This is a genomic window from Colwellia sp. MB3u-41 (assembly GCF_014076845.1).
In the GTDB taxonomy this organism is placed as follows: Bacteria; Pseudomonadota; Gammaproteobacteria; order Enterobacterales; family Alteromonadaceae; genus Colwellia_A.
On record NZ_JACGUT010000072.1, the window covers coordinates 57672 to 115342 of the forward strand.

58 protein-coding genes and 1 pseudogene (1 of these 59 only partly in view) are annotated in these 57671 nt (G+C 37.4%); 24 read left to right on the forward strand and 35 right to left on the reverse strand.

Annotation, left to right across the window (positions count from 1 at the left end; genetic code table 11):
- The 4 genes from H4J73_RS07030 to upp form a co-directional block, all read left to right on the forward strand.
- A protein-coding gene (locus tag H4J73_RS07030; protein WP_182179402.1) for a NupC/NupG family nucleoside CNT transporter crosses the window boundary here: on the forward strand, positions 1-229 show its 3' end. The gene continues 1016 nt to the left of window position 1, outside the view; the window shows 229 of its 1245 coding nt (coding positions 1017-1245); its start codon lies beyond the left edge, outside the window; the stop codon is at positions 227-229.
- 24 nt (positions 230-253) lie between these two features.
- On the forward strand, positions 254-1027 hold the full coding sequence (gene deoC, locus H4J73_RS07035) for a deoxyribose-phosphate aldolase (protein ID WP_182179403.1): 774 nt from the start codon (positions 254-256) through the stop codon (positions 1025-1027).
- 24 nt (positions 1028-1051) lie between these two features.
- Positions 1052-1627, forward strand: a complete 576-nt coding sequence (locus H4J73_RS07040) for a thymidine kinase (RefSeq protein WP_182179404.1) — start codon at positions 1052-1054, stop codon at positions 1625-1627.
- Positions 1628-1704: 77 nt separating this feature from the next.
- Entirely contained in the window at positions 1705-2331 is a 627-nt protein-coding gene (upp, locus tag H4J73_RS07045; RefSeq protein WP_182179406.1) for a uracil phosphoribosyltransferase, read from the forward strand.
- 82 nt (positions 2332-2413) lie between these two features.
- On the opposite strand, the gene deoA is transcribed toward upp, so the two are convergent.
- The 3 genes from deoA to H4J73_RS07060 all read right to left on the reverse strand — a co-directional run bounded on the left by deoA (position 2414) and on the right by H4J73_RS07060 (position 7465).
- Positions 2414-3715 carry a thymidine phosphorylase gene (deoA, locus tag H4J73_RS07050; protein ID WP_182179408.1) on the reverse strand — a complete coding sequence of 434 codons (1302 nt, stop codon included), beginning with the start codon at positions 3713-3715 and terminating at the stop codon, positions 2414-2416.
- Between the two features lie 11 nt (positions 3716-3726).
- The gene (locus H4J73_RS07055) at positions 3727-4149 is read right to left on the reverse strand and encodes a cytidine deaminase (RefSeq protein ID WP_182179410.1); all 423 of its coding nucleotides are present in this window, start codon (positions 4147-4149) and stop codon (positions 3727-3729) included.
- Positions 4150-4306: 157 nt separating this feature from the next.
- Positions 4307-7465 carry a TonB-dependent receptor gene (locus tag H4J73_RS07060; RefSeq protein WP_182179412.1) on the reverse strand — a complete coding sequence of 1053 codons (3159 nt, stop codon included), beginning with the start codon at positions 7463-7465 and terminating at the stop codon, positions 4307-4309.
- A gap of 695 nt (positions 7466-8160) precedes the next feature.
- Here H4J73_RS07060 and H4J73_RS07065 point away from each other — a divergent pair.
- The 5 genes from H4J73_RS07065 (at position 8161) to pepE (ending at position 13178) form a co-directional block, all read left to right on the forward strand.
- Complete coding sequence (locus tag H4J73_RS07065) at positions 8161-8793, forward strand: TetR/AcrR family transcriptional regulator (RefSeq protein WP_182179414.1); 633 nt, start codon at positions 8161-8163, stop codon at positions 8791-8793.
- Positions 8794-8798: 5 nt separating this feature from the next.
- Complete coding sequence (locus H4J73_RS07070) at positions 8799-9998, forward strand: endonuclease/exonuclease/phosphatase family protein (RefSeq protein ID WP_182179416.1); 1200 nt, start codon at positions 8799-8801, stop codon at positions 9996-9998.
- A gap of 75 nt (positions 9999-10073) precedes the next feature.
- Entirely contained in the window at positions 10074-11477 is a 1404-nt protein-coding gene (locus tag H4J73_RS07075) for an alkaline phosphatase (RefSeq protein WP_182223880.1), read from the forward strand.
- Positions 11478-11999: 522 nt separating this feature from the next.
- The gene (locus H4J73_RS07080) at positions 12000-12398 is read left to right on the forward strand and encodes a type II toxin-antitoxin system HicB family antitoxin (RefSeq protein ID WP_182179420.1); all 399 of its coding nucleotides are present in this window, start codon (positions 12000-12002) and stop codon (positions 12396-12398) included.
- A gap of 51 nt (positions 12399-12449) precedes the next feature.
- Complete coding sequence (pepE, locus tag H4J73_RS07085; RefSeq protein WP_182179422.1) at positions 12450-13178, forward strand: dipeptidase PepE; 729 nt, start codon at positions 12450-12452, stop codon at positions 13176-13178.
- A gap of 73 nt (positions 13179-13251) precedes the next feature.
- Here the strand turns inward: pepE and bioD are convergent, their stop codons facing one another.
- The 4 genes from bioD to bioB are packed head-to-tail and all read right to left on the reverse strand — an operon-like array spanning position 13252 to position 16937.
- The gene (gene bioD / locus H4J73_RS07090) at positions 13252-13941 is read right to left on the reverse strand and encodes a dethiobiotin synthase (protein ID WP_182179424.1); all 690 of its coding nucleotides are present in this window, start codon (positions 13939-13941) and stop codon (positions 13252-13254) included.
- Positions 13934-14719 carry a malonyl-ACP O-methyltransferase BioC gene (bioC, locus tag H4J73_RS07095; RefSeq protein WP_182223881.1) on the reverse strand — a complete coding sequence of 262 codons (786 nt, stop codon included), beginning with the start codon at positions 14717-14719 and terminating at the stop codon, positions 13934-13936. Before bioC ends, bioD begins: the two co-directional genes overlap by 8 nt.
- The gene (locus H4J73_RS07100; protein WP_182223882.1) at positions 14719-15858 is read right to left on the reverse strand and encodes an 8-amino-7-oxononanoate synthase; all 1140 of its coding nucleotides are present in this window, start codon (positions 15856-15858) and stop codon (positions 14719-14721) included. Before H4J73_RS07100 ends, bioC begins: the two co-directional genes overlap by 1 nt.
- Before the next feature lie 32 nt (positions 15859-15890).
- The gene (gene bioB, locus H4J73_RS07105) at positions 15891-16937 is read right to left on the reverse strand and encodes a biotin synthase BioB (RefSeq protein ID WP_182179430.1); all 1047 of its coding nucleotides are present in this window, start codon (positions 16935-16937) and stop codon (positions 15891-15893) included.
- Positions 16938-17050: 113 nt separating this feature from the next.
- On the opposite strand from bioB, the gene bioA reads away from it, so the two are divergent.
- Positions 17051-18349 carry an adenosylmethionine--8-amino-7-oxononanoate transaminase gene (gene bioA / locus H4J73_RS07110; RefSeq protein WP_182179432.1) on the forward strand — a complete coding sequence of 433 codons (1299 nt, stop codon included), beginning with the start codon at positions 17051-17053 and terminating at the stop codon, positions 18347-18349.
- A 52-nt stretch (positions 18350-18401) separates the two neighbouring features.
- On the opposite strand, the gene H4J73_RS07115 is transcribed toward bioA, so the two are convergent.
- Positions 18402-18770, reverse strand: a complete 369-nt coding sequence (locus tag H4J73_RS07115) for a hypothetical protein (protein ID WP_182179434.1) — start codon at positions 18768-18770, stop codon at positions 18402-18404.
- A gap of 196 nt (positions 18771-18966) precedes the next feature.
- On the opposite strand from H4J73_RS07115, the gene asnS reads away from it, so the two are divergent.
- Complete coding sequence (gene asnS / locus H4J73_RS07120; RefSeq protein WP_182179436.1) at positions 18967-20367, forward strand: asparagine--tRNA ligase; 1401 nt, start codon at positions 18967-18969, stop codon at positions 20365-20367.
- 159 nt (positions 20368-20526) lie between these two features.
- Here asnS and H4J73_RS07125 read toward each other — a convergent pair whose 3' ends face one another.
- Positions 20527-20946 (reverse strand): N-acetyltransferase, encoded by a 420-nt coding sequence (locus tag H4J73_RS07125; RefSeq protein ID WP_182179438.1) that lies wholly within the window; start codon positions 20944-20946, stop codon positions 20527-20529.
- 16 nt (positions 20947-20962) lie between these two features.
- Positions 20963-21634 carry an NAD(P)H nitroreductase gene (locus tag H4J73_RS07130; protein WP_259366656.1) on the reverse strand — a complete coding sequence of 224 codons (672 nt, stop codon included), beginning with the start codon at positions 21632-21634 and terminating at the stop codon, positions 20963-20965.
- A 93-nt stretch (positions 21635-21727) separates the two neighbouring features.
- On the opposite strand from H4J73_RS07130, the gene sppA reads away from it, so the two are divergent.
- Positions 21728-23614 carry a signal peptide peptidase SppA gene (gene sppA, locus H4J73_RS07135; RefSeq protein ID WP_182223883.1) on the forward strand — a complete coding sequence of 629 codons (1887 nt, stop codon included), beginning with the start codon at positions 21728-21730 and terminating at the stop codon, positions 23612-23614.
- Positions 23615-23789: 175 nt separating this feature from the next.
- Positions 23790-24800: an asparaginase gene (gene ansA, locus H4J73_RS07140; protein WP_182179442.1), complete on the forward strand. Its 1011-nt coding sequence runs from the start codon at positions 23790-23792 to the stop codon at positions 24798-24800.
- A gap of 365 nt (positions 24801-25165) precedes the next feature.
- Here the strand turns inward: ansA and H4J73_RS07145 are convergent, their stop codons facing one another.
- The 12 genes from H4J73_RS07145 to lrp form a co-directional block, all read right to left on the reverse strand.
- A complete protein-coding gene (locus tag H4J73_RS07145; RefSeq protein WP_182179444.1) occupies positions 25166-27991 on the reverse strand; it encodes a DUF349 domain-containing protein in 2826 nt (941 codons plus the stop codon).
- Positions 27988-28278: a YeaC family protein gene (locus tag H4J73_RS07150; protein ID WP_182179446.1), complete on the reverse strand. Its 291-nt coding sequence runs from the start codon at positions 28276-28278 to the stop codon at positions 27988-27990. Before H4J73_RS07150 ends, H4J73_RS07145 begins: the two co-directional genes overlap by 4 nt.
- A 49-nt stretch (positions 28279-28327) precedes the next feature.
- Positions 28328-28654 (reverse strand): hypothetical protein, encoded by a 327-nt coding sequence (locus tag H4J73_RS07155; protein ID WP_182179448.1) that lies wholly within the window; start codon positions 28652-28654, stop codon positions 28328-28330.
- Between the two features lie 139 nt (positions 28655-28793).
- Complete coding sequence (locus tag H4J73_RS07160) at positions 28794-30284, reverse strand: sodium:alanine symporter family protein (protein ID WP_182179450.1); 1491 nt, start codon at positions 30282-30284, stop codon at positions 28794-28796.
- Between the two features lie 220 nt (positions 30285-30504).
- Positions 30505-31632 carry a carboxypeptidase family protein gene (locus H4J73_RS07165; RefSeq protein WP_182179452.1) on the reverse strand — a complete coding sequence of 376 codons (1128 nt, stop codon included), beginning with the start codon at positions 31630-31632 and terminating at the stop codon, positions 30505-30507.
- Between the two features lie 73 nt (positions 31633-31705).
- Positions 31706-32191 (reverse strand): TlpA disulfide reductase family protein, encoded by a 486-nt coding sequence (locus H4J73_RS07170; RefSeq protein WP_310649642.1) that lies wholly within the window; start codon positions 32189-32191, stop codon positions 31706-31708.
- A gap of 146 nt (positions 32192-32337) precedes the next feature.
- Entirely contained in the window at positions 32338-33618 is a 1281-nt protein-coding gene (gene serS, locus H4J73_RS07175) for a serine--tRNA ligase (RefSeq protein WP_182179454.1), read from the reverse strand.
- Between the two features lie 46 nt (positions 33619-33664).
- Positions 33665-34066, reverse strand: coding sequence for a fluoride efflux transporter CrcB (crcB, locus tag H4J73_RS07180; RefSeq protein WP_182179456.1), 402 nt, complete (start codon positions 34064-34066; stop codon positions 33665-33667).
- On the reverse strand, positions 34056-35441 hold the full coding sequence (locus H4J73_RS07185; RefSeq protein ID WP_182179458.1) for a replication-associated recombination protein A: 1386 nt from the start codon (positions 35439-35441) through the stop codon (positions 34056-34058). The genes crcB and H4J73_RS07185 overlap by 11 nt, the downstream gene beginning before the upstream one ends.
- Positions 35441-36127 carry an outer membrane lipoprotein chaperone LolA gene (lolA, locus tag H4J73_RS07190; RefSeq protein ID WP_182179460.1) on the reverse strand — a complete coding sequence of 229 codons (687 nt, stop codon included), beginning with the start codon at positions 36125-36127 and terminating at the stop codon, positions 35441-35443. The genes H4J73_RS07185 and lolA overlap by 1 nt, the downstream gene beginning before the upstream one ends.
- A 46-nt stretch (positions 36128-36173) precedes the next feature.
- Positions 36174-38699 (reverse strand): DNA translocase FtsK, encoded by a 2526-nt coding sequence (locus H4J73_RS07195; RefSeq protein ID WP_259366655.1) that lies wholly within the window; start codon positions 38697-38699, stop codon positions 36174-36176.
- Between the two features lie 141 nt (positions 38700-38840).
- On the reverse strand, positions 38841-39323 hold the full coding sequence (gene lrp, locus H4J73_RS07200) for a leucine-responsive transcriptional regulator Lrp (RefSeq protein ID WP_182179462.1): 483 nt from the start codon (positions 39321-39323) through the stop codon (positions 38841-38843).
- Between the two features lie 135 nt (positions 39324-39458).
- On the opposite strand from lrp, the gene ald reads away from it, so the two are divergent.
- From ald to infA, 6 genes are all read left to right on the forward strand, one after another.
- The gene (ald, locus tag H4J73_RS07205) at positions 39459-40580 is read left to right on the forward strand and encodes an alanine dehydrogenase (protein ID WP_182179464.1); all 1122 of its coding nucleotides are present in this window, start codon (positions 39459-39461) and stop codon (positions 40578-40580) included.
- A 159-nt stretch (positions 40581-40739) separates the two neighbouring features.
- On the forward strand, positions 40740-41579 hold the full coding sequence (locus H4J73_RS07210; RefSeq protein WP_182179466.1) for an isopenicillin N synthase family oxygenase: 840 nt from the start codon (positions 40740-40742) through the stop codon (positions 41577-41579).
- 161 nt (positions 41580-41740) lie between these two features.
- The gene (gene trxB, locus H4J73_RS07215) at positions 41741-42697 is read left to right on the forward strand and encodes a thioredoxin-disulfide reductase (protein ID WP_182179468.1); all 957 of its coding nucleotides are present in this window, start codon (positions 41741-41743) and stop codon (positions 42695-42697) included.
- A 3-nt stretch (positions 42698-42700) separates the two neighbouring features.
- Positions 42701-43417, forward strand: a complete 717-nt coding sequence (gene aat / locus H4J73_RS07220; RefSeq protein WP_182179470.1) for a leucyl/phenylalanyl-tRNA--protein transferase — start codon at positions 42701-42703, stop codon at positions 43415-43417.
- Positions 43418-43444: 27 nt separating this feature from the next.
- Complete coding sequence (locus tag H4J73_RS07225) at positions 43445-44146, forward strand: arginyltransferase (protein ID WP_182223884.1); 702 nt, start codon at positions 43445-43447, stop codon at positions 44144-44146.
- An 84-nt stretch (positions 44147-44230) separates the two neighbouring features.
- Positions 44231-44449 carry a translation initiation factor IF-1 gene (gene infA, locus H4J73_RS07230; protein ID WP_011043571.1) on the forward strand — a complete coding sequence of 73 codons (219 nt, stop codon included), beginning with the start codon at positions 44231-44233 and terminating at the stop codon, positions 44447-44449.
- Positions 44450-44549: 100 nt separating this feature from the next.
- On the opposite strand, the gene H4J73_RS07235 is transcribed toward infA, so the two are convergent.
- From H4J73_RS07235 to H4J73_RS07255, 5 genes are all read right to left on the reverse strand, one after another.
- Positions 44550-45023: a low molecular weight protein-tyrosine-phosphatase gene (locus H4J73_RS07235; protein ID WP_259366654.1), complete on the reverse strand. Its 474-nt coding sequence runs from the start codon at positions 45021-45023 to the stop codon at positions 44550-44552.
- Positions 45024-45618: 595 nt separating this feature from the next.
- Entirely contained in the window at positions 45619-45858 is a 240-nt protein-coding gene (locus tag H4J73_RS07240; protein WP_182179474.1) for a DUF2798 domain-containing protein, read from the reverse strand.
- 114 nt (positions 45859-45972) lie between these two features.
- Positions 45973-46407 (reverse strand): GNAT family N-acetyltransferase, encoded by a 435-nt coding sequence (locus H4J73_RS07245; protein ID WP_182179476.1) that lies wholly within the window; start codon positions 46405-46407, stop codon positions 45973-45975.
- Positions 46408-46485: 78 nt separating this feature from the next.
- Positions 46486-46944, reverse strand: a complete 459-nt coding sequence (locus tag H4J73_RS07250) for a hypothetical protein (protein WP_182179478.1) — start codon at positions 46942-46944, stop codon at positions 46486-46488.
- 126 nt (positions 46945-47070) lie between these two features.
- A complete protein-coding gene (locus tag H4J73_RS07255) occupies positions 47071-47403 on the reverse strand; it encodes a hypothetical protein (RefSeq protein ID WP_182179480.1) in 333 nt (110 codons plus the stop codon).
- Between the two features lie 791 nt (positions 47404-48194).
- On the opposite strand from H4J73_RS07255, the gene H4J73_RS07260 reads away from it, so the two are divergent.
- Positions 48195-48647 (forward strand): hypothetical protein, encoded by a 453-nt coding sequence (locus H4J73_RS07260; RefSeq protein ID WP_182223885.1) that lies wholly within the window; start codon positions 48195-48197, stop codon positions 48645-48647.
- 87 nt (positions 48648-48734) lie between these two features.
- Here H4J73_RS07260 and H4J73_RS07265 read toward each other — a convergent pair whose 3' ends face one another.
- From H4J73_RS07265 to H4J73_RS07300, 8 genes and pseudogenes are all read right to left on the reverse strand, one after another.
- Positions 48735-49178 carry a DUF6326 family protein gene (locus H4J73_RS07265; protein WP_182179483.1) on the reverse strand — a complete coding sequence of 148 codons (444 nt, stop codon included), beginning with the start codon at positions 49176-49178 and terminating at the stop codon, positions 48735-48737.
- Positions 49179-49295: 117 nt separating this feature from the next.
- Positions 49296-49841 carry a hypothetical protein gene (locus H4J73_RS07270; RefSeq protein WP_182179485.1) on the reverse strand — a complete coding sequence of 182 codons (546 nt, stop codon included), beginning with the start codon at positions 49839-49841 and terminating at the stop codon, positions 49296-49298.
- A 118-nt stretch (positions 49842-49959) separates the two neighbouring features.
- A complete protein-coding gene (locus H4J73_RS07275; RefSeq protein ID WP_182179487.1) occupies positions 49960-50559 on the reverse strand; it encodes a helix-turn-helix transcriptional regulator in 600 nt (199 codons plus the stop codon).
- A 131-nt stretch (positions 50560-50690) separates the two neighbouring features.
- A pseudogene (locus H4J73_RS07280) lies at positions 50691-51764 on the reverse strand (IS3 family transposase).
- Between the two features lie 311 nt (positions 51765-52075).
- Positions 52076-52534: a GFA family protein gene (locus H4J73_RS20955; protein WP_182179489.1), complete on the reverse strand. Its 459-nt coding sequence runs from the start codon at positions 52532-52534 to the stop codon at positions 52076-52078.
- A gap of 132 nt (positions 52535-52666) precedes the next feature.
- Positions 52667-52927, reverse strand: a complete 261-nt coding sequence (locus H4J73_RS07290) for a Txe/YoeB family addiction module toxin (RefSeq protein ID WP_182179491.1) — start codon at positions 52925-52927, stop codon at positions 52667-52669.
- Positions 52920-53174 carry a type II toxin-antitoxin system Phd/YefM family antitoxin gene (locus H4J73_RS07295; protein WP_182179493.1) on the reverse strand — a complete coding sequence of 85 codons (255 nt, stop codon included), beginning with the start codon at positions 53172-53174 and terminating at the stop codon, positions 52920-52922. Before H4J73_RS07295 ends, H4J73_RS07290 begins: the two co-directional genes overlap by 8 nt.
- Before the next feature lie 532 nt (positions 53175-53706).
- The gene (locus H4J73_RS07300; protein ID WP_259366653.1) at positions 53707-53937 is read right to left on the reverse strand and encodes a hypothetical protein; all 231 of its coding nucleotides are present in this window, start codon (positions 53935-53937) and stop codon (positions 53707-53709) included.
- 667 nt (positions 53938-54604) lie between these two features.
- On the opposite strand from H4J73_RS07300, the gene H4J73_RS20440 reads away from it, so the two are divergent.
- The 4 genes from H4J73_RS20440 to H4J73_RS07320 all read left to right on the forward strand — a co-directional run bounded on the left by H4J73_RS20440 (position 54605) and on the right by H4J73_RS07320 (position 57267).
- Entirely contained in the window at positions 54605-54757 is a 153-nt protein-coding gene (locus H4J73_RS20440) for a hypothetical protein (protein WP_182179495.1), read from the forward strand.
- Positions 54758-55595: 838 nt separating this feature from the next.
- Positions 55596-56171 (forward strand): DUF2975 domain-containing protein, encoded by a 576-nt coding sequence (locus H4J73_RS07310; RefSeq protein WP_220460657.1) that lies wholly within the window; start codon positions 55596-55598, stop codon positions 56169-56171.
- Positions 56171-56380, forward strand: a complete 210-nt coding sequence (locus H4J73_RS07315; RefSeq protein WP_182179497.1) for a helix-turn-helix transcriptional regulator — start codon at positions 56171-56173, stop codon at positions 56378-56380. The genes H4J73_RS07310 and H4J73_RS07315 overlap by 1 nt, the downstream gene beginning before the upstream one ends.
- A 23-nt stretch (positions 56381-56403) precedes the next feature.
- Positions 56404-57267 (forward strand): alpha/beta hydrolase, encoded by an 864-nt coding sequence (locus H4J73_RS07320; RefSeq protein WP_182179499.1) that lies wholly within the window; start codon positions 56404-56406, stop codon positions 57265-57267.
- Positions 57268-57671: the final 404 nt, after the last annotated feature.

The window sequence follows — 57671 nt, forward strand, 5'->3', positions numbered from 1 at the left end:
TTTTGTTGAAATAAAAGACACGCTTTCACCGGTAACCCAAGCAATTGTAACGTTCGCGTTATGTGGATTTGCTAACTTATCTTCAATAGCCATTTTACTTGGTGGTATTGGCTCAATGGCCCCTAGCCGTAGACGTGATATCGCTAGGCTTGGTGTCCATGCAATGTTAGCTGCAACGTTAGCTAATTTAATGAGTGCTGCTATTGCCGGCGTATTCATTTCTTTGTAGAGAAATAAAAGGAAAATAATCGTAATGTCTGATCTTAAAAAAGTTGCTCAGCGCGCCCTTTCGTTAATTGATTTAACAAGCTTAACGGATAGTGAAACGACAGAAGAAATTAAAACCTTGTGTCAACAAGCTAATTCATTAGCAGGCGCTACGGCCGCTATCTGTATATACCCACGGTTTGTACCGCTCGCAAAAAAACTATTAAAAGCACAGCAAACCCCTCATATAAAAATTGCTACGGTAACTAACTTTCCTCACGGAAATGACGATATAGATATCGCTCTAGCCGAAACACAAGCTGCTGTTGCCTACGGGGCTGACGAAGTTGATTTAGTCTTTCCTTACAAAGCATTAATGCAAGGTAACGAAGCGATTGGCTTTGATATGGTAAAAGTGTGTAAACAAGCTTGTGGTGAATTTGCTAAGCTCAAAGTTATTATCGAATCTGGTGAGCTTAAATCAGCAGTATTAATTGAACAAGCAAGTGAAATTGCAATTAATGCCGGTGCTGATTACATCAAAACATCAACAGGTAAAGTACCGGTTAATGCCACACCAGAAGCCGCTAAAATTATGCTTGAAGTCATTAAAAATAAAAACATCAATGTTGGTTTTAAACCCGCAGGTGGTGTTAGAAATGCTGAAGATGCCGCGGTTTACCTTGATTTAGCTGATAGTATATTAGGTAATGAGTGGGTTGATAATAACCATTTTCGTTTTGGCGCAAGTAGCTTATTGAACAGTTTACTTGACACGCTAGGACACACCACTGAAAATAAGTCAGCAAATAGCTACTGATCACCATTGATAAAGAAGTAATTCATGGCACAACTGTATTTTTATTATTCATCAATGAACGCAGGTAAGTCGACTCACCTGTTGCAATCATCTTATAATTATCGCGAACGTGGTTTAACAACGGCTATCTACACCGCACAAATTGATGACAGGTTTGCCAAAGGAAAAGTCGCCTCGCGTTTAGGTATAGACGCAGATGCTTTCTTATTTGATGATAGTATCAACATGCTCGTTGATATAAAAAACAAACACCAGGCAAAAAAAATTGATTGTGTGCTTATTGATGAAGCACAGTTTTTGTCAACAGAACAAGTAAAGCAGTTAACGGATGTTGTTGATTTATTGCATATACCGGTATTAGCTTATGGCATAAGGACTGATTTTCTAGGAGAAACTTTTTCTGGCAGTGCTGCCCTGCTCGCTTGGGCTGATAAATTAGTCGAATTAAAAACGATTTGTCATTGTGGACGTAAAGCTAACTTTGTCATCAGACAAGATGAATATGGTGTGCCTGTAAAAGTGGGTCAACAAGTTGAGGTGGGTGGTAATGAACGTTACGAGCCTCTTTGTAGAGCCCATTTCAAGCAATTAGTCTGGTAAACATAGTCATTTCTTCTTTGTTTAATACGAGGAAGATATTTATCTCATTTGTCCCTGTATAAAACAAGGAATACTCCATGTCAGTTTTTGAAAGCACTCACCCACTGGTCAAGCACAAAATTAGTTTATTACGAGATAACAATATTTCAGTTAAAGCCTTTCGAGAGTTGACTAAAGAAATATCAATGTTACTGACGGTTGAAGCAACCCAACACCTTAGTCTTAAAAATACCTCATTAACCTGTTGGTCTGGCGAAATATCAGTCCCTACACTTGCTGATAAACAACCCACGCTTGTTCCCATATTACGTGCGGGTTTGGGTATGCTTGAAGGCTCTCTTTCAATATTGCCTTGTGCAAAAATTAGTGTTGTTGGCATACAACGAAATGAAGAGACTTTAGCGGCTGAAAGTTATTACGAAAATATAATTTCTGATATAGAAAACAGAACAGCAATTATTATTGACCCGATGCTAGCAACAGGCGGCACTGCATTAGCGACAATAGATTTATTAAAAACCTCAGGTTGTAAGACCATTATCGCGCTATTTTTGGTTGCGGCACCAGAAGGCATTAAAATGATAGCAGATGCTCACCCTGATGTTACGTTAACCATTGGCGTAATAGATGAAAAACTTAACAAGCAAGGTTATATTCTACCGGGTTTAGGTGACGCAGGAGACAAGATTTTCGGTACGTTGTAATATTCGATACGTGATAAATTGACTAAAGTATTAAAATCACTTCTTATGGGCTAAATAAAAAGTGATTTTATATGATGCAAGCTTAATAGATCACCGGTGGTAATTCAGGTGACTCTTCAGAATAAGTGATTGCTTGTTGAAATTGCTGAGCAGCTAATCGCGCAGAATTTTCATCTTTCGCATGAACACGCGCAATAACTTCGCCACTGTTTACTTGTACTCCCAGCGGTAAAATTCGATCGAAACCCACACTGTGATCTACTTTTTGTTTTGGCGCAGTTCTACCGCCGCCTAAACCAACCACTGACATACCGACATCACGGGTGTTCATTTGTGCTAAGTAGCCATGTTGACTCGCTTTTATCTCCATAATAATTGCAGCTTTATGCATTGAACCCCAAGGGTTTTCAACAAAATCTGTTGGACCACCTAAAGCCGCTATCATACGTTCAAATATTTCTGCCGCTTTACCTGAATGCAGCGCCTTATCAATTTTAAGATAGGCACTTTGTTCATCGCTTGCTAAACCAGAGTTTACTAACATCGCACAGGCTAACGTTTTAACAACCTTATGCAAACGTGGTTCTCGCTGTTTACCGGTTAAATATTTAGCGGTTTCATACATTTCAATAGCATTACCAGCACTGGTGCCTAACACTTGATTCATGTCAGTGATGATCGCTTGAGTTTTAACGCCGGCACCATTGGCGACACTTGAAATACTCTCAGCAAGCGCTTTAGCATCGTCAAGAGATGACATCATCGCGCCATTACCCACTTTGACATCCATCACTAAAGTATCAAGACCCGCAGCGAGTTTTTTAGATAAAATAGAGGCGGTTATCAGGGGAATAGACTCAACCGTCGCGGTGACATCTCGAATACTATAAAGGCGTTTATCTGCAGGCGCTAAGTTGTCAGTTTGGGATATTATAGCGACACCCACCTCTTTTACGATGCGCTTAAATTCAGCTATGGTCGGTTCAACATTAAAACCCGCAATACTTTCTAATTTATCTGAGGTACCACCGGTGTGTCCTAACCCGCGCCCTGAAATCATTGGCACGTAAGCACCACACGCAGAAACGATTGCAGCAAGCATAAAGCTCACTTTATCTCCTACTCCACCTGTAGAGTGTTTGTCTACAATGGGGGCATCATAGCCCTCCCACGAAAGTACATCACCTGAGTTCATCATCGCTTTAGTGAGTGTTACTTTTTCTTCAACCGACAATCCTTTTTGAAAAATTGCCATCGCCATTGCACCCACTTGACTGTCGGAAAAACTGCCGTCAACTAAACCCTTCACGAAACTGTGAATTTGACCTTCGCTGAGGTTTTTACCATCACGCTTAATGCGAATAATTTCTTGCGGTAATACCATGGTTAAAATCCTTATAGATCCAGTAGATCTTTTGGTGTGAAAGCATCTGGTAAAAGTTGTGCCACACTCCACACTTGCTGTTCATTTTTGTGATTAAACGCAATCACCGGAGCTGATTGTTCAAAAAACTCGGCGATAACTTGTCGACATGCGCCGCACGGTGGCGTTAATTTGTCTTGCTCGGTATAAATAACGATCATCTGAAAGCTCTGCTCGCCTTTTATCACGGCATGGCTTACACAATTACGCTCTGCACAAACCGTTAAACCATAAGACGCATTCTCAACATTACAACCTTGAACAATATTTCCCTTTGTTGTTAAAGCAGCGGCACCTACATAAAAATTGCTGTAAGGCGCATAAGCTTTACCATAAGCTTCTTTAGCGGCGGCTTTTAAATTTGCCGGTATTTCGATTGTATTTGTATTTATCATTATAAAGATTCAAGAGTTATTGAGTCGTATCAGAATAACATAGTTGACCAAGTGGTCAAGTATGTAGTTTAGGTATGAGTAAAAGGGTTAAATTTTTCCATAAAAAAAAACCCTTTAGTAAACTAAAGGGTTTTTATTGAAGTCATACTCAGTTGAATTAGAACTTGTAGCTAACGCCTACTTTAATTCTCCAAGAAGAACGCTCTGCATCATAATATGTTGGCGCACTATCTCTAAACCCTTCACTATATTCATAAGTATTAGTATCTTGGTCGTAATTAATATCAACTAACTCTCTAGCATTTGTGAAGTTAGTCACATTAACTTTACCTGCACTACTATCGATTAAGTTAAGAACGTTTTTAACCGAAACGAAAAGCACACCTTTATGACCTTCCATAAAACCAGGAACTTCTTGGCTATATTTAAAGTCAAGACGAGAATTCCAAGGTCCTGTTTCAGTATTACGAGGTGCAATTCCACCAGCATATTTCGTTAAACCACTCGCATCAAGTACAGTTTTAAGTTGTTCATAACTATAACCATCAGCATATGTTACCGCTGCATCATCTGCACCTGTTGGTATATATGGTAAAAACATATCAGCTCTTGTGTAGTTGTTTTGACCACCGAAAGCATTTGAACCGCCATCATATACCCAACTGTAAGGTCGACCTGATGAACGTTCACCTTGAAGTGAGAAAGTCGAGTTGTAACCTTCAAACAATTCAATGTTATAAGACAAGTTTAGTTTGAAACTATGTTCAATTTCATAACGGCTTGTACCAACTTGAGGGTTGTTTCGATCAGCGGTATTATATTTCGAGAAGTTTGAGTTAGAGGTTGAACTCGTTCCGCCAGCTAATGATGTTGCGTCAGTATTTGCATATGAAACATTGAAATAAAGACCGTTATCAAACGCTTTAGCTGCACTTAAAGTAAATATCTTACGTTTGCCGCCTTCACCATTTGTAACCATAGCATCAGCTCTATCACGCGAGCCTGTGCCAACAGGGATAACACGACCATCAGGACCAACAACAGATTCTTGTGTCGTTCTGTATAATTCTTTCCAGCGAACAGCGTCTTTTTCTTCAACGTACATGAAGCTAGTTTCTAAATCCCAACCCGTACCTAAATAAGGACCTAAATCAGCGGTATAGTTCGCTGTTAAACCTACACGCCATTCGCTTGGCAATTCAAAGTTAGGATCGATTGCATCAACATCGCCGTCACCTGGAGTCAGTGTTGCACCTGCAGGAGGTTGAGTTATATCAGCATTTGTTAAGTCAACATCATTTACGTTTGCACGTACATTGATTTGACCATCATTTGAATATACGTTAGAAATCCAAACATTTGGAGTACCACCATAATAGCGACCGATACCACCACTTAAGGTCAAGTCGTCTTGCACTGACCAGTTAAAACCGAAGCGAGGTAAGAAAATATCTTTACCGTCTAAACTATTAGTGTTGCTAAAACCATATAAACCAACAAAAGCTTCGTTTTCACGGATAGTGCCAGACGTTGAAATACGCTCATATCGCACACCTGCATTTACCCATAACTCATCGTTAATTTGCCATTTATCTTCAACAAAAAGGTGGAAGTTTGATAATGAAAACTCTGCTGCTGCATCATTCGCATTACCTGTGTAAGCATTTGAATAAGAAACACGTTCAGCATTTTGATTTTTGAAGTCTTCTACTGAATCAAATAACCACTCACCTCGAGAAAAAGGTACAAACTGGTTAAATACGTTGGTTTTTTCAATACCAACACCAAATGACAATACATGTTCTTCAAGTAAATATTCACCGTCAAAATCAATAGCTAAAGTGTCATTTGTCAATTGGTTGGCATGACGATATGCGTCAGTACCAAGCCATATTGAATTTGAATCACGGTCAGAGCATCTCTCATCACTTTCACCGATAGTGATACACGCTTGACCAATTTTTTTATCGTTTAAAACATCAGAGAATGAACCCTGTTTGTTTTCAACATCTTTAAATGAAACACTTAACTGTGTTGATAGTTCATCAGTCCAGTATGAATAAAGTTGTAAAGCATATGATTCAACACTTGCATCAACGTTATACCAGTTACTCAATAAACCAAATTGATTTCTTGAACTTGTATGTTGATCACGCACTGAGTTATCTTGTGTGTTTTGATAAGTAAATGCTGCACGATGGTCATCATTGATATTCCAATCAAGCTTAACAATTAATTTTTCGCTATCGTTAGATAGGCCATCAGCAATACCGCCAGCGTTAACGCCATAGACTTCTGAAGCAATATTTTGTACTTCTGTAATCGTATCAGAAGTTAACCAATCTTTAGGATTTGCAGTACCAGGACCAAAATTATTTACAAATGGACTTTTAGACTCTTCATAACTTACAAAAAAGAACAACTCGTCTTCAATAATCTTGCCGCCTAAAGCCATACCATAATTTTTACGTGTAAAGTCTAAATTGATATCTTCGCCATCTTCATTTTTAGGCGTGCCGGCTAAAGAATCACTTGAGTAGTCGTAAAACAACTCTCCAAATAGTTCATTAGTACCTGATTTTGTAACCGCATTTATTGACGCACCGGTAAAGCCCGAAGCTTTGGCGTTAAAAGGGGTAATATCAATGGCTACCTGTGCAATAGACAATAAAGAAATAGGAGAACCGTTCGTTGGGTAACCGTTTGCACTTAAACCAAAATCATCATTTTGTTTAACGCCATCAATTGACAAGCTGTTAAAACGTGGATTTACACCACCTACTGACATTTCATTACTATCGCTATCAGAAATGTTCACCAAAGGATTTTGACGAATAATATCTTTTAAATCACGGTCAAATGCAGGGGCACGATTAATATCATCTGCACCATATACACTACCCATGCCATTTTTAGCGCCATGAATTAACGCATGACGACTACTACCAGAAACAGATATACGCTCCATTTCTTCTGAGCCTAGTTCAATGCTGACTTGTGAAGTTTGACCTAATTGAAGAAATATATTTTCTAAGGTTTTATCTTGATAAATATTAGAGTCAACAATGACTTTATAAGGACCACCTACTCTTAAACCGCTAGCAGAAAATACACCACTTTCGTTTAGCTTAACTGTTTTTTTAGAGCCTGTAGGTATATGTATAACAGTAACCGTAGCGCCTGTAACAGGTGAACCGCTATTACTTAAGATTTGTCCTCGTATTGAGGATGATGTATCAGCAGCCATAGCTGAAGTAGAAAGTCCAAGCGCTAATACAACGGCGCCTGTTATGAGTGAGAGACGAGGAGTGTTCATCTGTTATTCCTTGATTACGTTTTTAATTATTGATTACGTTTTAAGTGTTGATTACTTATTAATATTTTTAGCAACTAAAAACTTAACCAGTTGCTCTGTTTTTAATTTCGAATGAAATTAGACCAGATTTTTATTACACTTTCATTACATATTTTCAGACTTTTTTAAAATCAAATGTTATATGACAACTTTTTATAAATAAAGCGAAATCCAAAAACAATTAATAACGTTAATAAACAATAGGATAAAAAACAATCAAGGCGTTATCAATATAATTGATAATGAAAATGGACTTTATATAAGATATTGGTATCGATATCTTATTTTAATTCCCTTTAGTTATATGTGTGTGCAGCCAGTTCATTACATAAGTATACAAATAAAGCATAAACAATCATGTTTACAACAGATTGAGCTGATTTTATTTAGGTAAGCGCGTAAAATGTAAATAATAATAAACGTCAGGAACATCGATTAAAGCGTTAAAGTGCCCTTTCAAATAAATGTGTAAACATTTATAGTAGAATTTCATAAAAATGTAATTTTGTCTCTTGAATCTACGACAAGATCGAGATAAGTCTAACGAGCCATAAAAGTTAACTATATGGTCAAGACCTAGTAAATAAATAAAATTATAATAATAATAATTAACTCAAAAATGTTTTATTTATGCATTCTTAATATAGAGCAACTTTATGAAAAACAACAAAGAAATTAAAAAAACAGGGAATATTCGGATACAAAGCCAACATAAAATAATGATAGCGGCGAGTACTGAGTTTGTTTTGCAAGGCTTTAAAGGAGCTACGGTGCAATCAATTGCCGACCGAGCGGGCCTACCCAAAGCTAATATACTTTATTATTTTAAAAATAAAGAAAACATTTACCACGCCGTATTAGAACATACCTTACAAATGTGGGATGAAGGTATCGGAGATATAACGCCCGAAGATGGTCCTAAAGCGGCGATTGAAAAGTTTATTGATGCAAAAGTAAGAATGTCTTTCAAACACCCCGAGTCATCAAAAATTTATGCCATGGAGATCATCCAAGGTGCCCAACATTTAAAAGACTTTGCGCGTACTTATCAACGTAAGTGGGTAAGAGAAAAAGCGCAGCTGTTTCAGCAGTGGATAGACAATGGCGAAATGCGAGATGTTGACCCAATACATTTGATCTTTCTTATTTGGTCTTCAACCCAGCACTATGCTGATTTTGAAACACAGATCTTAACTATTATGAATAGAGCAGATTACGAAGATGAAGATGTTGAGCATGTCATTGCCTTTTTAACAGACATGATTTTACGCGGATGTGGTTTAAACTAAGACTTATGAAAAATTCAATTTTATCTATCACTATAACACTAGCGTTGACTTATATGAGTACAGCACAAGCACAACAACTTAAAATAGCAACATTCAACGTAAGTATGGAGGCTTTAAATTATCAGTCTCCCCAAAACCGTGAAACGGCTACTGTTTCAAGTAATGCTTTGCAAGTCGCTTTAGAAAGCAACCATCAGCAAATTAAAAATATTGCAGAAATTATTCAGCGCGTAAACCCTGACATTATTCTGCTCAATGAATTTGATAATCAACATAATAATGAAGATAATCAACACCAGGCATTGAAAATATTTAGTAAGCACTATTTAAATAAAAGCCAAAATGGCCAAAAGGCCATCGATTTCCCTTATTACTATCAAGGTCAGGTAAATACCGGTGTTAACTCCGGTTACGATCTAGATGGCAATGGAACACCCGGTGTTTTACCCGGTGACGGTTTTGGTTATGGCCATTTTTCAGGGCACTTTGGCATGGTATTAATGTCAAAATACCCTATTGATGTAAAGAATATACGCACTTTTCAATATTTTAAATGGCGAGATATGCCAAATGCCTTGCAACCTATTGACCCTACAACGTCAAAGCCTTGGTTTAGCCCTCAAGCTTGGCAAGATTTAAGACTTTCTTCTAAATCTCATTGGGATGTTCCGGTAGAGGTTAATGGACAAATTATACATATATTAGCAAGCCACCCTACACCACCCGTTTTTGACGGGCCAGAAGATAGGAACGGTAAACGTAACCATGATGAAATTCGTTTTTGGGCCGATTACATTTCAGCTGACAAGTCAGCTTATATCTATGATGACAAAGGTGACAAAGGTGGTTTAAAACCATTAGCACCTTTCGTTATTCTTGGTGACTTAAATGCATCGAGTGTTGATGGGAATGCAATGAATGCTGGCATTTCAAGTTTATTAGCTCATGTTGACATACAAGATGCCATGCCTAGCAGCGAAGGCGCAGAAAAACATACCCAAGATAATACTAACGCTAAACATCATACGGCCTTTTGGCGGATGAGAGCAGATTACGTTTTACCCTCAAAAATGGGACTTACCATTAAAGACGCGGGTGTATATTGGCCAACAAAAGATGAAGATACCTATCGATTAATAAAAGATAGAGCAGCATCGTCAGATCACCGTATGGTATGGCTTGACCTCTTATTAAATAATAAATAGTTAACAGTAAACCGTTAGTATTTAGATGAACCATAAATACCTCATAACTTTAACACTTACTACAAGAAGTAAAAAATGAAAAAACTCCTTACTGCTGTCAGCGTTGTCATTGCCTTAACAGCCTGTGAAAAAACTGAAAATAACGCAAGTGTTGCTATATCACCAGTAAAAACTGTTGAAAATATGCATGCACCCAAAAATATTATTATGGTAATAGCTGATGGTATGGGACCGGCCTACACAACCTCTTACCGATATTTTAACGATGACCCTGCAACAACGATTATCGAAGAAACAGTATTTGACCGTTTATTGGTCGGCTCTGCAAGTACATACCCAGCTAGAGTCTCTGGACTTGTTACTGACTCAGCCGCGGGAGCGACAGCCCTTGCTGCGGGTGTTAAGTCTTACAATGGCGCAATAGCATTAGATGTTAATAAGATAAGTGTAGAAACTGTTTTAGAGTTTGCCAAAAAGCAAGGCAAAAAAACGGGTGTGGTGGTTACTTCACAAATAAACCATGCAACTCCTGCAGCTTATTTGACACACAACGAAAGTAGAAATAACTACAATGCCATTGCCGACAGTTATGTAGATAACGGTATTAAGGCTGATGTTTATTTTGGTGGTGGCTGGCAGTACTTTATTCGTGAAGATAGAAATTTGGTTGACGAATTTAAAACCGCTGGTTTTCAATATATCGATAACTACAACGCCTTAAATACGCTTAAAGCGCAAACGCCTGTTATCGGTCTTTTTGCAAATAAGGGGTTACCCTCAGCAATTGACGACACAGACCAGCATCGATTATCAACCATGACAAAAAAAGCGATTCAACAATTAGAGAACAGCAACGGTTATTTTATGCTAATTGAAGCCAGTCAAATCGATTGGGCTGGTCATTCCAATGATATTGTTACTGCAATGGCAGAAATGTCAGATTTAGCGATAACAATGGAATACTTAGAGCAGTACGTCAAACAAAACCCAGACACGTTAGTAATACTAACTGCTGATCACAGCACAGGTGGTTTAACGATAGGTGCGCGTGGTAAATATGAGTGGAATCCTGAGATTTTACGTACAATGAAAAAATCGCCAATGATCGTTGCGGATAATTTAGTTGAAAATAAAATAACACAACAATTATTAACTGAATTACTTAGCTTTGATGTAACGACAAATGAAGTTGAGCAAATTGTAGCAGCCAAAGTTACCGCCATTGAAGAATTAGCGGCATACAAACAGCTTGGTGAAGAAACAAAAACCAACATTAAAAAACCTGAGATGAATAAAGCGATTGAGAGTGTTATTAAAAAAATTATTGATATTAGAACAAATACGGGTTGGACATCAGGGGGACACACAGCAATTGATGTTCCTGTTCATACCTTAGGTAAACGCAGTGAGATACTTAAAGGTAAAATTGATAATACCGATATAGCCAAACAAATATTTTTACTGCTGGGTAAAAAATAAAGCTAGTTCTAGCATGATGTATTTTATAAACATAAAAACCGCTAATATTCATTAGCGGTTTTTTTGTTGTTACGTCCAAGCACAATATGATTAGCAAACAATAGATTCATTAATCTAGCCTCACTCATCGATGAGACATAAACCCAACAGTTGTCTTATCGCTTTATATTCTTAAATCCTACTCATGAAAAATAACAACGACCAACGTTTATTTCTCTCATAAAATAACAACACTTTAATATGGTAACCCCAAAAACGCTATAAAACTTGATTAAAAACAAAGACAAAGAACACAAAAAATTACTTACAGCCCTTTTATCATTGCTATATATAAAGACTCAGGCCTTAAGTAAACATTCACTCCTTAATAATAACGGAGTTGCCGGGGTTGTTAAGGTCGCCCTACACAGAGTTACCAGAGTTACAGCAACCACACGACAAGGGTTGCTGGGGTTATTATTTACTTGGTTTAAAGGGTTGCCGGGGTTATACTTTGACAAGCTGTTAATAAAGGATATAACAATGAAATACCCTATCGCATTAAAGAAAATACTTGGCGTAGATAACTATAAGGTTAACGTCCCTGACTTACCGGGCTGTGAATGTAATGGCGAAAGCATTGATGCTTCGCTTAACAAAATAAAGGACAGTATCGCTGAGCACCTTGCTATTTTGGCTGAATATAGTGAGGCTATTCCACACGCGACAACGATTGAAAACCACCTAGCTAGCTACCCAAATGTTATCTGGGGTATCATTGATATCGATATAGTGCCCTACTTAGGCAAGAGTCATAAAATTAATGTCACCTTACCAGAGCTGCTGATAAAACAAATTGATGATCGGGTCAGTAAGTCTTCGGCATACAAAACACGCTCAGGCTTTATTGCGAGTGCTTGTATGAGTCAATTGAATCAATAACAATGTTAATAGCATTGGCCAATCAGTAAAAACTAAAATTGAGAAATAGAAATGACAAATAAAAATTTGCTACTACTCAGTAGCTCTCGTGTCGGTAATACACCTTACTTAGCACATGCGCAAACAATGATTGAAAACCACTTAGCAGGCATTAAAGACGTATTATTTATTCCCTACGCAGGTGTTAGTGTTAGTTATGACGATTACACGAAGAAAGTACAAGATGCTCTGCAACCATTGAACATTAACGTTACAGGTATTCATCAGTTTAGCGATGCGGTTACGGCGGTTAATAACGCAAAAGCAATTATTATTGGTGGCGGTAATACCTTTCATTTATTGCATCAGTTGTACGAGAATAATTTAATCTCTGTTATTACTGACAAAGTAGCAACCGGTGTACCTTATATTGGCTGGAGTGCCGGCGCTAATATAGCCGGTGCGAGTATCTGCACTACCAACGATATGCCGATTATTGAACCCTCCAGTTTTAAGGCTCTTAACTTAGTGCCATTTCAGCTTAACCCTCATTACACTGATTTTAATCCACCGGGTCATAACGGTGAAACAAGAGAACAACGTTTAGCTGAATTTATGGTCATTAACCCTGAAATGCCTATTGTGGCGATTGTTGAAGGAAGTGCTTTAACACTCGAATATAATAAATTGTCACTAATCGCTTGTGCGAAAATAGGAAATCCTGATGGTTTTTTATTTAAAGGAGGGAGTAAAAAAACGATTGCCGTTAGTGAAGATATCAGTCATTTGTTGTCAATGTAGAGTGGGCTGATTAATGAAGAAAGAGGTTGTAATGCGGCCCCTTTCTCTCATTTAGACAAACGTCACTAATATCCTAAAGCAGTTCAATAATCGACGATAGATTTATTGCCGACACGGCTTTGTTTAGATCCGCTTCAAAACCTAATTGAGCAATCATCGGAGCTGAAATTAGTGTCGTTAGCTCCGCTATATTTTCATGTAAGTAACTCATTGGCTCGATACAATTAGCTATCCAACCAATGCAATCAAGTCCATCTGTTCGTATCGTTTCATAAGTTAGCACGGCATGATTTAAACAGCCTAGCTTCATATTTACCACCAAAATCACCTGCTGGTTCGTTTGCTGAACAAACTCAGATAAAAATTTGCCATGACCTAATGGTAATCGCCAACCACCTGCGCCTTCTGTAATCACAATGTCACTGGCTCTTGCTAAAACGTTGTTGTATCCAAGGTTTATGTCCGATAATTTAATTTCAGTATTCATTAAATTAGCAGCGATGTGAGGCGCAATGGCGGGTTCAAAAGCGAGAGGGTTAATTTCGTTAATGGTTTGTCCGCAATTTGCCTGGTGTAAGAGTAATTGTGCATCTTCATTAACAAGGACTTCTCCTGTTGCTGAAGCTATTCTTTCACATCCGGCTGAAATAGGCTTAAACACGGCAACGTTAAAGTTCATCTTTACTAAGGCCGCAGTGAGTAACTGAGCAACGTAGGTTTTGCCTGCATCAGTGTCCGTTGCAGTAATAAAAAGTTTAATCATTTAATTTAACTATAATCCCAGAATACACTTTATAAGTAGCAGGATAAATGCCACTTGGCTCTTGAAAGTCTTGATAGCTAAGGGTCATTCTTTGCCACTTGTCTTTACCAGCTAAACCTTTTCCTTTTTCCTTAGGCACATGATTTGCGCCGAGCCCCTTCAATTCACGGGCTAAATGCATCACGTTTTCATATTCTAAGACTAAATCTTCATTTTTTTGTTCAAGTAATTTACATGAGCAAAGACTAAAAATGGTTTTTAGTTCGCCTTCTGTCTTAAAATCAATCACATGTTTATCATCATCAACCTGTGCCCAAGATGACTTTAATTCATGTAAGGTGCCATCAAGTAAGGTTGAAAATATAAATAAACCACCAGGCTTTAATACCCGTAAAACTTCCTTAACAAGGACGTCGAGGGGATCACACCATTGAATAACTAAATTAGAATAAATAACATCAATACTATCTGCTTTGAGAGGCAGATGATAAGCATCAGCCTCTAACCAAGAAATACCTTTACTACGATTTTCCTGGGCAAAAGATAACATTTTAGCTGAAATATCAACACCAATGGTTTGGTTGAATTTACTCGTTAAAATATCAGTAAAAAAACCGGTACCCGATCCTAAATCTACCACAGTAAGATCTGAGCGATTAGGTAATAATGACATCAAATTTTTACCCGTATAACGCTGTAATCGAGATGAAACATCATACGATTGGCTTGCTAAGCCAAATGACTTGGCTATTTTAACCCTGTTTAATCCCTCTGCCATTAACTTAAAACCTCATTCAAACAATTCGCTAAATAGTTGATATCTTTCTCTTTATGCTTTGCCGTTATGGTTACGCGTAACCTAGAGCTATTTTTAGCAACAGTTGGAGGTCGTATCGCGGTCAGCCAAATCCCTCTATTTTTCAACGTTTGGCAGACGTTAAGCGTTCTTTCTTCACTGCCAATAACAATGGCATGAATAGAAGAGGATGAGGTTATTATATTGATGCTAGCATCAAGGTTCATTGATAAAATCTCGCTTAATTGCCTAATTTTTTCTCTACGCCAAGATTCACTTTGGGCAAGTTTTATACTCATTTTGGTCGCCCAAGCGATAGCAGGAGAAATAGCGGTTGAATAAATATAATGACGGGAAAAATTCACCAGATACTCATAAACATCTTCATCACAAGCGATAAAAGCACCACTGGTAGCTAAAGCTTTACCAAAAGTGGCCATAACAATATCGACCGGTCCAAAACTACTACTTCCCTGACCTTTATCACCTATGATGCCAAGACTATGAGCATCATCCATATAAAGCATTGCTTGTTGTTTTTTTGCAATATCAATTAGCTGGCTAACATCAGCACAATCGCCATCCATGCTAAAAATACCTTCAGAGATAATAAGTTTATTTTCATAAGTACTGTTAGCTAAATACCGCTTAAGTTGTTGGTGGTCATTATGTAGATAACGCTTTACTGAAGCGTCGCTTGATAACGCACCATCAATTAAAGAAGCGTGACTTAACTTGTCTAATAAAAATTGGCTCTCTTTATTACCTAACGCTTGTAAAACACCGGAGTTAGCTGCAAAACCACTACTATAAAGTAAGCAGCGTGGTTTATTTAACCACTGACAAACTTCTTCTTCTAGCGCTTGGTGCGCATAATGAAAACCCGTAATTAAACTAGAAGCACTCGCACAACTACCGAATTTATCAACACCTTCTTGAAACGCTTTATTTATATCACGGTGATGATTTAAACCGAGGTAATCATTAGAAGAAAAATTTAAATAACGTTCACCTGACACAAAAATCTCTCGACCATTTTGATCGCTTATACATTGACGTTGACGATATTGAGATTTTTCTTTTTGCTGAGCAACTTGCTCAGCAATAAAGTTAAAAGACATAGATTCAGTTTGACTCTTATGCGATGTGAACGTTACAAAGAAGCGTCGTAAAAAAGCGCTTTGTTTTGCTGATTGACAACCGCTGTTGTTATCTGCTGTTCAGTATCTTCATCTTCAGTGGCAATAGTTTCGGTATTAATACCTAATTTTGCAAACAATTGCATATCTTTATTCGCTTCAGGATTACCCGTTGTTAACAATTTACAGCCGTAAAAAATTGAATTTGCTCCGGCTAAGAAACACATTGCTTGCATTTGATCATTCATCGCATCGCGTCCTGCCGATAAACGTACATGGCTTTTAGGCATCATTATACGGGCAATAGCAATACAACGGATAAAATCAAAAGGGTCTAAATCGTCAACATCTGCTAATGGCGTACCTTCAATTTTTACTAACATATTGATAGGCACACTTTCAGGGTGCTGCGGTAAGTTAGCTAATTGGGCTAAAAACGAGGCTCTGTCTTGTGCCTTTTCGCCTAAACCAACAATACCACCACTACATACCTTCATGCCCGAGTCACGAACATTCTGTAACGTGTCTAATCTATCTTGATAGCTACGGGTGGTAATTATAGAATTATAATGTTCCGGTGATGTATCAAGATTATGGTTGTAATAATCTAACCCCGCTTCTTGAAGTTCGTCGGCTTGGCCGCCATCAATCATGCCTAATGTCATACAGGTTTCTAAACCCATCGCTTTAACACCTTTTACCATTTCAAGTACAAAAGGCATATCACGCGCTTTAGGATTCCTCCAACCGGCGCCCATACAAAAACGCGTTGAACCTTGATCTTTAGCTACTTTTGCAGCTTCTAATACTTTTTCAACTTCCATTAACCGTTCTTTTTGAACATTAGTATTGTATCGAACACTTTGTGAACAATATTTACAGTCTTCAGGACAAGCACCCGTTTTTATTGATAATAACGTGCTAACTTGTACTTCATTCGGGTTAAAATGTTCACGATGAACGGTTTGAGCTTTAAACATAAGATCACTGAAAGGCATAGCAAATAATGCTTCAACTTCAGCTATTGACCAATCATGACGAGGTATATTCGTTTGAGACATATGAAACCTTTGCTGTAAAAATGTAAATGGGATAATTGCATCGTTAAATATTAGCAGGTAATCTATGCGCCAGTCATTAATTGTCAACATAAAAACCCATGCAAGCTTTACATATGAATAAAAAACATACAGATTTAATTGATTTTGATAAAAAACATGTTTGGCACCCCTACACGTCTATGTCGAATCCACTGCCATCATATTTAGTTGAATCCGCACAAGGTGTTCATATAAAACTCGCCTCAGGAGAAGAACTTGTTGATGGTATGTCTTCGTGGTGGTCGGTGTTACATGGCTATAATCATCCAAAATTGAATCAAGCACTTATTGATCAAACGCAAAAAATGGCACATGTCATGTTTGGTGGTTTAACGCATGAACCTGCGATTAACCTCTGTAAGAAGTTGATTGATATAACACCAGAGCCGCTTCAAAAAGTCTTTTTATCAGACTCAGGCTCAGTATCTGTAGAAGTGGCCATTAAAATGTCTTTACAATATTGGCATAGTCAAGGCAAAAGCGAAAAACACAAACTACTCACGGTTAAAAATGGCTATCACGGCGATACCTTTGCAGCAATGTCGGTTTGCGATCCCGTGAATGGTATGCATCAAATTTTTGAAACGGTGTTAATGAAAAACATTTTTGCGCCGGCGCCACAAAGTAATTTTTATCAACCGTGGGATGAAAGTGAACTTACAAGGTTAAAAACATTATTTAAAACACAGCACGAAAAAATCGCGGCCTTTATTATCGAACCTATAGTGCAAGGTGCAGGCGGCATGCGCTTTTATCACCCTGAGTACTTAAAAGCATGTCGCGCTTTATGTACGCAATTTAACGTATTATTTATTGTTGATGAAATAGCCACAGGCTTAGGCCGAACGGGTAAAATGTTTGGCTGTAACTGGGCAGAAATAAGCCCTGACATTATGTGTTTAGGAAAAACATTAACCGGCGGTTATATGACCCTTGCAGCTACGCTTTGTACAGAAGAAATTGCCAATACCATCAGCGATGGCGAAGCAGGATGTTTTATGCATGGCCCTACTTTTATGGCAAACCCGCTGGCATGTGCTGTCGCTAATGCAAGTGTAGACCTTTTAGAAACAGGAGAATGGCAACAGCAAATTGGTTTTATTGAAGGTTATTTAAAGCTAAAATTATTACCCTTAAATAAGCACTCAAGAGTGAAAGATGCGCGAGTACTCGGGGGGATTGGTGTTATAGAAACAGTAGATGCAGTGAATATGGCTAACATACAAAAGAGGTTTGTTGAGCTGGGTGTATGGATCAGACCCTTTGGTAAGCTTATCTATATTATGCCACCTTTTATTATCACCGAGGCAGATTTAAAGAGACTTGTTAAAGCAATAAGCACAGTACTTGATGAAGCACAGTGCTTTGCATAATAAAGACTAAATTATATTTTTGAAGTAGAGATAAACACATTTAGCAATGAACTTATACTTCATTGAGTTTAACTAAAATATAGACAACCCAAGCGACAGTGATCGTCAGTAAAAGGACTAAATTAAAATGCTTACTGTCTTGTTTTCTTCTACTTCGATAATGATCAAGCACTAAACAAAAATAGCTACATAACGCGCTTATCCAAAGCACTATATATAAATACCCGGTCAAGGGTGTTAGCCAAAATTGTCTTATTTCGATATCTCTATATCGTAGTAAACCATAATCTTGCTCTGGTGCAGCAAAATATGACATAACGATGGCAAATATGAATAAACCCCAGCCACTTAATGCCAAAACTCGTGTTAACACTACCCCAATATCTGCAGACTTTCGCCTGTTTTTTGTTGCTAAGACCATTGATCTAAACCCTCTAAAGTCAATATGACTATGTTTTGTTTATATATAGGCCGGAATAGCAAGTTTTACTTGTTAAAAACAACAGTAAAGGTAACATATCACACCTTAAAGTTAGTGCAAATAAATTCAGCATCCTAAACTGGATATATGTACAACTATCTATGACAATAATTAAATAAAGATAAGAGGTTGATAAATGTCAGTTATCTCAATCACTGATGTACTTGCTGGTAAATACCCAGTAAGTGAAGCAGTTACAGTACACGGTTGGATCCGAACTCGCCGTGATTCTAAAGCCGGTATTTCATTCTTAGCCGTTCATGACGGTTCATGTTTTGATGCTATTCAAGCCATCGCGCCAAGTGATCTCGATAATTATCAATCAGAAATATTAAAATTAACTACCGGTGCATCTGTAAAAGTTACCGGTATTTTGGTTGAATCCCCGGGTAAAGGTCAGTCATTTGAAATACAAGCGACGAAAGTAGAGATATTAGGCTTAGTTGATGACCCTGATACTTACCCAATGGCTGCAAAACGTCATAGTATAGAATTTTTACGTGAACAAGCTCACTTACGTGCCCGTACTAATATCGGCGGAGCCGTTGCTCGTGTTCGAAATACCTTAGCTCAAGCGGTTCATCGTTTTCTTCACAGTAAAGGTTATTTTTGGATCAGCACGCCATTAATTACTGGCTCAGACTGTGAAGGTGCGGGTGAAATGTTCCGTGTTAGTACGCTTGATATGGAAAACTTACCTCGTACTGACAAAGGTGATGTTGATTACGGCAAAGATTTTTTTGGTAAAGAAACATTCTTAACGGTTTCTGGCCAATTGAATGTAGAAACTTACGCATGTGCCCTTTCAAAAGTTTATACTTTTGGTCCAACATTTCGTGCTGAAAATTCAAACACCACACGTCACCTAGCAGAATTTTGGATGATCGAGCCAGAAATCGCTTTTGCTGATTTATCGGATGCTGCTGACCTTGCTGAAGAAATGTTGAAGTATGTTTTTCAAGCCGTACTTGATGAGCGTAGCGATGACATGGCGTTCTTTGAGCAACGTGTTGATAAAACAGTTGTAGATCGTATGAACTCAGTTATAAAAAATGATTTTGTTCGTTTAGATTACACTGACGCTATTACGATATTAGAAAATTGTGATAAGACATTCGAAAACAAAGTCGCTTGGGGTGTTGATCTTAACTCTGAGCACGAGCGTTACCTTGCTGAAGAGCATTTTAATGGTCCGGTAGTGTTACAAAACTATCCGAAAGACATTAAATCTTTTTACATGCGCTTAAATGATGACGGTAAAACAGTTGCTGCTATGGACATTTTAGCACCAGGGATTGGCGAAATTATTGGCGGTAGTCAACGCGAAGAACGTCTTGATGTATTAGACGCTCGTTTAGCTGAAATGAATTTGAATCAAGAGGACTACAGCTGGTATCGTGATTTACGCCGTTACGGCACAGTGCCTCATTCAGGTTTCGGTTTAGGTTTTGAACGCTTAGTTGCTTATGCAACAGGTATGCAAAACGTACGAGACGTAATTCCTTTCCCAAGAACGCCAAATAACGCGGCATTCTAAGCATCGAATAAAGTCATATAAAAAAACCTCTTTATTGAGGTTTTTTTATGTTCAGGATGAACGGTATGTCATAGTTACAAGGATGTGAAAGAATGACAATGTTCAGGATGAACGGTATGTCATGATCACATGGAGCGTTTATAGCCAAATTAGCATATATTATTGGACAAGTTCTTTTACCATAAAATATTTACAACCTGTTTTGGGGTAATGTTCTTGCACCCACTTTGTTTGATAACCGTGCTTTTGATAAAAAGGCATTGCTTGAAAGTTTAAGGTATCAAGCATACTTAAGGTACAACCTCTTCCGCTTGCTGCTTCTTCAAGCTCAGCTAAAATTCTAGTACCCACTTTCTTACCACGAAGTGACTCGTCAACCCAAAGTGTATTAATTAATAGCCAATTGCCAAACGTACGTGCCGAAGAACCAGCAATAATATGCCCTTGGTCATCGGTTATTTGAATAGCAAGTGGCTTGCGTTCATTCACTTCCCAATGCGCCCAATTAAACTCTGCTATTTTTTTATCGAGAAAGTTAATTAACGCTTGTTCAGGCTCGTCTAGTATTTCAATATTCATCAAACCTCTTTAATCGTTAAAAGTACGATACATGTGATTCAATCACTCTAGCGGGTTTAATCGGACGCTCTTTTAAAGGCGTACCAATATAGATAAAACCAATAATGTCATTGTCTGCACTTATCGCTAACTCGCGTTTTACTGAACTATTATAACTAAAGTCGCCTGTTCGCCACACGGCCCCATAACCCAAACTAAACGCCGCCATTTGCATAGCATGAGCACAACAACCTGCTGCTATCGTCTGTTCACCTTTAGGGACTTTTTCATGGTGTTGATATTGCGTACTCACCACAATAATTAAGGGGGCGCGATACGGCATGTTTTTAGCTTTTTCTATATTGGCTTTAGCAAAATCTTGCTCTATGGCCGCTTGTTCAAAGACTTGACTTAATTTATCTAAACCACTTTCTTTAATGACAGTAAAAAACCAAGGCGCTAAACAACCGTGATCCGGCGCTCGCATGCCTGCACTCAGTATAAAATCAAGATCACACGGCTGAGGCGCTGGCGATATTAGTCTGGGATTGGATTGTCGTTGTAATAATAATTCTTTAGCATTCATTAAGTATAAAGACCCGGTTATATTTTCGTTGCTGGTGATTATAAAGCTAATGTTTGATAAGGGTAAAGCAAGCAGGGCTAATAAAAAATAAAGCACGGTAAATAATAAGATTAATTTAGGCAAAAACACATTTATTTACTATTGAGACTACATAAATGATCAATAATTAAGTAGCATGGCAGTAATTATAATTACAGACTTATCATGCCGGCTATTATGACAGAAAAAACATCATTACCAAATGCTCCAGTAAAGCAAAGTGCTTTAAAACGAGCTACATTAAGAATTTTTAGTTTATTAAATTCATTTAGAAAAATAATTGTTAACCTTGTTTTTTTTATAGTGCTTTTCTTCTTTATTGCTGCAATAGGTGGTGGCGACGAAAAAATTGTTATTCCAGATAATGCCGCATTAGTTTTAAATATTACTGGTGATATTGTTGAACAAAAACATGTCATAGACCCCATGGATGCTTTGATTACTGAAGCACTAGAAGAAAAAGAAAAAAATCCAGAAGTGTTAATCACCGATATTATTAATGTCATTGAAAGCGCAAAAAATGACAAACGTATCAAAATGATCGTTTTACAACTTCAAGGAGTGAATAGTACCGGCCTGAGTAAGTTACAAGATATTGCCCAAGCTTTAGAAAAATTTAAAGCGGTGGGTAAAAAAATAATCGCTGTTGGCGATCAATATTCTCAAGATCAATATTACTTAGCAAGTTCAGCGGATGAAGTCTGGCTTAACCCGCGCGGTTGGTTATTGCTTGACGGTTATGGTCGCTACCAACTTTACTTCAAATCAGCATTAGAGAAATTGTCGATAAGCCAGCATATCTTTCGTGTGGGTACCTATAAATCGGCTGTTGAACCTTATATGCGTGACGATATGTCGGTTGCAGCTAAAGAAGCAAATAAATTATGGTTAAGTGAGCTGTGGTCACAATATAAAAGTGATGTTGCACGTAACAGAAAGTTTTCAATTGATAACTTCGATGAAGATGCTGATGTTTTAGTCGCAAAATTAGAAAAAGCTGAGGGTAATATTGCGCAATATGCTTTAGATAACCAATGGGTTGATGCCTTAAAAAATCGTCAAGACATGAAAAAGTCTTTGATCAAGCTTGTTGGCAAGAATGCCGCAGGTGACAGTTATAATCACATCAGTTTTAAACATTATTTATCAGCAACATCTCCTCTGTATCCGATTATTAACCCAAACTCTGATAAAGTTGCCGTTATTGTCGCTAAAGGGACTATTTTAGATGGTAACCAAAAGCCAGGTGCTGTTGGCGGCGATAGTACCGCTGCATTGTTAAGAGAAGCACGTTTAAATAACCAGGTAAAAGCGGTTGTTTTACGTGTCGACAGCCCAGGCGGTAGCGCTTATGCTTCTGAAATTATTCGTCAAGAAATAGAACTGATAAAACAAGCAGGAAAACCTGTTGTTGCTTCAATGGGAACTTATGCAGCCTCAGGTGGCTATTGGATATCAGCACCTGCTGATAAAATAATAGCATCACCTGCAACCATTACCGGCTCTATTGGTATTTACGGCTTTTTCATGACCTTTGAAAATTCGTTAAGTAAACTGGGCGTGTATACCGATGGTGTTGGTACAACTGATATTGCAGGTTTTGGTGTTACCCGCCCACTGACTGAGGGTATGGCAAAAGTATTTCAATTAAATATAAATCGAGGCTACCAAGACTTTATCAGCCTTGTTGCTGAGAATAGAAATATGACCCTAGAACAGGTTGATAATATTGCTCAAGGGCGCGTATGGTCTGGCTTAAAAGCAAAAGAGTTGGGACTCGTTGATGAGCTAGGTAATTTAACAAGCGCCATTAATGCAGCCGCAGAATTAGCTGATCTTGCAACGTATGACACATTATTAATCGAAATAGAAAAATCACCTAAAGACCTTTTTCTACAAGGTTTAGTGGGCCAAGCAACAAGCTTTTTCCCTGAATCTGAAATAATAAGCTTAAGCAATACAGACAAGTTATTTTTACAATTGAAAAATCAATTATCGCACCTCAACTTACTTAATGATCCGCAAGGCATCTATTCTTTGTGTATGGCTTGTGAAATTAATTAGCCACTCTTTATGTTCAGGATGAACGGTATGTCATGATCACATGGATGTGAAAGAGTGACGATGTTCAGGATGAACGGAATGTCATGATCGCACGGATGTGAAAGAGTGACGATGTTCAGGACGAACAAGCTATTTTGATAACCAACCAAATAAAGTAAGTATTCAAGGTAAATAAATGAAAAAGCGGATTTATATCGCCTACACGGGCGGCACAATAGGAATGAAGAACAGTGGCCAAGGGTACGTACCGGTAAAAGGCCATTTAACCGAGTCTATCAATGGAACGCCAGATTTTCATCGACAAGAGATGCCAGAGTTTACTATCAATGAATATTCGCCTTTAATCGATTCATCGAACATGACCCCAAGAGATTGGCAACGTATCGCTGATGATATAAAGGCTAATTACGATGATTACGATGGATTTGTTGTGTTGCATGGTACAGATACAATGGCTTACACCAGTTCTGCACTTTCGTTTATGTTTGAAAATTTAGCCAAACCCGTCATTGTTACCGGCTCTCAAATTCCCTTAAGCCAATTACGTTCAGACGGGCAAGTCAATTTATTAAATTCGCTTTATATTGCGGCAAACTACCCTATTAATGAAGTGGGTTTATATTTTAATAATAAATTATACCGGGGTAATCGTTGTATTAAAGCTTATGCTGATGGTTTTAACGCTTTTGACTCACCCAATATGCCACCACTTTTAGAGGCGGGCATTAATATAAAATTAGTTGAAGGTAAAATAAATGTTGTAAATGATGCACCATTTAACTTAGCGCAAATCACACCGCAACCCATTGGGGTTGTGCATTTATACCCTGGGATCTCTAGCGAGTTGGTCGCCAACATTATTAAACAACCCGTAAAAGCATTAATTATTCGCAGTTATGGGGTTGGCAATGCGCCACAAGATGAACAATTACTTGCTTGCTTAACACAAGCTTATCATCAAGGTATTGTTGTCGTTAATTGTAGCCAATGTATAAAAGGTACCGTTAACATGGATGGTTATGCAACGGGTGTCGCGTTGAGTAAATGTGGCGTTGTAGGTGGTGGCGATATGACGTTAGAAGCAACATTAACTAAGCTACATTATTTACTGAGCAAAGAATTACCACAAGCTGAAATTTGTCGTTTATTAAAAGAAAATTTACGCGGCGAACTCACCACTCACTAAGATGTTATTCACATTATAGTTAGGCTATTTTGCAGAATAAGCAAAATAGCCTAAATTATCGAACTATTTACATCGGGTTATCTGAAAAGCCCTCACCTCCAAACATAAAAAATAAAATCATTTGTTATCAGTGATTTAACAAGCTATCCATTCTGCTTTAATTGAAAATCATATTATATATCACTTGCCAAACCAGTAACACGTAACCAAAAATAAGGTGTTATTGCTCAGTATAGATATAAATTTTATGTTTTTATCAAATATCTACTGAAAATAAACAACCTTAAAGATGAGCTTATTTTACAGTAAATATAAAAAAGCCACTGAATAATCAGTGGCGATTAACGTTATTTATTTACAGAATATCAACAATAAATAGCTTTAACTCTTGAGAGTAACGGCAAGTCAGTGGATGATAATTTACCTAATTTTAACCATTCAACAAGTGATTTTGTTAAGTCGATAGGTTGTCCTGAAAGCATCTGGGTTTGCAATAATGTTACTTGAACTTGCATGCGCTTCGCTTTACATTCTGCCGGAGATTCCTTACTTGCTAATATCTCAAGCTCTAATGTCTTATCACTTCGGTCAACGCTACGGGTATTTTGATAACATTCTTGTAATCGTTTTTGCCAAACGTTGGGTAAATCTACCAGCGACTCACTGAACTTTTCAATTGATGGTGTTTCATCAGTGGCTATATATTCTAAGCAATTAAAAATCAATTGCCAAGTTTCAGTCTTTTTGTTTTCGTTAATCACTGCTAATTTTTGTGTTATTTGTGCAAGTAGCTTTTCCGCCTGTGTTACTGCACTTTTGATCAACGGCTTTTGGCTAACAAGCTTTAAACGTAATGCATCAATATTTTCTTGTATCGTTAATAATTCAGAAGCAGAACCTTGGTCAACAATCTGTTGTTGATAATTACCCAGTTGCTCTGTTAACTCAACTTGTTGATGTTGACGGTCAGATTGTTCAACCAATTTGGCTTCATCGCGTTTAGCAAATAGTTGGTCATTAACTTTCCTAAACTTTTGCCAAAGTTGATTCTCTTCGCGCTGTCCGCTGTAACCTATCGCTTGCCATTGTGTTTGTAGTTTTTTAACACTTTCAATAGCAGAAAAAACATCCTCATCACTTAATGCTTGCGTGACTTGGGCAATCAATAAATTTTTACTGTCACTGTTACGTTGGTGATAATTTCTTAATTCAAGCTTTACGGGTTGTAAACTTTCATTAAATTTTTCATTAAGTAACTGAAACTTCTGTTTATCGACCTGCCCTGAATTTTGCCATTGTTGACTTAATTTATTAAGTGTTCCGTCGATGAACTTCCAATCAATAGCTTTATTATCAGTACCTTCACTGATTTTTTTTGTAAAGTCATCAGCAAAACTTTGAGCGTTAACGATAAGCTGTTGGCGCGTGACAAGATGTTGCTCACGCAAATTTTCTTGTTCTGCATAAAATAAACGACAGGGAGCAAAAGCTTGTTCGCAAAGCGCATTAAATTGATAGTTTAATTCTTTTTCAACAGTCTCTTCTGCGTGCCCTAAAGAGTTCCAAGTAACACGAAATTGTTTTACTTTCGCTGCTTGGTCATTAGGGTTATCAAGTGGTTGGTTTACTAATAACTGAATATCAGCGAGTAGTTGGTGTTTTCTTGGCGTTGCAATTGAATGCTCTAAGTCACTTAGTTCAGCAATTTTATCTGAGATATCATCAAAGTCACGTTGCACACGTGATTTTTGCTCATCAGATAACCCGTCATAATGTTTTTTAGCTTTTTTGAAAACCCCAAAAGCAGCATTATACTTGCCACTGATAATTAATCGTTTAACATCAGCGATTTTTTTCTGACATTGCGCTAGTAGTAGTCCTTGCTCTTTAAGTAAAGACTTCAGGCCTTTTTGCCATTGTTTCTTTATTTCTTTAAACGCATCAACAACTGTTTGTGGTAAAACCCCCGCCGCTTTTTGCTCAACACTTTTCCATTCTTGTAACCATTCATCGAATAAAGGCTTGCGCAGGTTCAGCTCATCAATGTCTTTGGGTAAAGCTACTTGTGAAATTTTTGAAATTAAATGAGTGGCGTCACTCACCGATTGCGCAATTTCAGGTAACAACGCCAATTTTTTTGACTGTGCTTTAACTAAGACAATAAATGAGTCTTGCTCTTTCTTACTGAGTATTGATGCTGATATTTCTGAAAGTAATTGTTCAAGTTGATGCTGGTATTGTGCTTCATCTAACTCACCGCTTTCAAATATTGTTGTGGTAAGTTTTTGACTAATTTCATTAAGCTGACGATTAAAATGTTCATTTGCGACTTTTTTATCGTGAATTAATTTATCAGCAATAATTTGTTGTTCATAAGCTTCATGCAGCGGAGCAAAATGTTTAATCAATTGTGCATTGATAACTTTATACTTTTGATTAAAACTGTCAGATTCGTGTGATGTTAAACAAGAAAAATCTTGATGGTAACTGTGCCACTGCTCTTCGAGTTCTGTTTGTTTTTCTTTTATTTGCAGATAATCATTAACGTCTTTTAAAGCGAGTAACTTGGCTAAAACTAACTGGACACCTTTTTTAATTTTGTCGGGCTGCTCTGCTAAGACTTTTAATTGTTCAATCTTTTGCTCAATCTGATTTTTTATTTGTTCATTACACGATTTCTTTAACAACTTGTCTAACACATCAACAGGTAGTGTTTGTTGCAGCAAGAATGTTTGTACTATTTCATTTTGCTTATGTGTAAATATAGAAAGCGTTAACGACGGCTTATTTATTTTTTCAAACAAGGCGATAACAACATCTGCTTTTGTTTCACTTTGTAACCATAACTCCAAAGATGGCAATTTATTATTACTTTTTAATAGCGCCAATTTATCTTGATTACTGATGGTAATGTCATGCTGGCCAAGCAAAATTTTCTCAACTTGCTTAATACAATACTCACGCACTTTTTTATTGTCGTTGTCGATGCTGTTTTGATGCCAAACAGTAAAGTTGGCGATTTTAAGGAGCGCAGCACGACGTACTAATTCATTAGGATCTGTTTGTGCGAGGGTTGTTAAGATAACTAATTCATCTGAATTGCTCGATGATAAATCTTCATTAATCGCGGTTAACCGCACATTGTGTTCTTTGCTCTGCCATTTTGCTTTGAAAAATTTAGAAAAAATCATAGATCGGAAAACCTTGCAATATTATTGTCTGGATTGTTTTTAAGCTCAGCGAATTCGCTTTTTAACTGACGTTTAGTTTTATCAATAATAAGACCGTCCGCGCCAACACTTAAGATTTCATCTGAATTTAAATGTCTTGATTGATACGCCATAGTAATTTGCAATGCGGAGTCTTTTTGCGGTTTATCAACCACCGTACCTTCAGGCCATTTACCTGTTTCAGCAGCACACTTTAAGCGCAAGTACATTTCTTCTGACATATTGTCTACTAATGAAATAATATCCATTGTTTTATTTACAGCCTTTATTGCTTCGTTCTTTCGAGGGAAGTTAATGTTAATTTCGGTATTTAAGCATAAGCAAACGAACTCGGGTCGTAATATACCAAATAAAGCCAATGACTGCAGAACCTATACTCATAAAATATTGCCATGTGCCTTGTTGAGCATCTTGCCAATACAAAAAGAGAAAACCACCACAAAAAAGTAGCATGGCGATAAAGGAGTGATTCATCAGATTTTGTGATTGATTTATTTTGCTCAGTTTTTTCATTGATGCCATTTGACTCGCATCAACTGTGGTTAAATCTATTTCACAATGAGAGCAAGACTTCGCTTTGTCAGATATCTTTTTCTTACAGTTCGGGCAATTAATTACAGCCATAGGAAGATAACTTTTCATAAAATAATTAGTGTCAATATTCTACCTAAATTTAAGCAAAAAAAAACGTCCTAATGGACGTTTTTTAAAGTAATTTTACTTTTATTGTAAATTAATAACCGTAAAGCAATTATTAACAATGTTACTTGTTTTTATTAAAGCGATCTTCCCAGAACTTAGCTTTTTCGATACCAAGTTTTTTCGGATCAAAGGTAAATTTTGTTACCCCTAACTTCTGTTGGCTTTCATAATCTTTCAAGGCTTTAATAGCAGGTTTTGCCATAAAGAATATGGCGATAAGCGCAAATATATTCAACCATGCCATTAATCCAACACCAATATCTCCTAAACTCCATGCGGCGCTTGGTTCGGCAACCGTACCGTAAAAAACCGCTGACATTAAAACAACTTTAAGAAAAAATTTAAGCACCGGCATTTTAATGGTTTTATTGATATAAGAAACATTATTTTCTGCAATAAAGTAATAAGCCAATACGGTTGTAAAAGCAAAGAAAAACAAGGCAATAGCAATGAAAGGCTTACCAAATCCTGTTAAAACACTATCAACAGCAATTTGCGTGAAGGCAGGACCACTAATAACAACATCACTCGCTAAGTTACTAACAACAAAGCTCGTCGCACCTTCTGGCATAACATTATACGACTGGGTAATTAAGATCATAAATGCGGTTGCAGAGCAGACAAACAACGTATCAATGTAAACAGAAAAAGCTTGCACTAATCCTTGTTGCGCTGGGTGTTCAACTTCAGCGGCGGCGGCGGCATGTGGCCCAGTACCTTGTCCCGCTTCATTGGAATAAACGCCTCGTTTAACCCCCCAACCTATTGCAGCACCAAGTCCTGCCATTGGCGTAAAAGCATCCGTAATAATTAACATAAAGACCCCCGGCAATTGATCAATATGTAATGCAATGATAGTACAGGCAATAATAATGTAAGCCAATGCCATAAATGGCACAACAATTTGGGTAAAGTTAGCAATACGCTTAACACCACCAAAAATGATAAACCCAAGTAATAGCACAATAAACACGGCGGTATAGACTTTAGTTAAAGGTAAATCACCCATAAAAGAAGTTACCGAACCACCGGAACCAAACACATTGACCATCGCATCGCCAATACCGTTTGATTGTACAACCGGTAATAATACGCCACAAGCGAGAATAGTTGATAAGGCAAATATCCAGGCATACCACTTTTGACCCAGCGCTTTTTCAATGTAATAAGCAGGACCACCTCGGTACTGACCCTCTTCTTCTTCTTTATAAATCTGAGCATTGGTTGATTCAATATAAGCAGTAGCTGCACCTAAAAAGGCAACGACCCACATCCAAAAAACGGCACCAGGACCACCAAAACCTATCGCGGCTGCAACACCGGCAATATTACCGGTACCAACACGTCCGGATAAAGAAACAGCTAAAGCTTGGAAAGATGAAATACCTTTATCTGAGCTTTTACCCGAAAGTAATAAGCGAAACATTTCACGAAAATGACGTACTTGCGCAAATCGCGTTAAAATAGAGAAAAATACACCTGTACCTAAACAGAGATAAATTAAGTATGGGCTCCAAATATAGCCATTAATCGTATTTACAATTTCTTCCACATGCCACTCCTGATTTATTATTATTATTTAGTTTTTTATCAATTGTATATTCGTTAACAATTAAGACATAAGTATCAGCGTGCTAAGGCATGTTGATTGATAACGAATACATATAAATTTTTTAAACTTTTTGCTATAGGTAGTATTTAAAGAGCTGCCAAGGTAGCTCTTTTGTAACACTTTATAGAGCAGTGTTACATTTATTAACTGAAGATATTGTTTAACGAAGGTCGCCAACAACATGATAAATGGCCGTTAAAAAATCACGACCAAATAAGCTACTGCGCGTGTCTGACCAACCGACACTGCGATCTGGTAATAAATCATTGTCTTTAAAGGGCATTTCTACCGTGTAAGACAAACATTTGAAGTTATTACCAACCCAATTAGCCCCCACTGTTAAGTTAGCTTGGCCGGGCTCATCTTTATCATAACCTTTGTCATCTTGAAATTCTGGTGTTACCGCTAGAAGAATGGCTTTGAATTTTTCTTCTAAGGCTTGATGTTTAGCGTCATATGCGGGGACACCTTCACAGCCAGCGACAAAGTTAAACGGTAGAGCTTCATCGCCATGAATATCAAGAAACAGGTCAACACCGGTAGCTAACATTTTTTCACGCACTAAAAATACTTCAGGGCTACGTTCCATTGAAGGCTCTAACCACTCACGATTTAAATTAGTACCGATAGCATTTGTTCTTAAATGTCCTCGAACTGAACCATCAGGATTCATATTAGGTACTAAGTAAAACACTGAACTGTCTAATAGTGAACGAGCAACGCCGTCATCTTCATCAAGTAAACGGTCTATAAAACCTTCCATAAACCATTCAGCCATACTTTCACCCGGGTGCTGGCGAGCAGTTACCCAAATAACCTTCTTATTTTCGCCGTCGTCACCCACTTTCAATACTGAAATGTCACGGCCGTCTAGTGTTTGCCCTAATACTTGTAACTGACAATCAATATCTAACTGGGCTTGATGAAGTAAGTCTTGATGACGTTCATAGCTATATGGAGCAAAATAAGCGAAATAAACGGAGTCGTATTCTGGGGTTAGCGTGATACTGAGTTTTTCGCCATCAAATTCTGTTGGTACACGAAACCAGTGCTCTCGATCATAAGAAGCGACGGCCTGATAATCTGTCCAACCTTCGGTATAAGCGGAAGTACCGGCATTCATTAAATGTAGGGTATGCTCGCATCGCTCTGTATTATGAAGTTTAAAATGAAACCACTGATAAAAATCTGATTGATTGTCTTTAACAATTTCAAGTTGAATGTTATTGGCTTGGCTTGCGTCGATAACGCGGATATTGCCACTGTCAAAGTTTGATGTAATTTGCATACCGTGATCTGCTATTTTTATTATGAATAGCCACAGTGTACACAATCAATGAAAAGATCAGAAGTAATATGCGCTAAAGTGTTCGAAGAAACAGCCCAATTTCAGACGAATAACCCATAGACTTTGCAATAACGGTATTTTTATCATCAATAACGTAATAGCTTGGATAACCTTCTATCTTGAATTGGTGCTTAATTTGCTCTGTACCTAAGGCAATAGGGAAAGTTAATTGATGCTGGCTAGAAAATTCAAAGACCTCTTTTTTATTGACATAATCCAACGCAATGGCGATAACATTTATCTGTTGGTTCTTTTCATATATTTCTTGAAGATTACCAATACTGATATGACATATTTGACACCAAGGCGCAAAGAAGTAAACAACCGTCGTATGCTTTAGAGGGGATAGTGCAATGGTTTTATAATCGAGTGTTTCTAACGAAACAGTTTGTGGCGTTATCTGTTCTCCCGTTGATAGCATGTCTGATTCTCTGAACATTGTCAGTGTTTGAAAGATAGCCAAAAATACCACAGCTTGAATAAATAAACTCTTCAACACAACTCACCTTTATAAATAATATAATAACGAAATAGTTATATTTACAGACCCGATCACCCAATTAAAAATTCAAATTAAAACAAAAAATCCAATACCTAGGTATTGGATTCTTATTGCTATTAATAAAGGGAGGTTACCAAGTAGCGTTAACCGATTTGCGTTAAACCGTTCATATAAGGTTGTAATGCCGTAGGAACTTGTAAACTACCATCAGCCTGTTGATAATTTTCTAAAATAGCCACTAAAGTACGGCCAACCGCTAAACCTGAACCGTTTAACGTATGTAACAATTCTGGCTTTTTAGTGTCACTGTTTCGAAAGCGAGCCTGCATACGGCGTGCCTGAAAATCGCCCATATTAGAACATGAAGATATTTCTCGGTAAGTATTTTGTGCCGGCAACCAAACTTCAATATCGAATGTTTTAGTGGCACTAAAACCAATATCACCGGTACACAAAATAACGGTACGGTAAGGTAACTCTAATTTTTCAAGAATTTTTTCAGCATGACCTGTGAGTGCTTCTAAGGCGGCAAATGAATCTTCAGGTTTAACAATTTGTACCATTTCAACTTTATCAAACTGATGTTGACGAATTAAACCACGAATATCACGACCGCCTGAGCCGGCTTCACTTCTAAAACAGGGGGTATGCGCGCACATTTTAATCGGTAATTCGGCTTCTTCAACAATCTCATTTCTGAGTAAATTCGTTAAAGGAACTTCTGCCGTTGGGATCAAAGAAAACTTCTTGTTACTCAAGTCCGTATGGAATAAGTCTTCACCAAATTTTGGTAACTGCCCTGTACCGTATAGTGACTCTTGATTCACTAAATAAGGTACGTACATTTCTTGATAACCATGCTCTTGTGTATGAACGTCTAACATCAGCTGTGCAAGCGCGCGGTGCATTTTAGCTATTTGACCCCGTAATACGGCAAAACGGGTCCCTGCGAGTTTAGCACCACTTTCAAAATCTAAGCCATTACCGATGCCAGCGCCAACATCAACATGATCTTTAACCTCAAAATCAAATACGCGTGGCGTTCCCCAGCGTTTAATTTCAACGTTGTCATCTTCACTTGCACCTTCGGGTACAGATTCATGAATTAAATTTGGTACGGCAGACAGAATGTCATCAATTTTCGCAAGTACATCGTCTTGTTCGGCTTTTGCTGCATCTAAATCAGCACCTAATTGACTCACTTCAGCTAATAATGGCTGAATATCTTCGCCTTGAGCTTTCGCTTTCCCGATAGATTTCGAACGTGTATTGCGTTGGTTCTGTAACTCTTGAGTTTTAATTTGAAAAGCTTTTCGTTGCTCTTCTAATTGTATTAATAACGCAGTGTCTAATACAAAACCACGTTTCGCTAATTGTGCCGCAGTGGCTTCGATATCATTTCTAAATAATTTTGGATCAAGCATTTTGTTCACATCTACAAGTTGAGTGGTTTATTTATTTGAAAAGGGTCTACTTGGTAGCATAAGTTACTAAGTACAACCCAACACCAGCGGCAAAAACACACAGGCTGACATTCAGTAATATATTTATCATGCCCTTTAAGAATTCACCCTGCTGCATTAATAATAATGTATCAAGTGAAAAGGTTGAAAAGGTCGTGAAGGCCCCTAAAAATCCGATACCAATTAAGGTTCGATAGACACTGACTTCAATAACACCATTTTCAATAAGGCCATATAAGGCGCCCATGATTAATGAGCCCGAAATATTAACCGCCAGCGTGGCAAAAGGGAACCCTTTTCCGAGCCAATTAAATATTAATTGTGAAAAATAAAATCTTAAGCTTGCCCCACATGCTCCGCCAAGTGCTACAAATAGATATAATGAAAAATTGCTGATGTTATTTGTCATAACGTTTCTCATTACTTTGTCGGTTTAATTCATTGAGGTAATGCTGTTTATCTTTAAGTTGTTTTTCCAAACCACGGTCTGTCGGATGATAAAGCGAGGTAAGCTGTAAAGACTCTGGAAAATAGTTTTCTCCTGCGGCAAAAGCATTATCTTCATTGTGTGCATATCGGTATTCACTACCGTGGCCTAATTCTTTAGTAATGCTACTTGTCGCATTTTTTAAGTGCAAGGGTACGTCTAATTCTGAGGTGTTTTTAGCCAATTCTTTGGCTTGATTAAAAGCCATGTACACCGCATTACTTTTTGGCGCTAGTGCCATATAAACAGTAGCTTGCGCTATTGCTCGCTCTCCTTCGCTGGGTCCAACACGTTGAAAGGTATCCCACGCGTTTATAGCTAGTTGCATGGCCCGGGGATCCGCATTACCAATATCTTCACTCGCAATTGCAAGCAGTCTGCGTGCTACATATAATGCATCACCACCACCGGCTAATATTCTTGCATACCAGTAAAGTGCCGCGTCAGGTGAACTACCCCTTACTGATTTGTGAAAAGCACTGATCAAATCATAGAACGCATCGCCGCCCTTATCATACAAAGCAACTTTATTTCCAGCCACTTGAACGACAGTTTCTAAGGTAACTGTTTTCGATGACCCTGAAAGAATATCGACACAATTTTCAAATACATTTAATAAGCGTCGAGCATCACCATTAGCTAAGGTCAATAATTGATGTTCTGCTTTATCTTCTATATTAATGGTGACTTTTTTACTGCGTTGTTCGTTGTCACACGCACGTTTTAAAATAATCGTTAAGTCTACACGCGTTAGTTTTTTTAAGGTATAAACACGTGCACGTGACAATACCGCTTGGTTTAATTCAAAAGCGGGGTTTTCGGTCGTCGCACCAATGAAAATAATCGTTCCATCTTCAATAAAAGGTAAAAAAGCGTCTTGCTGACCTTTATTAAAGCGGTGCACTTCGTCAACAAATAACACGGTACGTTTTTGTTGACGCTGTAAACGTTGTTTGGCATTTTCTATCGCTTGACGAATATCTTTGATGCCAGAAGTTACTGCTGATAAACGCTCTACTTCTGCATTAGCATGGCTGGCAATAATTTCTGCTAAGGTCGTTTTACCCGTACCTGGCGGTCCCCAAAAAATAACCGAATGACATTTTCCTTGTTCAATAGCCAGGGTTAATGGCATACCTGGCGATAAAATATGCTGCTGCCCCTGATAATTTGCTAATGTTTTTGGTCTAAGTTTGGCAGCAAGCGGCTGAAATTCATCACGTTGAATATCATCGTCATTATTGCCTTCATCTGCAAAATCTAAAGGCAAAGAACCATTAGGCGTAATATTAGCCATTAACGTTGGTCATCTAACTGAACACCTTCAGGAATTTCATAAATAAACAATGCGCTGTCTGGAGAATGCTTGTCATCAAATTGTGAAAGCTTAAAGATACTCAACTGACCTGTAGCGTCTAATATGGTGAAACTATCAAGTTTGTGACTGTTTTCTTTAAAACGTAATTCTAATGTCTTCACTTGCGCATTATTATCAATCGCATGAATAAGGTAATTATTCTCATCTGTTGAACTAACACTGTAATGTTGCCAAAGTGTTGGATCACTACTCGTTAGCAGTAAAATAGGGGTATTCATCAATGCTTTTTCTAAAAGGTACGCACTGACCTGCTCAACAAAGGGGTCAAAAAACCATAGTGTTACGCCGTCTGAAACAATTAATGTCTCATCAGGTTCAACGGTATTCCAATGCACTAAATTAGGCTTTTTAACCGCTAGCGTTCCTAAGGCATTTTGGAGTTCATTGCCTTCTGCATCGAGCACCTGCTGTTTAAAGTCAGCAGTAAAGTACTCGAGCGAAGCTAACTTTTTAATGAGCGTACCTTTTACCAATTGAGAGGCTTTTATCGGTTTTTCTAGAGTATTTATAGGATCATTTATTGGTAAAGCAAAAGCACTCGAGTTGCTCAGAAGAACAGCAGAAATAAATGAAACGACGGCTGTTTTTTTTAGGGAAAAAATCACTCAGTTATCCTTATTAATTTAGTAAGTTGAGGTAAAGATATAACCCCTATTGATCTCTTACAGGTGGTGGAGCTAATACTTCACGTGCACCATTGTGTCCTGGCGAACTGACCACACTTTGGTTTTCCATATCTTCAACAATACGGGCGGCACGGTTATAGCCGATTCTAAATTTTCGTTGCACACTTGAAATTGAAACACGTCGACCTTTAGTCACAAATTCAACAGCTTCATCATATAAGGTGTCAAGTTCAACGGCTTCATCAGCCTCTGCTTGCTCCCCAGGTAACAATATTTCGTTGTCGCTATCACCTGATAATATTTCGTCAACATAATTAGGGGCGCCACGTGTTTTCCAGTCAGCAACCACAGCATGAACTTCATCATCGTTTACAAAGGCGCCATGCACACGAACAGAAACAGCTTCACCCGGTGGTAAATAAAACATATCTCCCATACCCAGTAATTGCTCAGCCCCTTGTTGATCTAAAATAATACGAGACTCCATTCTTGATTGCACGCGAAGTGCCATACGGGTTGGAATATTCGCTTTTATTAGCCCCGTAATAACGTCCGCTGACGGGCGTTGCGTTGCTAAAATTAAATGCATACCCGCGGCTCGCGCTTTCTGGGCAATACGTGCAATAAGTTCTTCAACTTTTTTACCAGCAACCATCATCATATCGGCGAATTCGTCGACAAGAATAACAATCGCGGGTAACTTCTCTAATAAAGGCGGTGTTTGAGTAAAAGCATCATTAGGTTGCCAAGTTGGGTCTATTAAAGGCGCTCCAGCTTCAATGGCATTGAGTACCTTTTCATTATAACCTTTAAGATTACGTACCCCTAAAGAAGACATTAGTTTGTAACGACGTTCCATTTCACCAACACACCAACGCAGTGCGTTGGCCGCTTCTTTCATATCGGTGACCACTTCAGCCAACAAATGTGGAATACCATTATAAACAGATAATTCAACCTGCTTAGGATCGATCATGATCATCCGTACATCTTCAGGCGTCGATTTATATAAAATACTCACAATCATGGTATTAACAGCAACAGATTTACCTGAGCCAGTGGTACCTGCCACCAATAAATGCGGCATTTTGGCTAAATCAGCAATAACAGGCTTACCCGATATGTCGCTACCAATGGCCATCGCTAAGTGAGATCCTGATGCTGCAAATGCAGGTGCAGAAATAACATCAGTAAAATAGACCGTTTCTCGGTATTTATTGGGAAGTTCAATACCGATAACTGATTTGCCCTCAATCACTTCCACAACACGGACACTTTTAGCGGATAATGAACGAGCAATATCTTGAGATAAACCGCTTACCTTACTTGCCTTGACTCCTGGCGCTAGGTTTAACTCAAAGCGGGTTATAACAGGACCCGGAAAAACCCCCACAACCTCAGCTACAACGCCGAACTCTAAAAGTTTTTCTTCGACTAAACGACTCACCAGTTCAAGCTCTTTTTCATCAATAGGGTTTTGAGTTCTATTGGGACGGTCTAACAAATCGAATCCTGGGAGACCTTGATAAGTTGCGCTTTCACTTTTAGGCGTTAATTTTATTGGCTCTTCAACGATTATGGGGTCGACGTTTTCAAAGGCTGCCGTTATTTCGTCTTCACTAACGTGCTCTTGCACATTAAAAGCGATAGGTTCACCGATTAAATCGTCTATCGCGACAAAGTGTTCAATATCTTCTGGGGGATCAAATGAAACATCATTTTTACTGGGCGCAATAAGATCTTGATGTTCTTCTTCATTTATCGCATTAAAAGCATGGTGTAATTCTTTACTTTCATCCGCTAAACGGTCATTTTGATGAACATTTTCAACTTGTTGCTCTGCAAAGTCGGGTAAAATTATCGATTGTTCTTTTTGCTGATTAGATTCAACCAATCGTGATTGCTTGAGTTTTGCGGCTTTAAATTCAGCCAAATAATCTTTTATTTTTTGCGGTATCGTCAATAAGTATTGCGCAAATAAAATGGTATAGGCACCAGTTTTGTCGATAAAAGCGATTAAAGAGAACCCTGTTAACAATACAAAACCAGAAAATAAGAACGTTAAAAATAATAAAGTACTGCCCACAAACGAAAAGTAAGGCAAGACAGTTTGACTTAATACGTCACCAATAATGCCACCCGCAGAAAAATAGAACACATCATCAAAGTTCATACTTGCAATTGATGTTACGCCAATATAAAAAAGAATAAAGCCAATAAACTTCAAACCTAAGGTTAAATAATCTAATTGAATGAGGCGGTGATATTTTTGAAACAACAACCAACCCGTTATTGCGGCTACAAAAGGTAGGCTATAAGCAATAAAGCCAAATAGATTTAAAAGTAAGTCAGAAAGATAAGCCCCAACAGCACCGCCTAAATTTCGAATGGGGGTTTGATAACCTGTTTGCGACCAACCTGGATCAGCAGGATTAAAGCTAAACAGCGCCAGCATAATAAACATGGCAAAAACGAATGAAACCAACAAACCTGCTTCAAGTAGTCGTTGCACACCGTTTAATTTACTTTGGGTAGGAGATTCTGTAGACAATATAATAAACCGAGTTAATAGCTATTTTATATCCGCACTACTGCAAGAAGCATTAGCACAGGTATGTTTATATACAGTAAAATAACAAACTATCGTAAGGAGTTAAATGTTTAAATGACTTACTTTATATGATTTGCTGATTTATCGTTTAATTGGCAGAAAATTAGTCGATTTCACCTCTTCCATCACCATATAACTTCTACTTTCACTTACCGAAGGAAGACGAAGCAAAGTATCACCGAGTAATTCACGATAAGCGATCATGTCAGCAACGCGTGTTTTAAGTAAGAAGTCAAAGTTACCTGACACTAGATGACACTCTTGAATAACATCTAATTCATGCACGGCTTTGGAAAAATCGTCGAAAACATCTGGGCTCGTTTTTGTTAACGTTATTTCAACCAATACAAGTAAAGCGGCTTCAAGTTTTTGAGGATTGAGTATCGCTTGGTATCCTTTAATATAGTTTTCTTTTTCTAACCTTTTTACTCTTTCTAAACAGGGTGTTGGACTTAAACCAACTATTTTAGATAGCTCTACATTAGAGATGCGCGCATTCTTTTGTAACTCAACGAGGATATTACGATCGATTCGATCGATACTTTTACTTGGAGAACTGGACATTATATAAAACACTACATATTTTCAATATAACAGGATTATATATTGATAAATAAAATAATACGACAGGATAATTCGAGAATAACGCATTATAATAGCCGCAAATATTATAAAAAACATACAACGAGTGAAACTATTATGATTATTGGTGTTCCTAAAGAAATTAAAAACCATGAGTACCGCATTGGTTTAACGCCTGCTGGCGTTAATGAATTAACGGTTAATGGCCATGAAGTACTTGTTGAAAATAATGGCGGCGAGTCAATTGGCTTTGAAAACGGCCAATATATAGCAGCTGGCGCAAAAATAATAAACACAGCGGCAGAAATTTTTGCAACCGCTGACATGATAATCAAAGTTAAAGAACCTCAGCCAGCTGAATGTAAAATGCTGCGCCCAGGTCAAATCCTTTTCACTTACCTACATCTTGCACCCGATGCGAAGCAAACTGAATTACTCGTTGCTTCAGGCGCCACGTGTATTGCTTACGAAACCGTAACGGCTGCTGAAGGTGGTTTACCACTATTAGCACCAATGTCAGAAGTAGCTGGCCGTATGTCTATTCAAGCAGGTGCTCATGCCCTTGAAAAAGCACAAGGTGGTTTAGGTGCTTTATTAGGCGGTGTTCCTGGTGTTGCACCAGCGAAAGTATTAATTATAGGTGGTGGTGTTGTTGGTACTCAAGCTGCACGTATGGCGGTAGGTATGGGCGCTGACGTGACTATATTAGATCGTTCATTACCACGTTTACGTCAATTAGATACTGAATTTGATGGTCGTTTAAAAACAGTTTACTCTACTGCTGATGCGATGGATCAATTAATTGTTGAAGCTGACTTAGTCATTGGCGCGGTATTAATTCCAGGCGCTGCTGCTCCTAAACTAGTGACAAGAGCCCACATCAAAATGATGAAGAAAGGTGCTGTTGTTGTTGATGTTGCGATTGACCAAGGCGGTTGTTTTGAAACATCAAAAGCAACGACTCACCAAGACCCAACTTATGTGGTAGACGATGTAGTACATTATTGTGTCGCGAACATGCCAGGTGGCGTTGCTCGTACATCGACAATGGCGCTAACCAATGCAACCATGCCATTTACAGTAATGCTTGCTAATAAAGGTGCCAAACAAGCAATGCTTGATAACGTACACTTAATGAATGGTTTAAACGTGTTAGGTGGAAAAATTACTTATAAGCCAGTTGCCGAAGTTTTAGGCTACGATTATGTGCCGCCTGAACAGGCTATTGCGACTTTATAATAACGAAGTCACGTTTATAAAAATATTTCTTTAATATATAAAACCTCTGTTATATTTTTAACAGAGGTTTTTTTTGTTATAGACTATAAAACTGACCATATGGTTAAGTTATGCTATCTTTCGATTAATATAACTAAAATAAGCTACAGGAAATCAATCATGCAAATTCAGGTTGTCGATTACCAAGATAAAAATGCCGCAAAATTATTTGTTCAAAGTTTGAGAGAAACAGGGTTTGGTGTGTTAATTAACCACCCTATTCAACAGCAAGTTGTTGAATCTATTTATAAAAATTGGTATGAATTTTTTTCTAGCGAAGAAAAACATACTCTAAATTTTGATCCTCAAAAACAAGACGGCTATTTTTCAACAGAAATTTCTGAAACAGCAAAAGGTCACGCCAATAAAGACATAAAAGAGTATTTTCATGTCTATCCTTGGGGTAGGATCCCAGAGCAACTTAAAGCAGAAATACTGAGCTATTATAATAATGCATCTGAGCTTGCTGCAGAATTACTTGATTGGGTTGAAAAATATAGCCCCGTCGAAGTTTCATCAAAATATTCAGAACAACTTTCTAATATGATTAAAGATACGCCAAATACCTTACTCCGTATTTTACATTACCCTCCCCTTAAAGGTGATGAAGAGCCTGGTGCAGTTAGAGCCGCAGCACATGAAGACATCAATTTGTTAACGATATTACCCGCGGCTAATGAACCTGGCCTGCAAGTACAACAACAAGATGGTTCTTGGATAGATGTGCCGAGCGATTTTGGCAGCTTAATTATTAATATTGGTGATATGTTACAAGAAGCTTCAGGAGGCTATTTTCCATCCACTAGCCATCGCGTAATAAATCCTTCAGGCAAGGCCAGTGAAAAGTCTAGAATATCACTGCCATTATTTCTTCATCCGCGAGATGAAGTTGTTTTATCTGACCGACACACTCAAAAAAGTTATCTTTTAGAAAGATTAAAAGAACTTGGCGTAAAATAGTGATGAGTGATGGCATATAAGGGTTTATATGCCATCACTGTACATTTAACATTGCACTTATAAAATTTATTTATCAAAAAAGTAATTTACCCTCTTGTGATCTTTGCTTAAACTCCCAACTTATAACCTATAATTACATTTATCAATTTTTGGAGTCATACATGAGCGAAGCAAGACATTGCCCGTTACTCATTTTAGGATCAGGTCCAGCTGGATACACTGCAGCTGTTTATGCCGCACGCGCAAATTTAAAACCAGTGATGATTACTGGTATGCAACAAGGTGGTCAATTAACAACGACGACTGAAGTTGAAAACTGGCCTGGTGATGCCGATGACCTTACCGGTCCTGCATTAATGGATCGTATGCAAAAACATGCTGAAAAGTTTGATACTGAAATTATTTTTGACCATATCAACGACGTTGACTTTTCGAGCCGCCCTTTTACTTTAAAAGGCGATAGCGGAAGTTATACCTGTGACGCATTAATCATTTGTACGGGTGCTTCAGCTCAATACTTAGGTCTACCTTCAGAAGAAGCATTTATGGGTAAAGGCGTCTCGGCTTGTGCTACCTGTGACGGTTTTTTCTATCGTAACCAAAAAGTGGCGGTTGTTGGCGGTGGTAATACCGCTGTTGAAGAAGCTTTATATTTATCAAACATTGCTTCTGAAGTGCATTTAGTTCATCGCCGTGAAACTTTTCGCTCTGAAAAGATTTTAACCGACCGTTTATACGAGAAAGTTAAAAACGGTAATATTACCCTTCACTTAAATCAAACGTTGGATGAGGTTTTAGGTGACAACATGGGTGTTACCGGTGTTCGTTTGAAAGAGACTCAGTCTGACACAACTAAAGATCTCGACGTAATGGGTTGTTTTATTGCTATTGGTCACAAACCAAATACTGATATTTTCAAAGACCAATTAGACATGAAAGATGGTTACTTAACGATACTCAGTGGTACTCAAGGTAATGCGACTCAAACCAGCGTTGAAGGTGTTTTTGCTGCCGGTGATGTTGCTGACCATATTTATCGTCAAGCAATCACCTCTGCTGGTGCCGGTTGTATGGCCGCACTAGATGCAGAACGTTACTTAGACGCTAAAGGCGCTTAGTCATTGAACAACCAGATTATCAAATTACTCAATATCGATAATCTGGTTTTCCCTCCTCTGCAAAATGCACTTGATGAACCAAATGGCCTCCTCGCTTTTGGTGGTGATTTATCTGTAGCCCGATTACAGTCAGCTTATCGTTCAGGCATATTCCCTTGGTATAGTGACGGCGAGCCTATTATGTGGTGGAGCCCTGATCCGCGCGGTATTATTTTAACCGACCAATTACCCATTAATCGCACCTTGAGAAAAGTATTAAAACAGCAAAACTTTACCGTAACATTAAATCAAGCCTTCAATCGTGTTATCAATTATTGCGCCGATGCTCCCTTTCGAAAAGAAGAAACGTGGATAGTTGACGATATGCTTGCTGCCTATCAACAGTTGCATGACCATGGTATTGCACACTCTATTGAAGTTTGGATGGACGGTGAATTAGCTGGCGGTTTATATGGTGTGGCAATTAATGGCTGCTTTTCTGGTGAATCGATGTTTTATCGAAAAAGTAATGGTTCTAAAATAGCACTGGTTTATTTAAACAACTTATTAAAACACCAAAACATTCCATTAATTGACTGCCAAATGCTTAACCCCTTTTTAGAAGATATGGGCTGCATAGAAATTCCACGCTCACAATACATGGCATTACAAGCAACAGCATTGTCTGTTTCACTACCTTCTGATTTTTGGCTACCTCGCCAACTGACATTAGCGCCTTAATTCGATAACTACCATTAGAAACTTGATATGAGCACAAATTTTCAGCTAGGTATTACCCAATCCTTTCCATGTAATTACTTGCCTAACCAACAAGAACGATTATTGATTGCAACCGACGAGCGTTTACACAACAGTGAACATTATGGTTGGCTGATGTCACAAGGTTTTAGGCGCAGTGGCGATCAAATATATCGGCCTCATTGCGAACTCTGCTCTGCATGTAAGTCTCTACGGGTCTTAGTGAAAGAATTTTGTTTATCTAAAAGTCAAAAGCGCAATATTAAAAAAAATAACGTGTTCACCATTAACGTTTCAACTGAAACAAAAGCCATTTATTATCCATTGTACGAAAATTATATCAATACTTTACATACAGATGGCTCAATGTTCCCAGCCACGGCTGATCAATATAATAGCGTTATCAATTGTAATGTTACAGAGCAGCTATACCTTGAAATTTGGCATAAAAGTGAACTTATCAGTGTTGCGGTAACAGATACCCTAAAAGACGCTCTATCTGCCGTATATACCTTTTACCATCCAGATTATAATAAGCACGGTTTAGGTGTATTTTCAATTTTGCAACAAGTGGCGTTAGCAAAAGATATGCAGAAGAATTTTCTTTATCTCGGTTACCAAATTAACGAATGTAAAAAGATGAATTACAAGAATCGTTATTACCCACACCAAGTCTTAATAGAAAACAGCTGGCAAACGGTAAATAAATAACACTATAGCTTTACATTCCAGCCTGTTTTCGGCATTATCTGCCCAGATTTTTGTTTATGCACAACTTTAGAGGTTTAGCGCCCAATGGCGAAAGAAGAAAATATTGAAATGCAAGGTACGGTTCTTGATACCTTACCAAATACTATGTTCCGCGTTGAACTAGAAAATGGTCATGTTGTAACGGCACATATTTCAGGAAAAATGCGTAAGAACTACATTCGCATATTAACGGGTGATAAAGTAACGGTTGAATTGACACCGTATGATTTATCTAAAGGCCGTATTATTTTCCGTGCTAGATAATTAAGACCCTATAAAGCTAAAAGCCCTGTGAATAATATTCACAGGGCTTTTTTATTACTTTAGATATGTATCGTTAAATCTAGAATTCAAGCATTGATGATTAAACCAGCTTTTTTAATAAGCCGTTGCTAGCATCTTCAACTAAATCTAATACAAACTTAAATCCCCTCGCCCCACCGTAATAAGGATCGGGTACTTCTAACTCTTCAAAATTATCTGCATACTCTAGAAACAATTGAATTTTTTCATGTAAATGCTCTGGTGCTAACTTTTTTAGCTCTTTAACATTATGTTCATCCATCGCTAAGACCAAATCAAATTTGGTAAAATCTTCAATAATGACTTTACGTGCTTTAATTTTGTCAAATGAATAGCCACGTTCAATGCCTATCTTTTGTGCACGATGGTCGGGTTTTTCACGCGCATGAGAACCCGTTGTACCCGCAGAATCTATAGTTAAAGAAATACCCTTTTCTTTAACTTTATGACGAAAGACCGCCTCAGCACTTGGCGAACGACAGATATTGCCCATGCAAACAAACAATACAGATTTAATGTTACTTAAGTCTTCCAAAATTAATTCCTTTATTATAATCAAACACTTATTACATCCAATTTTATTATCACATTTCAAACATCAACTTTATAGCTATCAACAGGTTACATTTTATTTCGAGAAAGATAAAGTTAGTTTTAGGATATTTCATAAACAGATAAAGAAAATAAAATTGACCTTTGGTATTACATGCTCCATTTTTAAATAATATGATGTAAAGGGTACCGTTACCAACTAACGCGCCACTGAACGACAAACGCCCCAACCTTTATTAGTTGGAAGCTTATGGTAGGTAAACTACGACCTAACCTGCAGTAGTTTATTGAACATTCGGTGTGTCTTTTGAATCACACTTTATAACGTTTAATTGGTGGCCCAACATCGCACGCCGACCTATTTCTGTCGTTACCTAAGGACGACATATAAAAGGTGAATTATCTCTAACGTACTGAAAGTGAATATATTGTAATTGGGTGACTCAATCATCTTCTTCATACTGATGATAGCCCATAATAGATTGGTTCATTAATATACTCAAGCCCAGTAAAGTGACTAATAATAGCCAGTTGAAACTGATTAAAACAAGTAACATCAACTTTATCTGTTTTACTTGTTAGGTGATATTTTCTTCTTCATGCAAGACAAAGCTTACCAATTTATGAACAATTGGAGAGATGATAATGATGACTGGAAAGGCAATGATAAAAGCAAAGCTCCAAGCCTTTAGCCAAATATCAACAATATTTTTCACCAGACCAACGTTAAAAATACTGATAACAAAAGACATAATACATGACATAAGTAACGCCATAAAAAAAGAAAATACTATTTTGTGATGTTTGCGTGAAATCATTTAAATACTCAAAAATGGTATAGTGCGTATGACCTAATAAAGCCTAAGAATAACTGACTGAAATTTATAGGGCACGAACAAGGACCCACTGTTATTGTTCGGTTTAATGCCTGATTATAATGAGCTCACCAATCCAACCGCTATTGCCTGCGGTTCATTACTAAAAATAGCCATAGCCGTATTCATTTTTTTAAAGCCAAGTTTACTATAGAAGCCCTCTTTACCCGGACTCGCATACAAAATTATTTTTTTATGACCAAAAGATAATTTAATTAATTGTTTAATAATATCACGCCCCAACCCAATACCTTGGTATTTAGGATGAATGGCAACATCGCATATATATGAGCAATCAAGTCCATCAGCTAACGCTCGGCCAACCCCAATAAGTTTTTGGTTTTCAAAAATAAAACACTTAAATTTACTATTCGAAAATACAGTTTTAAGGTCATCTGCTGGTTTATGACCTAATGGCGCAATACGATATAATGTGGATAATTGTTCCCAATCAATGGCAGATTGTTCATAGACCCATGAAAATTTTTGCATAGATTCCTTTAAATATAACGCGTAATTAAACAGCAAAAAATAATGAACTAACGCTGCGAAGTATAAACTAGTCGGTGTTTAGTGGGTATTTGAGTTATTTGTTATATGCATTTTAGCCAAACCTTGGTTTATTTTATGTTGCATATAAATAACATGGAATATTGAGGTAATAAATGGGTTTAACCAAAGTTTGTCACCTTTAGTAGCACCAGCAATTAAATTAATACGTTTACGCACCATAATTATCCATGTTACATCGAAAATAGAGGATATTACATGAAAACCAATTATAACATTTAAAATACCAGGTTCCTGCCAATTGGCTAGCGCATGAAGTAAGCTACCCAATGAAAGTGTATATAAAAAAAGGGTTATAAAAATAAAAGTTTTAGATATTTTTAATTCGGTATGTCGGTTTATTTGAACAGAGAATTGATATAGCTTGTACATCAAATATGAGCCAAGTGTTAGCACACAAAGCACTAATGTCTTTAATACTGATGCAATAGCAAAGACTCCAGTAAATCCGTTTTTCATTTATACCTCCTAACCCTTTTGTCTATATAACGTCTGACTTACTGATAAAAAACAGTTAACTATAATCTACAAGATAAGAATATAACAATTTAAGGTACTCGTAATAAGTGTCCAGTTATAAAGTATTTATACTACCGTAAATGAAAAGGTTAATTTACAATCAATATACTTAAGCATGCGATTAACTATTGTGGGTATATCAATGGTATTAGTTCCTGAACCAGAGCTTACTGAAATGAATATATCACAATCATCTATCTCAACTCTTTGGCGTACATAATAGTCATTTATCTCATCAAAATGTTTATCTGTTAATGGCACATAAACAACATAACGGTTATTTTCAACATGATTATCACGTATAGCCCCTAATATCTCTCGCTCTAGCGTAAAAGCTTGCATCTTATCTAAGTGATTAAATCTAAAGCTTATTTCTGCTTCAGTGTTTAAGTTTTCCATCTGACCCTCTTTGCTTTATTAGCTGCCAACGGTTTATTAGCCGTTTGAGCGCATTATTATGTTTTAAGCATACTTTTTTATCTACGTATATCATTGTAATATTTTTATTCGCGTCAAAATAACAATAAGACACATTATTTTTAAGTCTCTAAAGATTTTTATATCTTCTATAGTACAAACAGACTTTTTAATATTTGGTGAGCTAGCATAGCATCAACAAAAGCATTCATGTCTACGTTATCTTTTCATAATTTGGCAATTGAAAGTTATACATAAATTTATTTTGTATACCTACCCGAACAAATAAGAGGGTATCTGAATCGATGTTATAGGTAAGTGGGCATTTATTTCACTCTCCGCACGCATAGAAAGCTTAACGTCACCTTTAGTAGGTTGAGTAAATAATCCACTACTACAGAGTTTCCAATAAATCTACGACCAATAAACACCAAGATTTATTACAGTACACAAACCGAAAAAATAAGTAAGTTCATTTACGCCAATCATTGATTAAATCTCCGTAATATTGCTTTTGCATAATACCCACTAAGAGGCAAATGATAGTTAGCTAAAATAAGCGACAAAGGAGCAAATAGCCAACTGTTATGCGAGCGTTTGAATGCCTTGTTAGCCGCATGTTGTCTAAATGTTGCATAGAAAGGAAATTGCATTTTTAGCTTATATTTAAGTTTGAATATTACATTAAAATACTTATACTTCCGCTGGCTTATAAGTTTAAGGAATGAACGATTTATAATTAATTCCAATAAACGCAGGTTAAAATTACATTTATGACTGTCATGGCACATCCAAATATACAAAATGTTAAGCGATATAGAATTCAAGATAAGGTGTTCGGTATTCAAGAGTACTTTTCTATTGCCAAGCATGGTGACAAAGCTAAAATTTTAGCAGAGAAAAGACAAGAAGAAATATCTCAAAAAAGACTATATCGCCAAATACGTATGCAGTTAGATATAAATAAGATATTTCATCCTGATGGAACAGTTATTGGACTAAAACGAACATTAAAAAATAAAAATGGTTCGATAAAAAAGATTTTACATATTCAAATTAGCGTAAATGGAAAACAGAAAAAAACTGATATAACGATTGATAACAAAACCTTTGAACAAGCATATCTTAAAGCTCAAAATAAAATATTGGAATTAAGAAAAATTGAGCACTCTCTTGAAATAACAGAAATATTTAAAAAAGTAGCAGGGTACTACAAATACAGCTAACGATTACATAAGCAGAAAATGACAGTGGGCTAAAATGGAGCGAAGCGAACAGAGCAGCTCCCACTTTTAGTCCTGTTGATTAGCTTGTTATACGTTACTTGCTAGTGATATATCCACTTTAGGCCATTTACATGCATACCAAATAATCGCCACTGAGAGTAGAACCGCTATCGCAGTTAAAAACAGGTAAAACACCCAAGTTTCTGTCAAATTAGTTGCAATAAGAATAACTATATAAAGTGTGCTCAGTATTATATTCAACCAACGATTGATCTTAGGTTGAACCACTAGGGTAAAAAATATCATCACACTTGGCATTGACATTAATAAAGCAACGGCAAAAAACTCTAATTGAGTTTCAGCCGTTGCTTTAACCGCCATAGCATCTGCCAATATTCCAGGTACATAAATCTGTATATAGTCACCGTAAACATAACAAAACATAACCGCTACCCAAAGGGCAGAAATCTTTAATTTTATATTGATTTTAAAATCTTCATAAACTTCCGTATTACTTTTAACTGAACTCATTCAAAACTCCCTATTATCGATAACGTATAACGCCCATATTAACGAGCTAAGTAATAGTTGGCCAAGATAGCGAAGAATGAGCACAGCCAACTGTTACGTGATTTGTTGAATTGTTTGTTATGTTTTTTTATTGAAGGACTCTAGTTTACCTTTGAAATTACCAACAGAATACAAACGCCCCTGTATATCTTGTATATATAAATTTTCTCCTTCATGTAATTCATCATTAATAAAGGCAACTAAATCGTTACTATTACCTGATATGGCAAGTTCTCTTTCAAAAAACTCACCTTCTTTCAATACCACACAAGTATTTTTAGTAGCAAATTGCTTTCTAATTTTTTCATTAACACCCTCGTAATTAGACGTGGAGTTAATATTATATGAAACTTCGGCATCAGGTTCCTTTGCTGGAATATCAAAGGTCATACCTTTAGCTTCAATTTTAAGCCCTTTAATAATAATAGGTCTACGCCCAATGTTTGCAATGGTTACCATAAGAGTTTTAGTTCCTACATTTTTTTCATGAAACCCGCGAAAGACACTAACTTCTGCCCAAGCTTCAATTTTTGAATTGTCTCGCTCAATGTTATAAATAGAGTAGATAGCAACAAACAATGCTATGGCTAGTGATATTATTGAAATTACTAGGGATAAATCCATATTTCCTCATAAAAATAACGCCCATTTAAGGGGCTGATAATAGTTTGCTAAAATGTGTAACGAAGCGGAACCGAGCAAACTGTTAGCAGTCCCGCTTGAAACCCTTGTTAATGGTATGCTAATAAAGCACTGATAATTTAGCGTATTCGGTTGTAATTTTAGTCCCACTCTCTGTTGTTGTAATTGAAGCTTTACCAATGGAGATTACAGAGTGCTCTAAATAAATATTAATACCACCACTGGAAGGAGATGATGAGTTAGTTTTCCAATTAGAGTCAATTACCACTTTATGCGACATACCTTTAGGTAAAAATATGACAACATTTTTATTGTATATACTGTACCCTTCATGCGTATTCGTTTTTATACTCTCCGCACTAATTGTTAAATTGGATGCCATACTTGTTGGCACGATAAATAGAACGCTGCTAAGTAATGCTAAAATAAATGAACAGAAAACTACTATCTTAGGTTTTGTTTTAGCCTTTGATTTTGGCTTTTTATTAATAACTTCAACTTTAGGTTCGAATAACATATCTACATTTAACTCAAAACAAGATGCTAATGCTTTAATTGTCTCTAAAGAGCCAGAACCATTATTTTCTACCCTTTGAATAGTTCTTAAACTCACAGCGCTGGCATCAGCTAAGTGTTGTTGACTCCAAGCTCTAATTTTACGTTCTGCTATAACTTTTTCAGCGTTTATTATCATTTCCATTTGTATTTCTCACACAGATAAATCGAAACTGTATCCTGTAAAAAAAATCCTTATTTGTATACGACATGTTTACGTCAATTTAACGACAGGCTGACCTGGTCAACTAAATTCAGACACCCTAGTTAAGTTCGCTAAGCTACCTTTTTCAATTCTCTTTCTTTACACTCAAATTCATTGGGGTTTTGATAACCAAGATATGAGTGCATTCTTTTGCTGTTGTACCACATCGTGATGTAGTTCAGCACATCTTGTTAAGCTGCATAACGTGTTCGATAGTTACGCCAATGCACGCGTTCTTTTTTTAAACTACCAAAGAAGCTCTCTGCTACCGCATCATCCCAGCAGCAACCTTTCTTACTCATACTACCAACAAAGCCATGTAACTTGAGTATTCGTCTATATTGATGACTCGCATATTGAACACCTTGATCTGAATGCACTATCAGTCCAGCCTTTGGTTTTCTTTGCCACATTGCCATGGTACAAGTTGAGCTTTCATTCTTGAACCCATGCTCCAACCGACAACTTTACGAGAGTACAGGTCGATTACTATCGCCAAATATAGCCAGCCTTCTGAAGTCCATATGTAGGTAATATCTTGCACCCACGCTTGGTTAGGTTGTTGCACATCAAAGTCTTGCTCAAGTTCGTTCGCGTAAACGGGCTTGTTGTGTTCGCTGTTTGTCGTTGCTTTATATTTTTTCTTGTAACGTACCCAAACGTTTGTTTCTTTCATTAATTGCGCTGTTTTTCCACGGCTAACTGGGAAGCTGAGTGCATTCAACGCTTTTTGAGTACGTCTTTGAGCCTTTCTTTTCTGATAACTATAATAATTGTTACTTTTTATACCCAGTACTCGACACATCAGTATCACAGGCCAGATCTTCTTATGTTGGGTAACAAACGAGTCTTTTATTTCGTTTCTATTGCAAAGAAGACCGTCGCTTTTTTTAATAGCTCACGCTCGATTTCTAGGCGCTTTACTTGAGCTTTAAGTTTACGGATTTCATCTTGCTCTGGCGTTAGCTTTCCATTCCCTCTAAAAGCATGACCATCATCATTTTCAGCTTCTTTGATCCATCGACCAAGCACTTGTGCACTGACGTCTAAATTTCTAGCGGCTTCTGCTACAGCGTAGTTTTATCTCTAACGAGTGCAATTGCATCTAGTTTGAATTCTTTTAGATAGGTTTTACAGTTTTTCATTTGTATCTCCAATTAAGTCTATTATGTCTTAACTGGGGTAGTCATATCAATTAGACCACGTCACAGGTATAAATAAAATGGCAGCCACTTTAAAATTTATAAAAAATTTAAATTTTTCAGAGCAATGAGGGCATACTTTAACTTTGCCAAATTTATTCAAAGTTTTAGAAAACAGACTTGTTTTTTATCGCAATGTGGACACTTCAACGTGAATACTCTTTAAATAACAGGCTAAAAATTGTGGGCTAAATGAAGCGAAGCGTAATAGCCCATACTTTTTAGTCCTTGTTGATTTTCTTGTTAGGCACGTTTTAGCCTAGACGTAGAATAGTGGAGACAAAACGACTTGATACTGCCCACTGACTGGGCCAATAGCCATTAAACTTTGGTAAATTATCATCTACATCATCAACCCGCCGATCATAAAACGAATGCAGAACTGGTTTAGGCAATTCATAATCTTTGGAGAAATTTTCTGCTGGGATAAAGGACAAGCCAAAGGCTGGAGCTAAAGGCAAAAATGCTACCACTGGGCTGTTGCATGAAGGACAAAAACCTCGGTTTACTGCAGGTGGAAAACGATGTTTAGCGAATCGGATTGTAGGATTAATAGGTTTAATCACTTGGTTAGATCTTACCGCAACAATATCAGCGAACGGCTTACGATAAACCTCTTGGCAAATTTTGCAATGGCATATAAATCGAATTACGGGATGATTTTTGACTATTACCTCACTCTCTTCGCATGGACATGAACAAGATGTTTGCATGGTGCCTCCTTCTGATTATCGGTATAAGCCCCTAACGTCTTGCTAAGTGGAAAATAATGGTTGGCTATAATTGCGAAGCGATGCCCAACTGTTATTTTTCCGTTTGAGCAACTTGTTAGCTACTGGTTATAATTAATAATGATAGCGACATGATATAACTGTTATATGACTATCACTAACGGCATATACTAGGCGATTGGATTCATCCACACGTCTAGAGCAAAAACCTGATAAATTTTCTTTTAGCGGTTCAGGCTTTCCGATCCCCTCAAATGGGGAACGTTTAGTGTCTGTAATTAATTTATTAATTCTTTTAAGCGTTTTTTTATCTTGCCCTTGCCAATATTCGTAATCAGCCCATGCATCATTGGTCCACGCTAACAACCTAGTCATTTAATATTTCTCGCTCAATCACTTGAGCTGATTTAAATTGCTCAATAGAACGGGTTAAGTGAACTACGTTAGCAGGTGACTTTAATAAATGAACAGTTTCCATCAAGCTGTTGTAATGATCCATAGACATAACAACAGCATCTTCAGAATCTCTACGTGTAATTACCGTATAATCAGCGTCGTTTACGACATGATCAAGTACAGATTTAAGCCCATTTCTTGCTTCAGTAAAAGATACAATTCTCATAATAGCCTTATTTTTAGTTGTACATTTAATAAGACAAGTCTAACTAAAAAGAGTCACTTGTGCAAGATGATGTACAAGTTTAGTTGAAGCAGCTAACGCCCACTTAAGCGGCAAAAAATTGTTGGCTAAAATGTAAACGAAGTGAGACAGCCAACTGTTTTTTGTCCGTTTGAATGCCTTGTTATGCGATTTTTACATTACACAAACTGCACAATTTATATAAATATTAGCGACATAAAATGCACATTTAAAAAACCACAGCATTGCGACACACCAAACCGTGAATTTTGAGCCACTAACGAAAAGTGAATTTACCACTTACCTGCTTTGGCGAAAAACTATTCAACCAAAAACTGAAATAGATTTAATTACGCGTAAATAACCAAGATAAAGAAAAGACAACTACCACAATTACATTTAATCGAATTCGCAATGCCGCATAACGCCTACTTAAGAGGTTTTTAATTGTTGGTTAAAATGTGAAGCGAAGCTGAACCTAACCAACTGTTAAAAGTCCTGCTTGAATGGCTTGTTATATGCTTTCGTTTGCCACTTCATGGTCTAGCCAAACGTGTTCATCTTTACCACCTAAATTAAAACGGTAGCCAAATGGTAGCGCCATGTATAACGCTAATTCAGGGCGTTTCTCAATTAAATGATGAAAATGTACGGTGACCAGTGAATCTAAATTACCATCATATTCATCGGTAGTTAACCACCAACCGCTCATATGTTCTGGTGAAGGGTATCTAACACCTTCCACCGGAACAACACCCTCATAAATACCATTAGAAATAGTTACAAGTTAAGTTTGTTCTACAGGTGAAAATTTAGCGCCAAAGTGATCACAGCATTATTTTTGATTAAACTCGATATGCAAAATATTACACTCAACCCGATAAAAGCATATAAAGCCCTATGTAAGCGGCGAAAAATTGTTGACTAAAATTGCGAGGAACGAAGCTAGCCAACTGTTTAGCGTCCGTTTGAATAGCTTGTTATGTAATTGGTTATTATGAACTTTATACTAACAAAAAATTCTAAAATCAAACAGATAAACGGAAGAAACAAAACACACCCACCGCCTAACATAAACCTAACTGTGAATTTTGAGCCACCAAATAAACGTAAAAAGCGTGACACAAATTTAGCTTTGCGAAACCACTCGTTTTATAGCGATATTAACAAAACTACAAAGCGAAAACTCAAGGCCAGAAATACTAAACCAACTTGAAACCACCAAACTTATTAAAAGAATTTACCCATAAAAGAAGGCGGTACATAACCCCCACTTAAGCGGACAAAAATTGTTGGCTATAATGTGTAGCGAAGCGGAACGAAGCGGAACGAAGCCGCTTTGCGGCAGAAGGAGTTATCGTCTGTACTACACTTATAACCTTCAACATTGAAGGTGCCTTAGGAGTATTGTTATGAACATCAACGACAAAGCATATCTAAATGAACTCACCTTGCAAGGTAAAAGTCCTAAAACCGTTGACATGTATAGCCGCTGCCTGCGGCAGGTGGTGGTGTTTTTTTATACCTGCCCCGATACATTAACTGCCGTACAGCTTAAGGCTTAATTTTTGTCACTGGTGCAGACCAAATCATGGAGTGCCGTTAAGATTGCTCGCAATGCTATTCAATTCTTTTATCGCCATGTGCTCAATAAACCTTGGGATTGGATACCGATTGTCAAACCACCTGTGGAAAAAATAGGGGGTCAAGTTACTTGATTAATAAGACTCTGGGTACCTCTAATTTCTTCATACTAATCCATACTAATCCATACTAATCCATACTGGCCAAAACGGAGCGTCTTGGTTTGTATTTTTGATTACGGACACTTTGTTTTACTCATACGTTTATGATGAGTAAATTATGCAGCAGATTGATAGGTAGCATAAGGACGTAGGTTTATTAGTCGCTTACGTTGATTAAAAGTCTATGGGTACCCCTAATTAATTAATTAAAAGTCTTATTAATCAATCAACTTGACCCCCTATCCCTTCGCGGCATCATCTTTTGAATAACGGCCTTTTAACGTTCTAGGGAATAATGTTTCATTTATCATATCGCGCCCTCTATTTTTATTGATTGAAAACAAGCACAACAACAAGCCTGACATAGAGTGTAATTGACCGATCGGTTCATGTTATTACGATCTATTCCCTTTTATTCTAAATCTAGCTTCCAAAATATAAATATTTAGTTCGTTGTTGCTACTGTTTATTAAGGCATGCCATTAATGCCTTAGCTTATTTATCGACATAATTTCACAATACACACGAAAAGTTTGTTGTGTATCTGAGAATTACTAAATAAACTTTAAATAGATTAATTACTGTTTATCGATAACTAATTACCTACCAACATTAAACGTGATACATTTATATTAGATCAATTAAACGTCGAATCATTATGGAAAAAATCACTTCACTAAGCAGATGGATTAAACTGCTAATTTTATTTTTGGCACTTCTGCAACTTAGTAGCTTTGTTGGCACCATGATGTTGGGCAAATATGTTGGCAATGAATATGTGTTAAGAATTGACTGGTGGGGGTTGTTTTATAGTATTTTAATAGTCGACTTTAACGGCTCTTGGTCGCTATTAGCCTCGTCATTACATGCCGCAGGCTTTCACCCTGGGCTTATTCTAGGGACGGTTAAAATACTGCCATATATTTTCATCTACTACTTTTTGTATCGACTTTTTAGTTTATATCAACAAAGGCAGGTATTTACTGCACGTAACTTCAAATGCCTAATCAACAAAGCCGTTGTATTTATAGCGTGGATAGTGATTAGCCTTTTTTATCCGATATTAGTTGCGTTTATACTTCATGTTGCAGGATTAGGATATGAGGTGTCGTATATTCTTATTCTTGGTGACCAAGAATTAAAGTATGCACTCTTTGGCATGATTTTTTATTGTATTGCATGGGTGATGAGGCACGCCACTGAGTTGGAAGAAGAGGCAGAGTTAACAATTTAATGGCTATTATAATTGAGCTTGATGTGATGCTTGCCAAACGAAAAATGAAATCAACACAACTTGCCGAGTTGGTTGGTATTACCCCTCAAAATTTATCAGTATTGAGAAGCGGCAGGGCAAAAGCCATACGTTTTTCAACATTAAACTCCATTTGCCAGCACTTGAAGTGCGAACCAGGTGATATTTTACTTTACAAAGACCAAACATAAACTTACATATTAGGGAAAACAAAATGCGAACACTATTCAACAATATCAAATCGTGCATTTGTGTATGCGCCATGCTTTTAGTGATGTCGGGGTGCACAGTGCGTATTAATGAAAGCACTTTTATTGCCAGCAGTGATACCCCCGTCGCATTCAGCGATGAATTTACCCAAGAACTTAGAGCTGCGATACCCAATGGGGTCATCACACAGGTAAATATACAAACAAGCGACTTAATTACCCTAAGTGGTTTTCATATTGATAATCCATCGAGTCAAACAACCCTCGTTTTTTTTCAAGGTAACGGAATGAAGATTGAGCCATACGGCAAATCAGCATTGCGTGATTTGTGGTCGCTTGGCACCGACATATTTGTCTTAGATCGTCGTGGTTTAGGGGCTAGTGAGGGTGAACCTAGCATTAAAAGTCTTATAAATGATGCACAATTTCAACTTGATTATTTACATCAGCATTATCAGCCGCAAAAGGTCATTTTACATGGTTATTCACTCGGTAGCTTTATTGCTGCTGATTTAGCCAAGAACAATAAGATAGATGCTTTGGTGCTACATGGCTCTGCCACGAACGCCGACGACTGGGTTGCTGAAAAAACACCATGGTATATCTCACCGTTTATGACCGTAGAAATATCTGAAGACTTCCGCAACGCAGACAATCTAAAGGTCGTGTCTATGCATTACAACGGCCCGTTATTAGTTATTGCGGGCGAAAAAGATGAAGAAGTACCGGCAAAATTAGCAGAAAAACTATTCGCGCAGAGCCAATCTGCTAACAAGCAGCTAATTATGGTTCCTAATATTGGTCACCAAGGGATGATAGAAAACAAGGATACAATGACCCAATATCAAAAATTTTTGGCAAACCTATAAACAAATTATCTATTTAGATTTCCACTTGCACCATCGCTCATGCGAATATCCATATTTGACTAAGGAAAATTAAGACTTCCTTAGTCAACAATAAACTGGGGTCAGAAAAAAATAGGGGGTCAAGTTACTTGATTAATGAGACTCTGGGTACCTCTAATTTCTTCATACTAATTCATACTGGCCAAAACGGAGCGTCTTGGTTTGTATTTTTGATTACAGACACTTTGTTTTACTCATACGTTTATGATGAGTAAATTATGCAGCAGGTTGATAGGTAGCATAAGGACGTAGGTTTATTAGTCGCTTACGTTGATTAAAAGTCTATGGGTACCCCTAATTAATTAATTAAAAGTTTTATTAATCAAGCAACTTGACCCCCTATCCCTTTTTTAACATATGAGTTA

Bases quoted from the DNA above. Each gene is read 5' to 3' on its own strand.
- deoC (WP_182179403.1), top strand. From the start codon at position 254: ATGTCTGATCTTAAAAAAGTTGCTCAGCGCGCCCTTTCGTTAATTGAT.
- H4J73_RS07040 (WP_182179404.1), top strand. From the start codon at position 1,052: ATGGCACAACTGTATTTTTATTATTCATCAATGAACGCAGGTAAGTCG.
- upp (WP_182179406.1), top strand. From the start codon at position 1,705: ATGTCAGTTTTTGAAAGCACTCACCCACTGGTCAAGCACAAAATTAGT.
- deoA (WP_182179408.1), bottom strand. From the start codon at position 3,715: ATGGTATTACCGCAAGAAATTATTCGCATTAAGCGTGATGGTAAAAAC.
- H4J73_RS07055 (WP_182179410.1), bottom strand. From the start codon at position 4,149: ATGATAAATACAAATACAATCGAAATACCGGCAAATTTAAAAGCCGCC.
- H4J73_RS07060 (WP_182179412.1), bottom strand. From the start codon at position 7,465: ATGAACACTCCTCGTCTCTCACTCATAACAGGCGCCGTTGTATTAGCG.
- H4J73_RS07065 (WP_182179414.1), top strand. From the start codon at position 8,161: ATGAAAAACAACAAAGAAATTAAAAAAACAGGGAATATTCGGATACAA.
- H4J73_RS07070 (WP_182179416.1), top strand. From the start codon at position 8,799: ATGAAAAATTCAATTTTATCTATCACTATAACACTAGCGTTGACTTAT.
- H4J73_RS07075 (WP_182223880.1), top strand. From the start codon at position 10,074: ATGAAAAAACTCCTTACTGCTGTCAGCGTTGTCATTGCCTTAACAGCC.
- H4J73_RS07080 (WP_182179420.1), top strand. From the start codon at position 12,000: ATGAAATACCCTATCGCATTAAAGAAAATACTTGGCGTAGATAACTAT.
- pepE (WP_182179422.1), top strand. From the start codon at position 12,450: ATGACAAATAAAAATTTGCTACTACTCAGTAGCTCTCGTGTCGGTAAT.
- bioD (WP_182179424.1), bottom strand. From the start codon at position 13,941: ATGATTAAACTTTTTATTACTGCAACGGACACTGATGCAGGCAAAACC.
- bioC (WP_182223881.1), bottom strand. From the start codon at position 14,719: ATGGCAGAGGGATTAAACAGGGTTAAAATAGCCAAGTCATTTGGCTTA.
- H4J73_RS07100 (WP_182223882.1), bottom strand. From the start codon at position 15,858: ATGTCTTTTAACTTTATTGCTGAGCAAGTTGCTCAGCAAAAAGAAAAA.
- bioB (WP_182179430.1), bottom strand. From the start codon at position 16,937: ATGTCTCAAACGAATATACCTCGTCATGATTGGTCAATAGCTGAAGTT.
- bioA (WP_182179432.1), top strand. From the start codon at position 17,051: ATGAATAAAAAACATACAGATTTAATTGATTTTGATAAAAAACATGTT.
- H4J73_RS07115 (WP_182179434.1), bottom strand. From the start codon at position 18,770: ATGGTCTTAGCAACAAAAAACAGGCGAAAGTCTGCAGATATTGGGGTA.
- asnS (WP_182179436.1), top strand. From the start codon at position 18,967: ATGTCAGTTATCTCAATCACTGATGTACTTGCTGGTAAATACCCAGTA.
- H4J73_RS07125 (WP_182179438.1), bottom strand. From the start codon at position 20,946: ATGAATATTGAAATACTAGACGAGCCTGAACAAGCGTTAATTAACTTT.
- sppA (WP_182223883.1), top strand. From the start codon at position 21,728: ATGACAGAAAAAACATCATTACCAAATGCTCCAGTAAAGCAAAGTGCT.
- ansA (WP_182179442.1), top strand. From the start codon at position 23,790: ATGAAAAAGCGGATTTATATCGCCTACACGGGCGGCACAATAGGAATG.
- H4J73_RS07145 (WP_182179444.1), bottom strand. From the start codon at position 27,991: ATGATTTTTTCTAAATTTTTCAAAGCAAAATGGCAGAGCAAAGAACAC.
- H4J73_RS07150 (WP_182179446.1), bottom strand. From the start codon at position 28,278: ATGGATATTATTTCATTAGTAGACAATATGTCAGAAGAAATGTACTTG.
- H4J73_RS07155 (WP_182179448.1), bottom strand. From the start codon at position 28,654: ATGGCTGTAATTAATTGCCCGAACTGTAAGAAAAAGATATCTGACAAA.
- H4J73_RS07165 (WP_182179452.1), bottom strand. From the start codon at position 31,632: ATGCAAATTACATCAAACTTTGACAGTGGCAATATCCGCGTTATCGAC.
- serS (WP_182179454.1), bottom strand. From the start codon at position 33,618: ATGCTTGATCCAAAATTATTTAGAAATGATATCGAAGCCACTGCGGCA.
- crcB (WP_182179456.1), bottom strand. From the start codon at position 34,066: ATGACAAATAACATCAGCAATTTTTCATTATATCTATTTGTAGCACTT.
- H4J73_RS07185 (WP_182179458.1), bottom strand. From the start codon at position 35,441: ATGGCTAATATTACGCCTAATGGTTCTTTGCCTTTAGATTTTGCAGAT.
- lrp (WP_182179462.1), bottom strand. From the start codon at position 39,323: ATGTCCAGTTCTCCAAGTAAAAGTATCGATCGAATCGATCGTAATATC.
- ald (WP_182179464.1), top strand. From the start codon at position 39,459: ATGATTATTGGTGTTCCTAAAGAAATTAAAAACCATGAGTACCGCATT.
- H4J73_RS07210 (WP_182179466.1), top strand. From the start codon at position 40,740: ATGCAAATTCAGGTTGTCGATTACCAAGATAAAAATGCCGCAAAATTA.
- trxB (WP_182179468.1), top strand. From the start codon at position 41,741: ATGAGCGAAGCAAGACATTGCCCGTTACTCATTTTAGGATCAGGTCCA.
- H4J73_RS07225 (WP_182223884.1), top strand. From the start codon at position 43,445: ATGAGCACAAATTTTCAGCTAGGTATTACCCAATCCTTTCCATGTAAT.
- infA (WP_011043571.1), top strand. From the start codon at position 44,231: ATGGCGAAAGAAGAAAATATTGAAATGCAAGGTACGGTTCTTGATACC.
- H4J73_RS07240 (WP_182179474.1), bottom strand. From the start codon at position 45,858: ATGATTTCACGCAAACATCACAAAATAGTATTTTCTTTTTTTATGGCG.
- H4J73_RS07245 (WP_182179476.1), bottom strand. From the start codon at position 46,407: ATGCAAAAATTTTCATGGGTCTATGAACAATCTGCCATTGATTGGGAA.
- H4J73_RS07250 (WP_182179478.1), bottom strand. From the start codon at position 46,944: ATGAAAAACGGATTTACTGGAGTCTTTGCTATTGCATCAGTATTAAAG.
- H4J73_RS07255 (WP_182179480.1), bottom strand. From the start codon at position 47,403: ATGGAAAACTTAAACACTGAAGCAGAAATAAGCTTTAGATTTAATCAC.
- H4J73_RS07260 (WP_182223885.1), top strand. From the start codon at position 48,195: ATGACTGTCATGGCACATCCAAATATACAAAATGTTAAGCGATATAGA.
- H4J73_RS07265 (WP_182179483.1), bottom strand. From the start codon at position 49,178: ATGAGTTCAGTTAAAAGTAATACGGAAGTTTATGAAGATTTTAAAATC.
- H4J73_RS07270 (WP_182179485.1), bottom strand. From the start codon at position 49,841: ATGGATTTATCCCTAGTAATTTCAATAATATCACTAGCCATAGCATTG.
- H4J73_RS07275 (WP_182179487.1), bottom strand. From the start codon at position 50,559: ATGGAAATGATAATAAACGCTGAAAAAGTTATAGCAGAACGTAAAATT.
- H4J73_RS20955 (WP_182179489.1), bottom strand. From the start codon at position 52,534: ATGCAAACATCTTGTTCATGTCCATGCGAAGAGAGTGAGGTAATAGTC.
- H4J73_RS07290 (WP_182179491.1), bottom strand. From the start codon at position 52,927: ATGACTAGGTTGTTAGCGTGGACCAATGATGCATGGGCTGATTACGAA.
- H4J73_RS07295 (WP_182179493.1), bottom strand. From the start codon at position 53,174: ATGAGAATTGTATCTTTTACTGAAGCAAGAAATGGGCTTAAATCTGTA.
- H4J73_RS20440 (WP_182179495.1), top strand. From the start codon at position 54,605: ATGAACATCAACGACAAAGCATATCTAAATGAACTCACCTTGCAAGGT.
- H4J73_RS07310 (WP_220460657.1), top strand. From the start codon at position 55,596: ATGGAAAAAATCACTTCACTAAGCAGATGGATTAAACTGCTAATTTTA.
- H4J73_RS07315 (WP_182179497.1), top strand. From the start codon at position 56,171: ATGGCTATTATAATTGAGCTTGATGTGATGCTTGCCAAACGAAAAATG.
- H4J73_RS07320 (WP_182179499.1), top strand. From the start codon at position 56,404: ATGCGAACACTATTCAACAATATCAAATCGTGCATTTGTGTATGCGCC.